This window comes from Yersinia sp. Marseille-Q5920, from assembly GCF_946902935.1.
Lineage (GTDB): Bacteria > Pseudomonadota > Gammaproteobacteria > Enterobacterales > Enterobacteriaceae > Yersinia > Yersinia rochesterensis.
In genome coordinates this window covers 1-57671 of record NZ_CAMPQA010000002.1, presented here as the reverse complement: position 1 = coordinate 57671, position 57671 = coordinate 1, and the positions used below count along the sequence as shown (strand labels likewise).

Here is a 57671-nt window from a genome sequence, read left to right as displayed (position 1 = left end):
CGCCCTTAGCGGCGGGAGTAGATACTGCCGCAGAGAGTATGTTCCGGGCGGCAGGGCTGAAAAATGCCATTGAGGAATTTAGCGGATATCGCCCTTTGTCACAGGAGGGGATCATCGCCAGTGCGCCTGATTTGCTGATTGTCACCACCCATGGCGTGGCGGCGCTCAAGGGCGTAGAGAATGTCTGGCGCTTACCGGGGCTGGCCCTCACACCGGCAGGTAAACAAAAACGCCTGCTGGTGCTTGATGACATGGCTCTACTGGGGTTCGGCTTACAAACTCCGGATATGCTCAACCAACTTCGCGCGGCGGCTGAAACTAACTGAGGGGAAAAACTCGGGTGGCGGGAAAGTCCTCCTGCCACCTATTCTGACTAGCTGGAGCAGGAAATGTCCAAATGCTTGCCCCACTCTGGTGGCAATGCCGCTAAGTCGTTGAATTCAGGTTGGTCAGCAAAAGGCTGCTGCAACGCCTGATGTAAACGCTGCAAGAGCTGAATATCATCTTTTTCAGCGTGTTCAATAGCCAACTGCGCCAAATAGTTACGCAATATATAGTGAGGATTCGCTGCTTTCATGATTTGCTGGCGCTGTGCATCATCAATCGGCTCTTGTTGCAAACGCGCGCGATAACGGCTGTACCAACTATCAAAAGCGGCTCTGTCGATAAAATCATCCCGCAATGGCGATTGCGCGGAGTGTATTTCCACCTCACTCAGCAAACGGAAAGTCCGGGTATAATCCCGCCCTTCTTTGATCATCAAACTCAATAACCCGGTCAATAAGTCATTATCCTGACTATCACGCTCAGAGAAGCCTAATTTGGTGCGCATTTGCTGGCCGTAAGCCGCCATTAATTCTGGCTCATAGGCCTCCAGCCCCCGCTGCAACTGCTCCGCGGTCAGTAGACCAGACAGCGCCTGCCCCAGCCGATGCAGGTTCCATAATGCCACCGCAGGCTGATTATCAAAAGCATAGCGCCCTTGATGATCAGAATGATTACATATATAACCGGGGACATAATCATCAAGAAAACCGAATGGGCCATAATCCATGGTGATGCCCAGTATCGACATATTGTCGGTATTCATCACACCATGGGCAAAACCCACCGTCTGCCAGTGGGCCATTAGCCGTGCAGTGCGCTTAACCACGTCAGTAAACCACAGCAAATAGCATTCTTCTTGCCCTACGAACTGCGGCCAGTGTCGCGCGATAACATAATCGGCAAGCTGTTTAACTTGAGCGGGCTGCTGGCGGTAGTAGAAATGCTCGAAATGACCGAAACGCACATGGCTTTCAGCCACTCGTAATAGCATCGCCCCCCGCTCTGTTTGCTCGCGATAAACCGGATGGTCGCTGGTCACGATGGTCAACGCGCGGCTGGTAGGGATCCCTAAGTGGTGCAAAGCTTCAGAGACCAAAAACTCGCGCACTACGGAGCGCAATACTGCCCGCCCATCCCCCATGCGGGAATAGGGCGTTAGACCGGCGCCTTTCAAATGCCAGTCCATCTGCCTGCCATCACTAAGCTGTTGTTCTCCCAGTAAAATACCGCGCCCATCCCCCAATTGCCCCGCCCACATACCAAATTGGTGGCCGCTATACACTTGTGCCAATGGCTCCATACCGGGTAATAGCGTTTCGCCCGCCCATACCGCCGCTTTCGGGTCGCTAAACCAACTAGCATCAAGCTCCAGTTCGCGCGCGAGCGGCTCACTGTGATAAAGCAGCCGCGCCCCTTTTAAAGGTGTGGGTTGCAAATGAGTATAAAAACCGCTCAATTTCTGCCCATAGCTACTATTAAACTGAGGTGTTTTATCATCCATTCCCATCAGCGCATAACCTCCGCCAACCACTGGCGAACTTGTAACAGTTCAGCTTGTGAGTCAGGAAAATCATCACTTAATTGCAAGCAAATCGCATTAATGGCGTCGGGGCGATAAGTTGTGCCCTGTAATCGTTCGGCGAGGGCTTCCAACGGCGCTGGATTCAAACTGTCAGTAAATATTTGGCAGCGGTCAATTGCACCGTGCAATACATCAAAATGCAGTTCAATTCCGCCCCAGACAAAACGGGTATCGACCAGATGGCTAAATGCCGGGGCCTGACCAAAGTTCCACTCCCAGCTACTCTGTTTGGCAAATTGTTCGGTGAAACCGGGCAGATCGGGCAATGCTTGTGGGGAGATGATTTCTGCTGAGACTTTTTCATCGTAATAATTGAAAAAAGCTTGTTGGATGGCGACACAAACCTTTTCGTGATCAATTCCTGGCAGTAACTCCACCAGATTCGTCACCCGTGACCGCACCGAGGTAATGCCTTTGGCCTGCAATTTTTTCGGGTCAGGATTGAGATAATCAGCCAGACGATTGAGATCAGCGTTGAGCAATAAAGTCCCATGATGAAAACCACGATCTTTAGTTTCTTTATAAGCAGAACCGGAGACTTTGCGCTCACCATCATGCTTGACCACCACCAAATCATTGCGGCCCGATGCCGTAGCCTGGATACCCATAGAGGCCAATGCATTCAGAATAATTTGAGTTGATATCGTTTTATCGTATTCCGGTTTACCGGCCATAAAAGTAAAACAGGTATTACCCAAATCATGAAATACTGCCCCGCCACCGCTGCTACGCCGGGCCAGCTTCACCCCATCTTGTTCCATACGCCGGGTATTACACTCTTTCCATGGGTTCTGCGCGCGGCCTATGACCACGGTATTGGCATTACGCCATAAAAACAGAACCCGCTGATCCGGCGACATTTGGCGAAAAATACACTCTTCTACCGCCAGATTGAACCAGGGATCATAGGAATCAGAAATGAGTAACCGAAGGGATGACATAAACGCGGCTCCGAACCAGAATAAGCAGCCACTAAGATAACATAATCGGCCTAGATATCTTTAGGTTCGGGTGAATGAGTGTGAGCGCAGCTAACACCCCTGCGGCTTCAAAGGTGAAGGAATACCCCAATACCATTGGAGTTGCAGGTAGGCAGCCAGCAAACTCATCCCGATGAGCTTACATCAAGTAAGTGATTCGGGTGCGTGAGCGCAGCTAACACCCCTGCGGCTTCAAGGGTGAAGGGGATGTTTCACATACGGCGCGCTTGCCAATACACCCGTTTCCAGTAAACATTCTCTAGCGATGAACGAATGACACCTTTGCTCGTTGAGGCATGAATGAATTCATCATTAGTATCGTAAATGCCAACGTGTAATCCATTTTGCCCGCTGCCGGTTTTAAAGAACACTAAATCACCTGGCATCAGTTCATCACGGGGGACTTTCGTGCCTAACGTGGTTTGCGCAATAGTCGTGCGAGGCAATTGCATATCAAAACGATCACGGAATGTGCGGTAAACAAAACCAGAACAATCAACGCCGCGTTGGTCTAACCCACCATTACGATAAGGCGTGCCCTCCCACTGGCGCAGTTGTTCATTCAGTTTGGCAACCACCACAATAGAATCAGACAAGTGACCACTTGGTGTCGGGGCATGGCTGCTACAGCCAGCAAGGATAATACTGATCAGAAAGATCCAGAAACGTATCCGCATCAATAATTCACCAAGGTAAAGCTTAGCTTAGCCAATTCACTATACAATCAGCTAGTTGCTAATGAAGGATATCAGTAAGGTAATTTAACTATCGATTTTGGAAAAAACAAGTTATACCCGTCATACTTCAAATTGCATGTGCGTTGGCTGCTTTCCTGCAACTCGAATTATTTAGGGTACATACCCACCATCTTTCAAGTTGCGGGCATGCTGGTGACTCTCATTACTCAGCCTACTTCTGAATCTCATGTCTATAAAACCACTATGATTTGATATTTATCAGTTAAATATCAATTGGATGGAAATTTCAGTCTCTTTTTATTGGTTTTGTATTAATCAACCATATGCCCAGTAAAATAAAGCCCGCACCCAATGTCTTCAGTAAAGTTGCAGACTCACTAAACCATGGGAGTGATACAGCGCCTAAATAAACCAATGCATAACTGAGGCTTAATAGTGGATATGCACGATTGAGCGGTAAATATCTTAGTGCAAAGAACCAACACAACATTGATAAAGCATATCCCGCCAGCCCGCAAATAACGGCGAGTAATTGTGTCAGGTGATTGAATAAGAATTGCCCATTAATATCGGCTAACGACATTAATGGCGTATTCATCATGCCCCATTTCAATATTAATTGTGCAGCCGTCACCAGCAGTACACTTCCGATTCCCCAGCCATACCCTTTCATAACTGCCAACTAATTAAAAGAATACCAAACATAATGGAAGCGACCCCCAACCAATGGCGAGAAGTCGCTTTCTCGCCATAAAACAGTTGAGCGGCCAAGGTGACTAACACGAAATTAAAACTGAGAATTGGATACGCCACACTCAGAGGTAAATGTTGCAGTAAACGTAACCACAGCAACATCCCCAAACCGAGTAAAAACACGGCACTAACCAGCCAGCGCAATACCGGGGCCAGCCGCTTTTCTTGCGGCAAGGCCCAACATTGCGCTGCTTGTTTCTGACACAACTGCCCCGCACAGGTCAATAAACTGACCATTATCAATAACAGGTAGTTGGTCATGGTGTTTTCTTGTACCACAAAAGGACTAAGCGATTCATCAGGTTAACTTTATCCGCTGCAGGTAAAGTATCCGGTATTTTCTCATCGCGGGATAATTGAACCACCAGTGAAACATCACCTAGCTTACGAGCCTCAGCTAGCCAATCGTTGAAATTTCGGCCATTGATATAGTGACTTTCACTGTCAGCATAATTCAGCCCATAAGCCAATTCGCCCTTTTCGCTAAACATCAAAATATCGCTGCGTTTTAGCTCCCAAGCAAGCCCAGCCGCGACACCCACACTGTCAGTGGCCACATAACGGCTACTATTGAGTTCGACAAAATTACTCCGAATGAAGTTCTGCGGCTGTTTGGAATCAATGACCTGTTGTGGGATCAGATAACCTACCAGCACTATAAACAGCAATGGGCAAGCCGCAGCCCAGCGCCAATGGCGCGCATTATTACGCAGAGTAACAAAACCGACTATCCCCCATCCGGCAAAGGCAATTGTCGCCAGTACGACTTTTTGATGTTCATGAGGTTCATATGCCACCAGATGAGCCACCAGCCCCATACCAATAATCAAGATAGCCACTGCACAAATAAGCCCAAAGCCGAGGTTTATCGCAGCATTAATCTTTAATGCCCGCATGCGCATCTTCTCAGCACAATCAGTAGCATAAGCGGCCATCAATAAAGATAATGGTGCCATACAGGGCAAAATATAAGTCGGAAGTTTCCCTTTAGCCACACTGAAAAATAGCAACGGCATTAATACCCAACTGAGTAAAAAGAATAGCTCCGGCCGTGCAACCCGTTCGCGCCACCCTTTCAGTAAGGCTCCAGGTAATAACCCCAACCAAGGCAAAACCCCCAGACACAGAATAGGTAAATAATACCAAATGGGGGCTTTATGCTGAGCGTCTTTCTCTGCAAAGCGCTGAATATGTTCGACCCAGAAAAAATAGCGCCAAAAATCAGGCTCGCGTTGAGCAATAGCTAATGCCCACGGCAAGCTCAATATTACCGCACCCACGATGGCTATCGGACCAAAAACAATCAGCTCTTTTACTCTTTTTTGCTGTATGACAATCGGCAATACCGAGATGACCGGCACTGCCAATGCCAGAAACCCCTTAGTCATGAAGCCCATACCGCAAGCCAAACCAAGGAGGAGATAAGCTCCTGCTTTTTGTTTTGCGGTTTCTGCTCGCAGCGTGAGATAAAAACAAACCATCGATGCAGTGAGCCATAATGAAATCATCGGATCCAGTACGGCATAAGAACCAATACTAAATACCAACAGCATGGAAAGGTAAATTAATGCCGCTAAAAACGATGTGGAGCGGTTACGCCATAATAACGTTGCCAACCAATAAACCAGGACGGCACTCAGGGCAGTACTAAATATTGAACCGAATCGTACGGCAAAATTTGTATCACCAAAGATCCACTGGCTAATATTATTGAACCAATATCCCGCGATAGGTTTTTCAAAATAACGAATTCCCAGTAAATGCGGTACCACCCAGTCGCCACGCTGTAACATTTCGCGGCTTATTTCAGCATAACGTGTTTCATCAGGCTGCCATAATAAACGGCTATTAATCGGCAATAGATAAACCAAAGCAAAAAACAATGCCAGCAGCGCAGCGCCACTTCCTTTTAACAGCCTCATTGCACATCCTTTATATCTGACTGACACCCTAGCCACCCCTCTCGCCCTGGAAAAGCAGCTCGTACAACTTTCCCTACGGGGAGTGAATCCAGATTTTCGGGTAATAGTGAACTCAGAGCACAAAATTGAATACCGCGCTCCTGCGCCGTCATCAATAATTGTTCGAACATCAATGCCTGTGACATCCCTTCGACTTCAGCATGAATGGTGTAAACCGGCACACCGCTATCATGTGAAATGGCATTCATAATGAAATCATTAAAGTCTTCGGCCCGAACCTCACTGCCCACCACTTCATCGTAAGTGGGTAAAGTGACGGGAATTTGTACAGTACCCAAGCGGCCATCAGGCAACAATGGGCGGAAAGGATGAGTACCACGGCAATCACTGTTGTAGCTGAATGAGAACAACTGTTTTACTGCCAAAACACGTTCATCGGCACGCCAACCCGCCGCCGCAGAACAGGTGACCGGTTGCTGAATGCTTTCTTGTAATGCATCAACGCCCCATTGCACCTGCGCAGTTAATTGCTGTTCTGACCAAGAGGCGACTTTAGCTTGCCAACCTTGATGGTCCCAAGCATGTAAGCCAACTTCGTGCCCCGCCTGTAAAGTCTCTTTCATCAACGGGCCGAAATCTTTAGCGATTTGCTTACCCGGCCAGGCCGTTCCGGCCAGCAAGATATCCCAGCCATAAAGCGAGGCAGCATTAGAACGCAGCATTTTCCACAGGAAACGGGGGCGGAAAAGGCGCCATAAATGGCGCCCCATATTATCCGGCCCAACACTGAAAAAAAAGCTGGCACTAATATCATATTTTTCCAGTACAGCAAGTAATGATGGCACACCTTCCTTCGTCCCACGGTAGGTATCTACATCAATCCTCAGGCCAACTTGCTTCATACCTGATGTTCATCCTTCGAGGTTTTGTTTTGCTCAATAGCATTTTTCTCATTAACACTCTGCTCAATAACACTCTGCTCAATAACAACACCACGCAGGAAGAAGTCCAAAGTTTCCGTGACGGTTTGTTGCAAAGTAATTTCTGGTTGCCATTGTAATATACGCCGCGCATTACGAATACTTGGCGTGCGATGTTCTACGTCCTGATAGCCTTTCCCATAATATGCGCTGCTTTCGATATCTTTAAAGCCCGCAAACGGCGGGAATTTATCGCGTAATTCGTGTTGTTCGAAACTGCTTAATAACATTTCCGCCAATTCACGAATACTGGCTTCATTGGTTGGGTTCCCGATATTGATTATCTGTCCATCACAGGCACCATCACGATTCTCAATAATACGGAATAATGCTTCAATACCATCATGAATATCTGTAAAGCAACGCTTTTGCTCCCCACCATCGACAAGTTTAATTGGCGAGCCTTCGACCAGATTTAAAATAAGCTGCGTAATGGCGCGGGAACTGCCAATGCGGGCGGCATCAAGATTATCCAAACGCGGCCCCATCCAGTTGAATGGACGGAACAGGGTAAATTTCAAATTTTCTTTCGCGCCGTAAGCCCAGATAACACGGTCTAACAGTTGTTTGGAAACCGAGTAAATCCAACGCTGTTTATTAATCGGCCCAACAATCAGTCGTGAACTGTCTTCATCGAATTCTTTATCATCACACATGCCATACACTTCGGAGGTGGATGGGAAGACAATACGTTTATTGTATTTAACACAATCACGAACGATTTTTAGGTTTTCTTCAAAATCTAATTCGAAAACACGCAACGGATTACGGGTATATTCAATAGGGGTCGCAATCGCTACCAAAGGCAAAATAACGTCACATTTTTTAATGTGATATTCAATCCATTCGGAATGAATACTAATGTCACCCTCAACAAAATGGAAATTCGGGTTGTCCAGGAAACGACTGATGGCATCAGAACCAATATCTAAGCCATAAACTTCGTAGCGGTCATCACGCAACAAACGCTCAGTTAGATGGTTACCAATGAAGCCATTGACGCCCAATATCAATACGCGGGTACGTCTTTTCAGGATTTTACTTGGCTTGTTACCGAGACGGACGTCAGTGACAATCCCCATCTCTTGGGCCAAACGGTGCCCCTGAACATATAACCCGTCCTCCCCCTGACCCGTCATAATTTCCAGCGCGCCTTCACCACAAGCGACAACTAATGGAGAGGTTGACAGCACGGTACCAGCTTGCTTGCCATGAACAATATTGAGTGGACGTGCGCGCCAGACGATCAATTTGCGTTGCCCAAGATAACTGAACGCACCGGGGTAAGGTTCGGTCACTGCGCGCACCAGATTATTGATTTCTGATGCTGATTTTTGCCAATAAATTTCGCCATCATCTGCCGTACGGCGGCCAAAATAGCTGGCTCCGGCTTCTTTTTGGGGTACCAGAGGTAATGACGCACTTTTCATTTTAGGCAATAGGTCATGCAGCAATTCTTGGGCGGCATCACGTATTTTTGCATGTAGCGTTAAGGCAGTATCTGTCTCACTAATGATGACTTTATGCTGACCGACAATCGGGCCTGCATCGGCTTTATTCACCATCTGGTGTAAAGTCACACCGGTTTCTGTCTCACCATTGACCAACACCCAGTTAATCGGCGCTCGCCCACGGTATTTCGGTAATAAAGAGCCATGTAAATTAAAACCACCACGGGGTGCCGATGACAAAATGTCATCACTGAGCATATTGCGGTAGTAGAAAGAGAAAATGATATCAGGCTGTAATTGCTTAATACGTTCAACCCACAGCGGATGGTTAACATCTTCTGGTGCAAATACCGGTAGCTCTAGATCTGCGGCCACTTTGGCGACAGAAGAGAAAAAGCGATTCTCGCCAGGAGAGTCAGTATGGGTAAAGACCGCCTGAATATCGTAACCGGCTTCAACAAGGGCTTTCAGGCCGACACAGCCAATATCATGATAGGCAAAGACAATCGCTTTCATTTTTCTACTTCCTGATTATTTTCGGTCTGCTCAGCGCTGACCACTTTCTGTATGAAATAACGCGGGCGCGCACGCACATCGTTATAAATACGACCGATATATTCACCGAGTAATCCCATACCAACAAATTGGGCACCAATGAACATAAACAACACGGCAAACAGCGTAAATACGCCGCCGCCTGCCCATTCAGGGCCAAATACCAAACGTAAAACCACTAACAACACGGCGAGAGTGAAACCAGAAAGTGCAATAACACTGCCTACCAGACTTAATAAGCGTAATGGCGTTGTTGTCAGGCAAGTAATCAAGTCATACATCAGATTAATGAGTTTCATCAGGCTATATTTAGAATCGCCAAACTCACGTTCTGCATGATGCACAGTAATCTCAGTCGTGCGGCGGGCAAATGTGTTTGCCAGAATAGGAATGAAGGTACTGCGTTCGTGACAGTGTAACATTGCTTCAATGATATGACGGCGATAAGCACGTAACATGCAGCCATAATCACCCATGGATTTCCCCGTGGCGCGTTGAATCATCATATTAATCATGCGGGAAGCCGTCTTGCGAAACAAAGAATCCTGACGGTTCGCACGCACAGTGCCCACGACGTCATAACCCTCTTCAGCGACACTCACCAGCCGAGGGATCTCTTCCGGCGGATTTTGCAAGTCAGCATCAAGTGTAATGACCAAGTCGCCGCTGACCTGATTGAACCCCGCCATAATGGCGGAATGTTGTCCATAATTACGATTGAGTAAAACGGCAATGATATGGCTCTCTGGCTCATTCGCCGCTGCCGTCAAAAGCTCGGCGGAATTGTCACTACTGCCATCATCAACCAGAATAATTTCATAGGGTTGCGTTAGTAACTTACAGGCAGCCAACGTCCTTTCTATTAATGCTGGTAGACTCTCTTGCTCGTTATAAACAGGGATAACGATTGAGACTTTCTTGATTTCTTTACATTCAGACACGGTGCGGCCCTATAATTGTTGCCAATGCATCAACCACCCGATCAACATCGCTGTCTAGCATGTCGGGGAAAAGGGGCAATGTGCATAATCTGGCAGAATTCCACTCAGTATTTGGTAAGTTAAGGCGCGGATAACGCTCGCGATAATATTTCTGGGTATGCGCCGCACGAAAATGCAACCCTGTGCCTATCCCTGCATCTTTCAGACGCGCCATCAGTAAATCCCGGTCAATGCCACAACGTTCCTCATCAACTCGCACCATAAAAAGATGCCAGGCATGTTGATGGGCATAATGCGGAACAGCTAAAGGTTGCAAAGGAGAATTAGCTAATGCCGCATGATAACGAGCGACTAGCTCTTGCCGGCGGGCGTTGATTTCAGGTAAACGCCCAAGTTGAACCACTGCAATAGCGGCGTGAATATCCGATAAGTTGTATTTATATCCCGGCTCAACAACCTCAGCCTGCGGACTGCGGCCTTGGATTTGGCGGTCAAAGGCATCAACTCCTAAGCCATGAAACTTGAGTCGGCGCACTCTGGCTGCCAATTCATCATCGTCAGTGGCAATTAAACCACCCTCAGCACAAGTGATATTTTTGATAGCGTGGAAAGAAAAGATAGCGGTACCTTTCTCACCAACCCATTGATCTTTATAACGCGTACCAACAGCATGAGCCGCATCTTCAATTAATGGGATTCCGTATTGCTGGGCTATCAGACGCAAAGCATCAAGATCACAAGGTGCCCCTGCATAATGAACGGGAATAATGGCTTTGGTTTTCGGTGTGATCGCGGCTTCAATATCCGCAGCATTCACCATTAAGGTGTCGCGGTCGATATCAACCATTACCGGTTCAGCGCCCAGCAGCACAATCATATTAAGGGTTGAGACCCACGTCTGAGATGGCGTAATGACCTCATCACCAGGGCCAATCCCTAGCGCCATTAGCGTAATATGCATACCTGCCGTAGCAGAACAGACAGCAACTGCATGTTTGCAACCCAATGCGCTACAAAAATCAGTTTCCAACTGTTGGTTCTGAGGGCCTGTGGTTATCCAACCGGAGCCTAGCACTTTTACTACCGCATTAATTTCGTCCGAACCAATCGCCGGACGAGAAAAAGGCAAAAAATTCTGCATTGAGAAATCCCTAGGATACTTGGCACTTTGGGGAACTATATGCCCCTATAAGTTAACGGAAACTAAACACTACTCAGATAGATACATGCTTGGCTGAACATGAAGTTTAGTTTATTAACCTTAAATAAACCTTAAGATAGGATTTTTTTGCGGTAGTATTTGACGTGATTATTTTAAGTTGAATTATTCATTTTTTCAGAAAAATCAATCTAATGAAAAAGATATCCTGACGCGGTTGAGACCACGATTAATTATCTTTATCAGAAAGGAAGTATCGAAATCGAAACGACAGATACCGGCCGGTTGTTGGCGGATATAATCTAATAATAATCAACAAATTTTACGATTGAAAACTTTTGGTAATGATCCAACTCTGTTGATTAAAACTGTGTATTTGGAAATCGACCTCAAATACTTCAGAGAGAATATGAGTTTCCATCACCTGATGAGTCCCACCTTGGGCCAGCACATGACCACGTGCCATTAACCAAACCTGGTCAGCCTGTTGTAAGGTGTGATTAAGATCATGGGCGCTGATTATTGCGCTGCGGCCAGCAGAACAGAACTCGCGTAGCAAACTATCCAATGCCACTTTTTGCGCGACATCAAGACCGGTGTACGGCTCATCAAGTAACAGCAATTTACTATCAGGATTAATATCTGGCCAAGCTTGCAAAAAAACCGCCGCTAAACGAACCCGCTGCCACTCTCCGCCAGAAAGTTGTGACAACATGCGAGATAACTTGTCGGTTAATCGTAATTTCTCACAGAGATAACCAATAGTAGCCGCAATGGCATCCTGAGGAACACCTGCCGGTTGATAAAGAGAAAGGTATTGAAAAACCGGCATCATTGTCAGAGCCGATTGTTGTTGAGATAAATAAGCCCGAAAACGAGCCAAGTCATGCCCTAAATAACGGGATAATGATTTCCCCGCGAGGGTAATATCCCCTTCCGAGGGCAATAATCCCGCTAAAGCAGTGAGTAACGTACTTTTCCCTGCCCCATTCGGGCCTATCACATGAATTTGCAACCCAGCAGCGACTTGCGTAGAAAAAGGAGCAAGACGGGTATCTACACTGACATTACTGAGTTGCAATAACATAAAAATAACTTTTTCATCCGTAAATTAGTGAGCCGCTAAGGCCCGAGTAATAGCATTGATCAAAATCGGGTCTTCTGGTGTCATATCGGGAGCAAAACGCTCAAGAACCACACCCTCTCGGCTAATCAGGAATTTTTCAAAATTCCATAAAATATCGCCAACCTGCTTTGGTTCACGCCCTTTACTCGCTAAGCGCTGATAGAATTCACTGCCTTCAGGTTTTACAGCAACAGGTTTAGCTGCGATCAATTGCTGGTATAAAGGATGGCGTTGTGAGCCATTGACTTCAATTTTGCTAAACATCGGGAAATCAACACCAAAAGTACCGCGGCAGAATGCCTGAATTTCCTCGTTGCTGCCCGGCTCTTGCCCCGCAAACTCATTACTAGGAAATCCTAATACCTCAAAACCCTGCTGCTGATAAGTTTTGTACAGATTTTCCAAACCTTCATACTGCTTGGTTAAACCGCATTGGGAAGCGACATTGACCACCAGCAAAACCGAACCTTTATACTTTTCCAGCTTAACTGATTGGTTTTCAATTGTTTTTACTGGGATGGAATAAATTGAATCATTCATCAGGAGGAATCCTTATTCAGCGATGATAAACCTACCGGAACATAAGCCCATGTAAGGCTGATCACTTTACACGGTTCACTCGTGTCAGCAACCAGATAAATAATGGCGCGCCTAAGGTTGCCGTTACCACACCAATCGGCAATTCTGCCGAGAATAAGGCGATTCGCGCCACGACATCGGCTAATAACAATATTCCGCCCCCCGCCAAGGCACATCCAGCCAATAACCGGCGCTGATCCGTTAACCCCGTCAGCCGTAAGATATGTGGAATGACCAGGCCAATAAAGCTGATCACTCCCGCCAGGGCAACACTAATACCCACCAGTAGACCAATCGCGAGAACCAATAAGTTCCGCCATAGATGGAGAGAAACCCCCAATTGTCGGGCTTGTTGTTCACCGAGAGACATAAAATTAAGTACATGACCTTGGCAACAGAGCCAAATAACAACAGGTAGCAATGCGAGCACTAGCCCTTGTTGCCGCCAGTCAATACCGCTAAATCCGCCCATCATCCAATACATTAATTGGCGTAAATCCAAGCTGGTGCTGAAATAAACTGCCCACGTCATAATGGCGCTACAAACAATTCCCAAAGCAACCCCAACCAACAACAATCGAGCATTGGTTAATAAGCGTCGGCGGGCAAAAGCCAGCAGAAGCACCGTCATCAATAAGGCTCCCGCAATAGCACAAGCACTTAAAAACCAGATAGGCAGCAACCCGTGCCCCAATAAAACAGCCATTACCAGCGCAACACCAGCGCCGTTTGCCACCCCTAATAAGCCCGGTTCTGCTAATGGATTCTCAAACAATGCCTGCATGACGGCGCCAGATACGGCAAGACTCGCCCCTACCATCATCACTGCCAATGCTCGAGGCAAACGTAACTGCCAGACGAATAATTGCCCGGTTTCGCTGAACCACTGAGTGGGCCAAATCCAAATATCACCGACACATAAACTAATGAAAAACGCCAAAAACACTATGACAACCAGCACGTTGAGATAAAGGTGATCACGTTGTTGTTGTCGTTGTTGAAGTGCGGTAAATAACTGACTGGTCTGCATGACATCCTCGGCCATTGCCTCAGGATCTACCTGAAGATATCTGATAAGTATCAGGGGCTATTATTGATTGCTAAGTAATGATAGTAAGAGGTTCAGGGGATAAGAGGAAGTTTTGCATGAAGAAGTTGATTTTTTATTGAGAGAAAACGCCAGCGTTGCCCCTAATATCAGAGGCAACGTGAGCGCTATCTGTTATTTATTATCCGCGATAACCATTACTTTGCGGGGGCTTGACCTGCTGACCGCCATGACGACCATTATTATTCTGACTCCCTGGGCTATTTGACTCTCCCGGTTTGCCGGGGTTGCCCACACTATGATTATTACCCAGTTGACCAGGCCCATTATTTTCATTGTGCTGTGATTGATTACCACGAGAATCACGCCCACTGTTCCTTTCACTAGGTTCCGGCCCACGGAATGGATTATGACCATCATGTTCAGAGGGGCGCTGCCAACGCCCACCATCCCAATAATAACCGCGTTCACTACGGTCACCGATATGTCCATCACGGTGCTCGTGCCACCATTGTGGTGGACGCCAATCATAACCATCCCAGTAATAGCCTCGGTTATCTTGGTCACCTAAATGTAAGCTGACTCCGGGTATATTGATGTCCAGCGACACATCAGCCTGCGCGATCAATGGCATTAATGATAGGATGCCTAGTAACAGCAGATATCTTTTCATATTAATCCGAATGTATTATTTAACATTGATAATTTTATATCAGTGAAAATAATGTCTATCTATCGGATAACTTCCCATTTTCAATTTCATTGCATATTGCTAACGGAATCCATACACTCATTTCAGATTATCTATTTTAATCTACTACTATTCTCGGCATCATTTAACATGCCGTTTATAGTTACTGGTTTGATATTTAATCATCATTGTAAATATTTTCAATCACCAGTTTAAATAGTGGCTATTTTGCTATTTACACATTGTAAATCTAAGCCAAAAGATGTAATTCAGTCGGGCTGGTAGCAACGGTGTTGGCAACTATCCAGAATAATCCTGTGTGTGCCATGAACTGACTGAATATAAAATATTAATGAAAAGCCTTGGGAGACTTTTCATTAATAAGCATCTGCAAAAACGTTAATTACCACATCAAATCATCTGGTACTTTAAAGTCAGCATACGGATCTTCTCCATCTTGCTCTTCCTGACTCAGCGCACTATTTAATACAATACTGCTCGCATCTCGCTGCGCAATTTTATCGGCTACGCTCGCAGGGATAATAGCGTATTCACTCTCTCCACTGTTATCAACAACCAAACGAGCAATGGCGAGACGGCCACTAATCAACTGAGTTTGAGTAAGCTTATCCACAACTATTTTTTTAATTAAATTATTATCTGTGAAGTTAAAACCAATATTGCCTTTTGAAAGACTGATTTTGTTCATTTCAATCAACTGCTTCACTTGAGCTTTATATTCTTTAGATAAAGCAGCTTGTTTTTGTTGTTCGCTTAGCTGTTTATCGCGCTCCAGTTGTGCTTTCTTATTTTCTTCCACAATCTCTCTTGCCTCACGCGCTTGAACTCGTGATTTTTTAGCCGTCCTTTGGACTTTAGCCATTTTTTTGCTGGTTACTAATCCAGCCTTTAACATCTGTTCTTGTAAGGTTAGTTTTGTCATCTTCGCTTCTAAACCAGTTGAATAATTTGTGGGATTATACCTGTAATTTTTGAGTCTGTACCAGGTTGCTAGACCTGATCACTGTGTCGCCTGAGTTTAAGGGGCTATAAAGGCTGGGGTTTTGCAGTGTCAGAATGTTGCTGTCGTTCATCCAATGTCATTTCAAATCAACTTTATTGGTTTTTGAGCTTCTACCTCAATTAAAGCAGACACTCGCATTAGGGAAGATAGCCCTAATTTGCGATTAGGATGTGGCTATTTTTAAAAAGTTAATGAATTTCAATAATTTACTGATAAGAAAAAGGCCGCTTGCGCGGCCTTTTGTTTCGGGAAAAAAATTCACTCTTTCGGAGTGGCACTCTCTACCCGGCTTTTTAACTTTTGCCCTGGACGGAAAGTCACCACACGGCGCGCCGTAATAGGGATATCCTCACCCGTCTTCGGATTACGGCCCGGACGTTGGTTCTTGTCTCGCAGATCAAAATTGCCAAAGCCAGACAGTTTGACCTGTTCGCCATTCTCAAGAGCACGACGTACTTCTTCAAAGAATAACTCAACTAGATCTTTTGCATCACGTTTGCTAAGCCCTAGCTTCTCAAACAGATGTTCTGACATTTCAGCTTTAGTAAGCGCCATAGGTTCAATCCCTCAAGGATGCTTGGAATCGCTGTTTTAACGCCTCTACACATCTTGCGACAGTAGCGGCGATCTCCTCTTCTTCCAGTGTACGGGCGGTATCCTGCAACACCAGACTAATAGCCAGACTCTTATAACCTTCTGCTACGCCCTTGCCACGGTACACATCAAACAAGTTTACGCCAACTACCTGATTTGCGCCAACTTTCTTACACTCCGCCAAAATATCTTCTGCGGGAACGTTTTCAGCCACGACAACAGCGATATCACGACGGTTTGCTGGGAAGCGCGAAATCTCGCTGGCGTGAGGCACAGCGCGGTCTGCAAGCTTGTTCCACTGCACTTCAAACACCACAGTGCGGCCATTTAAATCCAGCTTACGTTCCAGTTCAGGATGAACTACACCAATGAAACCAATGTGTTCCCCTGATAAATAAATTGCAGCGCTCTGCCCTGGATGCAGTGCAGAATGCGTTTCGGCACGGAACTGAACATCCGATAATTTGCCAGTAAGTTCCAGAATTGCTTCCAAATCGCCCTTCAAATCATAGAAGTCGATTGGCTGACGTGCCAAATCCCAGTGTTCATCATAACGGTGACCGGTAATGACAGCAGCCAGCATTACCTCCTGCCGAACACCAAGATCTGCTTTACTATCAGGCACAAAGCGCAAACCGCTTTCAAATAAACGCAAACGAGATTGCTGGCGATTCTGGTTATATACCACCGCTGACAGTAAACCTGTCAACAATGACAACCGCATTGCAGACATCTCAATGGATATTGGGCTGGGTAAGATGAGTGCATCTTGCTGTGGGTGCAGCAATGCCTGTATTTTGGGGTCAACAAAACTGTAAGTAATTGCTTCTTGATAGCCGCGATCGACTAAAGCGGTCTTAACTCGCTTCAGTGACAAGTTGGCTTCGCGGTGTTTCGTCATCACCAAATCAGCCTTAATAGGCACGTCTGGAATATTGTTATACCCGTAGATACGCGCAACTTCTTCCACTAAATCTTCTTCGATTTCCATATCGAAACGCCAGCTTGGTGCGACTGCCTGCCAGTCAGAACCTACTTCAGTCACCTGACAGCCGAGACGGCGCAGAATATCGCTGACCTGTTCAGAAGGCACATGGTGACCAATCAGGCGATCCAGTTTCTCGCGGCGCAAGGTGATAGTGGCGCGTTTGGGTAATTCTGCCGGAGCAGTCACATCAATCACCGGGCCTGCTTCACCACCGCAGATATCAATCAGCAGCCGTGTAGCTCGTTCAATCGCTTTATGTTGCAGCGCCGGATCCACACCACGCTCATAACGATGAGAAGCATCTGTGTGTAAACCATGACGACGCGCGCGACCCGTAATTGAAAGTGGGTTGAAGAAAGCAGATTCCAACAGCACGTTGCGCGTTTCTTCATTAACCCCTGAATGCTCTCCGCCAAAAATGCCCGCCATCGCCAACGGCTTCTGTTGATCAGCAATAACCAGAGTGTCTGCATTCAGTTTGACTGCGGTGCCATCTAATAAGGTTAATTCTTCACCTTCAGCCGCCAGGCGAACAATAATCTCAGCGTCGATACGGTCTAAGTCAAACGCATGCATCGGTTGGCCTAACTCTAACAAGACAAAGTTAGTAATATCGACAACAGGATCAATTGAACGAATACCGCAGCGGCGTAATTTCTCGCGCATCCACAATGGGGTGGCGGCCTTAATATTTATGCCTTTCACCACGCGGCCCAAATAGCGTGGGCAAGCTTGTGGGGCATCAACGCGGATCGGGAAGCTGTCATTAATAGACGGCGCAACCGGGCTGATATCTGGCTCAGTGAGTGACAATTGATTCAACACCGCCACATCACGTGCTACACCGATAATACCCAGGCAATCTGCACGGTTAGGTGTGACACTGATTTCGATAGTTTTATCATCAAGTTTCAGATATTCACGCAGGTCAACGCCAATCGGTGCATCAGCAGGTAGCTCAATAATACCGTCATGATCTTCTGAAATAGCCAGTTCAGAGAAAGAGCACAACATACCTTCAGATGGCTCACCGCGTAATTTAGCCGCTTTAATCTTAAAATCACCCGGCAGTACAGCACCGACCGTTGCAACCGCAACTTTCAAACCCTGCCGGCAGTTAGGTGCACCACAAACGATGTCCAACAAGCGCTCACCGCCAACATCAATTTTGGTTACACGTAATTTATCTGCATTTGGATGCTGACCGCATTCCACAACGTGGCCGATAACAACACCATTGAATTCGCCTGCTACCGCATCTACGCCATCAACTTCCAAACCTGCCATGGTAATTTGATGGGCTAAATCATCACTGCTAATGGCTGAGTTTACCCATTCGCGTAACCAAAGTTCACTGAATTTCATGAGATATTCCCGCCTTACTTAAACTGTTTGAGGAAACGTAGATCATTTTCGAAGAATGCCCGCAAATCGGTGACACCGTAACGCAGCATCGTTAAGCGCTCCATTCCCATGCCAAATGCAAAGCCCGAATAAATTTCAGGATCAATACCTACGTTTCGTAATACATTGGGATGCACCATGCCGCAGCCCAATACTTCGAGCCATTTACCATTTTTCCCCATAACATCGACCTCAGCAGAAGGTTCAGTAAACGGGAAATAAGAGGGACGGAAGCGAATTTGCAAATCTTCTTCGAAGAAATTACGCAGGAAATCGTGCAGAGTGCCTTTCAGATTGGTGAAGCTGATATCACGGTCAACAATCAACCCTTCCATTTGATGGAACATCGGCGTGTGTGTTTGGTCGTAATCATTACGATAAACACGACCAGGCACGATAATCCGAATCGGGGGTTGCTGGCCTTGCATGGTACGAATCTGCACACCTGACGTCTGCGTGCGCAGCAATCGAGTGGCATCGAACCAAAACGTATCATGATCAGCACGAGCTGGGTGATGAGCCGGAATATTCAATGCATCGAAGTTATGATAGTCATCTTCGATTTCTGGGCCAGACTCTACAGAAAAACCCAACTCACCAAAGAAAGTTTCAATACGATCAATAGTACGAGTCACCGGATGCAACCCACCATTTTCCATACGACGCCCCGGTAAGGAGACATCAATGGTTTCGGCCGCCAATCGGGCATTCAGAACCGCTGATTCCAGCTTCTCCTTGCGAGCATTAAGCGCTTCTTGTACTTCTTGTTTAGCCTGATTAATGACGGCACCTGCTGCTGGACGTTCTTCAGCTGGTAGCTCGCGCAGCGATGTCATTTGAAGGGTCAAATGGCCTTTCTTGCCTAAATATTCGACGCGCACCAAATCCAACGCGGCAACATCCTGGGCATCTTCTACGGCTGCTTTAGCTTTGGCAACCAGCTCTGCGAGATGTGGCATTGTTTTCTCTTCCTCTGGCCGTATGGCCCGCTTGTAGTTATATCCTTTGTTCTTGAAGCTGCTGGGGTGTTAGCTACGCTCACTCACCCGAATCACTTACTTGTGTAAGCTCATCGGGATTCACTCGCTTGCTGCCTACCAGCAACGCCAATAACCTTGGCTATAGGTAATGAGTTAAAATCCGATAATTAAAATAAATTTTCACACAAAATCAGTAAGGTATCCCATCAGTGACACCTTTACTCACGTCACCATAAGTGCTGTAGAGTAAAAAAACAAAAAAGCCTCCACGATGGGAGGCTTCGGCGCTATTTTTCGTTTCTATTCTTACGCGCAAGCCTCCTGAAATCAGGCGCTAAAGTAAAAAAAGAAGCGAAAAGTAACAGCATGCATCATAACGATGACCTTCTTACTAATAAGCTAAAGATTAAAAGAGGGAGACCAGCTCCCTCTTCAATTCTGACTTACGCCAGAGCTACTTTCGCTTTTTCGACCAGTGCAGAGAATGCCACTTTATCGAATACTGCGATGTCAGCCAGGATCTTACGGTCGATTTCAACAGAAGCCTTTTTCAGACCATTGATGAAACGGCTGTAAGACAGACCATTCTGACGTGCAGCTGCGTTGATACGTGCAATCCACAATTGACGGAATTGACGCTTCCGTTGACGGCGGTCACGGTAGGCGTATTGGCCTGCCTTGATTACTGCCTGGAAAGCAACACGATAAACGCGCGAACGGGCACCGTAGTAACCTTTCGCCTGCTTTAAGATTTTTTTGTGACGTGCACGAGCTACCACACCACGTTTTACGCGAGCCATTTACTTCTCCTATCGTCTTAATTCAAACCAAAATTACTTATGCGTATGGCAGACATGCTACGACCAAACCTAGATCGTTCTTAGATACCATGCCTTTTGGACGTAAATGACGTTTACGCTTAGTAGCTTTTTTGGTCAAAATATGACGCAGGTTGGCATGCTTACGCTTAAAACCACCGGCACCGGTTTTTTTGAAGCGCTTAGCGGCGCCGCGTACTGTCTTAATTTTTGGCATTGAATATATCCACTTCGCATTGTTAATTACAACGAGCTAGCTAGGCGAACAGACCTCTTGCTATGCAAGCATAGAGAAGCCTGTTACTTGAGTGCCTTACTGTCTCTTCTTAGGTGCGAGCACCATGATCATCTGACGACCTTCGATACGAGTCGGGAAGGACTCCACGACGGCCAAATCAGAATCTTCAGTCAGATCTTTTTTGACACGGTTAAGGACTTCCATGCCGATCTGTTGGTGCGCCATCTCACGTCCACGGAATCGCAGAGTGATTTTGGCTTTATCGCCATCTTCCAGAAAGCGAATCAGGTTGCGTAGTTTGACCTGATAGTCGCCATCATCGGTACCAGGACGGAATTTAATTTCCTTGACCTGAATGACTTTTTGCTTCTTCTTCTGTTCTTTTGTCGACTTGCTCTTCTCATAGAGGAATTTGCCGTAATCCATGATACGGCAAACCGGCGGCTCGGCATTCGGACTGATTTCTACTAAATCAACACCGGCTTCCTCGGCTTTTTCAAGAGCTTCATTCAGACTGACAATGCCAATCTGCTCACCATCGACGCCTGTTAAGCGAACTTCTGTGGCGCGAATCTCTTTGTTGATGCGATTAGGACGCGCCGGTTGAACTCGTTTTCCGCCTTTAATACTTTATTCCTCCAGTTGATGAAGACTACGGCTGCGAATTTCTGCTAGCAGCTGGTCTACGACCACGTTGACGTCTAAGCTTCCTAAGTCTTTACCACGGCGGGTACGAACGGCAATTTTGCCTGATTCGACCTCTTTATCGCCACAGACCAACATATATGGAACCCGACGCAACGTATGTTCACGAATTTTAAAGCCAATCTTCTCATTTCTCAAGTCCGCTTTTGCCCGAATCCCTGCATCTTGCAGTTTTTTGGTCACTTGTTGGACATAATCAGACTGACTATCGGTGATATTCATCACCACGACTTGTACCGGTGCTAACCAAGTTGGGAAGAAGCCTGCATATTCTTCGGTAAGAATACCGATGAAGCGCTCCATTGACCCCAAAATAGCACGGTGAATCATTACTGGCACCTGGCGATCGTTATTTTCGCCGATGTAAGACGCACTTAAGCGGCCCGGTAATGAGAAATCGAGCTGTACGGTACCACACTGCCACGCACGATCCAAACAATCATGCAAGGTAAATTCAATTTTCGGACCGTAGAAGGCACCTTCACCCGGCTGATAATCAAACGGAATACCGTTTTCGGTCAGCGCAGCGGCTAAATCGTCTTCAGCACGAGTCCATAAGTCATCGCTACCGATACGTTTTTCAGGGCGCGTAGATAGCTTGACCACAATCTTTTCGAAGCCAAAGGTGCTGTACATGTCGTACACCATCTTGATACAGCTGTTCACTTCATCGCGAACCTGCTCTTCAGTACAGAAGATGTGGGCGTCGTCCTGAGTAAAGCCACGCACACGCATTAAGCCGTGCAATGCGCCTGATGGTTCATTACGATGGCAGCTACCGAACTCAGCCATACGCAGTGGCAGGTCACGGTATGACTTCAACCCTTGGTTGAAGATCTGCACATGCCCTGGGCAGTTCATTGGCTTGATGCAGTACTCGCGGTTTTCTGACGACGTGGTGAACATATGCTCAGCATAGTTCTCCCAATGCCCTGTTTTTTCCCACAGAACACGGTCCATCATAAATGGCCCTTTCACTTCCTGGTACTGGTACTCTTTGAGCTTCATGCGCACAAAAGTTTCCAGCTCACGGAAGATTGTCCAGCCATCATTGTGCCAGAACACCATACCGGGTGCTTCTTCCTGCATGTGGTAAAGGTCCAATTGCTTACCAATCTTACGATGGTCGCGTTTGGCGGCCTCTTCCAGACGTTGCAGATAAGCATTCAGTTGCTTTTTATCACCCCAAGCCGTGCCGTAAATACGTTGCAGCATTTTATTTTTGCTGTCGCCACGCCAATAGGCCCCAGAGGCTTTCTGCAATTTAAAATGATGGCAGAAACGCATATTGGGAACGTGTGGGCCACGGCACATATCAACGTATTCTTCATGGTGATATAAACCAGGGCGATCATCGCGGCTGATATTCTCGTCAAGAATAGCCACTTTATAATCTTCACCACGAGCAGCAAAAGTATCACGGGCTTCTTGCCAACTGACCTTTTTCTTGATCACGTCGTAATCTTTATCGGCAAGTTCATGCATCCGCTTTTCCAGCAGCTCAAGATCTTCCTGCGTCAGAGTACGGTCGATATCAACATCGTAATAGAAACCGTTGTCGATAACTGGGCCGATAGCCATCTTGGTATCTGGCCAAAGTTGCTTAATAGCGTGCCCCAGTAAGTGCGCACATGAATGGCGAAGAATTTCCAAGCCTTCAGCATCTTTGGTGGTGATAATGGCCAGTTGTGCATCAGATTCGATCAGGTCACCGGCATCCACTAGTTCACCATTGACGCGGCCAGCAATACAGGCTTTTGCCAAACCGGGGCCGATATCTAAGGCAACATCAAGGACAGAAACGGCGTGATCATATTGACGCTGACTGCCGTCAGGAAGGGTAATAACAGGCATTCTAATTCCTTATCTACAGTGGTGACCCACACGACAGATCACATGCAAAATTCTAATACTATTTAAAATCAATATGTTATAAACGCTATCCGGCTTTACTTTGCCTGATATGTACACTCATATGTACACTCATATGTACACAACTCGTTTTGCACATATAGTGTGACGCTATAACGGACAAGTCATACTAACATTCTCATTATTGGTTTATCTACTTAGAATGTTTTCTTTATTAAGCATCCCTGCCCTTCCGTTACATACACGGTCTATCGTCAAACACATCTGTCCTAGTATCGTTAATCGACCAGGTTACAACGCCCTCGACTGCAACCTCAGTATCCTCAATATTATAGCGGTCAACTAAAACCGGACACGGATTTAGGCACATTGCTGTAGTCGGCGCTCATATTCATCCGGCGATATATTTCCCAGCCGATAATGCCGCCTTTAAGATGATAAAAACTGTCGATATAATCGATAACATCAGCGATACCCTGACTTCGGGTTTCATAACGACGATAGTTAACCCTCTCAGCTTTCAGGCTGCGGAAAACCTTTCTGTAACAGCATTATCCAAGCAGTTACCTTTTCGGCTCATTCTACCTGTAACATCCAGTTCCTGCTGGCAGGACTGGAACTGAGTTCTGGTATATTGCTCCCCTTGATCGCTATGGAACACCACTGACCCTGTGGGTCGTCGTTTATTGACTGCCAGCCTTAAGGCCCGGACAGTCAAGTCGCTGTCCGGTTGTCTGAGAAAGCCTAACTCACTATTTTTCTTGATAAGTCCATCACGATAGCCAGATATAACCAACCCTGAGTGGTACGCAGATAGGTAATATCACCTGACCATCAGGTATTCAATGTCTCTGGATTAAACTGCCGGTTCAACAGATTAGCGGCCACGACCGCGGGTTTTCCGCAGCGTGGATAACTTCAGTCCTTATGATGTGTTACCGAGTAAAAGCACATCACTGGTAAGCTTTACACACAACGGATTGAACGTAAAAACCTGAACCTTCGCAACCGATTAAGACGTCTAAATAGAAAAACTCTCGGGTACTCAAAATCAGTGGAGATGCATGATAAGATAATCGGTACATTCTAGAACATAAACATTATTTGCAATAACATGATCTACACAGTAAATACGTGACCCGATATTTCCTGATATTTTTAAAAACATCGAATTCCTGCATTCTATATATAGGAAATTTCCTACAACTAAATTTCTTGTTTCTTATTTAAATTAAACTATAAACTTATTATAATGTTAATAAGTTGTTTACCCGCGGGCCTTTTATAGGCAATTAATTTGAATGATAAGCTTTATTTAACAGTAAAGCTTCTTAATATATTTCAAGGTTTAAATGTTATATTTATATAGAGTTAAGAAAACAAAAAGTAATATGATTTTTATTACTCCGCGCCTGAGTGTAATTGCATTAATATTCGGTCAATTATTTGGTGGTGTAAATGCCCAGCCCATTGTATTAAACGGAACCACAGTTATCCTAGATAATCCAATAGTAATTGACACTGGGTCAGTGGCGGGGAGTGCTGGCTACGCTATTAGTGTTTCCAATGCTGGTAAATTAATTGTAAATAATAGTGTTGAATTATTTACATCGGGTAATCTCGCGCATGGTATTTCCTTAAATAATAATGCCACTGCTGATTTGGCACAAGGCGGCGCTATAATAATTAAGGGTACAGGCTATGGCGTATACAGTGACAGTGGTGCTTCTATTAACTCAAATGGGCCACTATCTATCACCACTAATGGCCGCACTACTTATGCGCTCTATGCACGAGATAATGGGGGAATAAATTTAACGCAGGGTGATATATTAACTAATGGCATTAATGGTACGGGTGTTGGGGCGCTTAGTGGTGGTCAAGTTGCTCTCAATAATACTGATATTACCACTACGAATAATAGTTCCCGAGCGGTGTTAAGTACTGGACAGAATAGTCTGGTACAAATTGATAATGCAAATATTAGTACGCAAGGTGGATATACTACCGCTTACACTTGGGGTTCTAGAGGTATCAGTGCTGAAAACAGCGGCAGTATAAAATTAAGTAACAGTAAAGTCAGCACCGTCAGCCAGAGAGGTTTCGCTGTTTATGCGACAAATGGCGGTACTGTGGAACTAAATAATACCGCTATTGATACCCAGGGGGTATCTGGGCATGGGGTAAGTGCAAGCGGGGTCGACTCCATCGTTAATTCAGCGGGTGATCTAACGATTGATACATTTGGTAACTCTGCCCATGCAGCATCAGCCACTCTAGCAGGAGCGGTCAACCTTGGAAGTGGCGCGCGGATCAACACTAGTGGTAATACCTCAAACGGCATTAATATTATCAGTGGTGGTGGTCTTATTACTGGAGATGCTGTCACTTTGACTACCGAGGGTTTGGCTGCCAATGGTATTTATGTTGATACTATGGGGGCCGCTGCGGGGGAGGTGGCCGAAGTGATATTAACTGGGAATTCAAACCTACATACCACTGGTGAAACTTCGGATGGCATATGGAGTGCAGGAAAGCTAACCAGTATTGATATTGAAAATGTCAATATCAATACTGGTGGAAATATTTCTTATGGCATTAATGCTCAACGTGATTCTAAAGTCAAAGTTACACGAGCTGTATTGTCAACTTCAGGTGATTGGTCTTACGGAGCTGTTGCAAACCTAGGCGGGCAAATAAGTCTAGGTGCCGGGAGTTTGATTAATACACTGGGAGAGTATGCGCATGGTCTATGGGCTGCAGATGAAAAAACACAAATTAATGCAAGCGATACTTCCATTGTTGCTTATGGTTTAGGTGCTGATTCTGTCGTAGCAACAAGCCTAGGAACTGTAATATTAAGCCAACGCTCTGGTCAGTTAGTGAGTAACCATGGGACAAACTTCAGTGCTAGCGGTGGAACGATCAATGCAACTCTGGATGGAAGCGAGGTACGCAACAGTGGTTTGCTGATTAGCGCTCTTTCTGATGTTAATGGGCATCAAAGCGATATTTCCTTACAGACCAGTAATTTATCTATGCAAGGCGACATTCTGGCTGACACAATCAGTATTGCTGATCTTTCTATGTACAACACACAGTGGACTGGCGCTGCGACCAACGGCGGGAAAATTGAGATTGATGGACTCAGCCGTTGGGATTTGACACGTAATTCTGATGTTGCAAGTATTACTAACTCCGGTTTAATTAATTTCATGAATCCTGTTCCAGGTGATGTTCTTGTCATACATGGTGACTATGTAGGTAATAATGGCACTTTGCACTTCAATACTCAGTTAGGGGATGATACTTCCTCCACAGATAAAATAGTCATTGAAGGGAATACTTCTGGTATCACTAATGTGAGTGTTAGCAATGCTGGCGGTCAGGGAGACAAAACTCTTAATGGAATTGAGCTGATTCAAGTGAACGGTCAGTCAGACGGTGATTTCGTGCAACGTGGACGTATTGTCGCGGGTGCTTATGACTACAGTTTGGCGCGTGGTGTCGGTGCGAATGCCGTCAACTGGTATCTGAGCAGCGCAGCGGTACCAGTTGACCCGGCGGCCCCAGTTGACCCGGCGGCCCCAGTTGACCCGGCAGCCCCAGTTGACCCGGCGACCCCAGTTGACCCGGCGACCCCAGTTGACCCGGCGACCCCAGTTGACCCGGCGACCCCAGTTGACCCGGCAGCCCCAGTTGATCCGGCAGCCCCAGTTGACCCGGCAGCCCCAGTTAACCCGGCAGCCCCAGGTGACCCAGGTGAGCGAGTTGACTCAGTTAACCCATCACCATTGACCGTGCGCCCCGAGGCTGGTAGTTATATGGCCAACTTAGCTGCCTCGAACAATATGTTTGTAACACGCTTGCATGATCGTTTAGGCGAAACTCAATATATTGATGCGTTGACTGGCGAACACAAAGTGACCAGCATGTGGTTGCGTAATGAAGGTGGCCATACCCGCTCTCGTGATACTTCAGGTCAACTGAATACACAAGCTAACCGCTATGTAATGCAATTAGGTGGAGATATTGCTCAATGGAGCAATAATGAAATGGACCGTTTTCATCTTGGCGTTATGGCTGGTTATGGTAACAGCAAAAGTACCACTGTATCACGCGTATCAGGCTACAATGCCAAAGGGTCAACTTATGGTTATAGCGCGGGCGTATATGGAACCTGGTACGCTAATAAAGAAGATAAAGCTGGGTTATACGTGGACAGTTGGGTGCAATACAATTGGTTCAACAATACTGTGGAAGGTCAGGATCTAGCTGCTGAAGAATACAAATCTAAAGGGATAACAACATCTGTCGAAAGCGGTTATACATTTAAAGTCGGCGAAAATGCTGCTAAGAATGCGACCTACTTTATCCAGCCTAAGTCACAGATAACCTGGATGGGAGTAAAAGCCGATGACCATAAAGAAGCAAACGGTACCAATATATCGGTTGATGGAGATGGAAATATCCAGGTACGTCTGGGAGTGAAAGCCTTTATGAACGGCTATAGTAGCCAAGATAAAGGCAAAGATCGGGTGTTCCAGCCTTTTGTTGAAGCTAATTGGATACACAACACTAAAGATTTTGGTGTCACAATGGATAATGCTACCGTGAAGCAAGATGGGGCTGCAAATATCGGTGAGCTAAAAGCAGGTGTTGAAGGTCAGATTAACAAGAAAGTCAATCTTTGGGGTAATGTAGCTCAACAAATTGGTAGTAAAGGCTACAGTGACACTGCTGTGATATTAGGTATTAAATATAACTTCTAATTAGCATTTGAAATAGCAAATTAGGTTGTCAATAGAGAGTGTTAGAAATTCTGTGTCATTCCAGTAATATGCAATCAAAAAGGAATGACACATGTTCCACCCCTTCGATTTTGACAAAGCCCTTAAAGCACTCCAGTCTGGTCAGGCACTAACGGGGAAAAATGGTATTTTAACATCTTTAATAAAACAGTTAACCGAAGCAGCACTGGCTGCTGAGCTTGACTCTCATCTGGCTCAGGATATGGAAGCCAACCGTAAAAACGGCTCCAGTAAAAAGACCATTAAAGCCGCTACAGGCAACTTCGAACTGGCGACGCCACGTGATCGTAATGGCTCGTTTGAACCCCTGTTAGTGAAAAAGCATCAAACCACACTGTCCTACGAGATCGAACGCAAGATCATTCGTCTGTTTGCACTGGGGATGTCCTCATGTGGCTTATGAAGACATTACTAATTACTAATATCGGGGTGTACTAATCAACGGGGAGCAGGTCAGGTACGCAACTGTGTATACAGTTTACTTTGTGACACAGATCATGCCATAAAGTGAAGTCATATTATCACCACTTAATGCAATGGCAATAAAACCTAGCGAATAATCTATTAATACGGCAACCAAACAGTGATAATGATCACCGACAAAGTTATCATGCTTAAACTGCTCTACGATCAGCATAATATCAACACCATATAACTGAGGGTCTACTATTGCAGCGACACCCTGTTACATCCTCCAGAATTTTGTCGATTGGTTATGATCCTGAAAATCGCATGCTGGAGATACAGTTCAGAGAACAAGGGATTTATCAGTATCTTGGCGTCCCTGAGCGTGTTCACCAGAATTTTATGTCGGCCGTTTCGAAAGGTCGTTTTTTTGATGGCGTAATAAAAGGCAAATTTTTATGCCGGAAAATTGGCTAGGCAAAAAATAATCAAATAAAAACACATCATTACACCACATTGAAACGGTTACTTCTATGATAAGCATTTGCAAAGAAGCCTACCGTTTCAGTATCTTAGCCGCTCACGCCCTCAAATTCTTATCCCATGAAGTGACGCCATAAATAAGAAATTGGCACGACAAACAATAATGCTGGTAGAAAATTCACCACAGCAAATATTTTAATTTGAGCAATTCGCAATCCAACTGCAATCATAATAATCCCACCACAGGCGGAAAAATCGGCAAAAGCGATGTCATCCATGTACGGCATAATAAGTTTTGCCAGAAAAACCAATGCGATTTGAATGAGCAATTGAGGAATCGCAATGGCTACCAATGCAATACCTAGTGAGATGGAAAATATCAGCGCGGTGAAAAAGTCCATCAGAGCTTTTACGAATAGCAGCTGAAAATCACCGGTAAGACCTTCAGTTAGAGAACCTACAACCCCTAATCCGCTGGCACAAAACAAGACAATCATGGCGGTAAAACTTTGTGCAAACTCCTGTGGCGGTAAGGTACTGCGTGAAGGAATGATGCGGTCTAACAAAGCACGAGTTTTATTGGCCCCCCACTTCACACCTTGTTCCAGCGATAGTAGCTCCCCTACTGCTGTCCCAATAATCAGTGCCAAAATGACAGCAGGCATAAAGTGCACTTTTATCACCATCACAATACCAATGGATATCGATGCCAGAGCGAATGTTGCCGGTAATCCCTCTTGGAGCCGTTTGGGCACATGACGGGCAAGCAAGACACCTATGATACCCCCAAGGATTATCCCCGCACTGTTAATAAATGGACCGACCATAGCATGCTCCCAACCGCTAAAATGCGTTCTGATGAGTTAAAGTGTGTCTGTTTTAGAATTGGTATTTCCGCTAATAGCTAAAGACAAACGATTGAATCGCCGACACAATTTTTTTAAATGTTACGTTTGGCGAAGGGAACTGATTTTATCACACATACAACAGGCGTCAGTTGTATAAAGGTGTTTATCCTTACCAACAATGATTTACATTATGATCTATTGCTTTTGAGTAGCACTGGGTGTATTGCTATTTCAACAGGATATGTCCATAATCAATTTCCGTTTCCGTGTAGCAATGGTTACTGGAACGCCGCCCCGATTGTTTACGCAATCGGGGCGTTTTATTTGGCCCAGACCAAGAATTACATGCTTTCTTTCCCCTCTCCTCGTCAATACTCCTCATTGCTTAAAATGGCGGCGTTTCCCTAAATACTGAACAATAAGATATATTCCATCCCTTTTTCTTCCGCATTTCATTGCCTATGATTTGCACACTGGTCAATAAGAGGGAGAAATACGATGAAACAGACTAACGACGTTCTGTCGGGCCTCGAACTTTACTTTCGCCGGACACATCAACAGAACACAGAGAAAACACCTTGGTTTACTCGCTGGTTGTATATTCCGATAGAAGAAAGGATGCAGATACTGGATGATTTACTGAAGCCATACCCTGCTGCTACAGAGTACCAAAAGAAATAAGCTATGCGAGTCGAGAGAGATATTGAGTAAAAAGAGGATAACGGTTGAGATGCACTCACTCTGATGAGTGCATTTTGGCCAGATCGATAGCGGCTTGAATTGCTGAGCGCGCTTGAGGGCTATTTTTCCAACACGTCGATCCCACCATGGCAGCCGCGCTGCTAACAATCTCATTCATATCAGCCTGACCAAGTTGAGTCAGAGAAGTAAAACCGAGCTGCTCCAGACGTGTAATAACAGTCGGCCCAACCCCCTTGACGGCCAACAAAGCGCTGCGTTCATTATCAGTAAATGCCATGCTAGCCTCCGGAGAGATAAGGTGAAAGTTAATAAAAAGGCACGTTATTTAAAGTAAAACCATGCTGTCACAATCAAACCATCCTTTACTTCAAAAACAGCCATACTCTCTATTGGCTCATCACTTAATCCGTAAATTTTTTCCAAATCGAACACTTTATTACCCAATACGCTACGAGAAATTAATTCAGCTCTTAATGCAGGAATATTAAAACGTTGTGTCCGATAAAACTCTGTCAATTGCTGTTTTCCCACCAGCGATGGTGTGGTAGACGGCATTCTGTAAGCAACAAATGAGTCACTAAAATTTGCCACGAAAGCGGCTAGATCATGCTGATTATAAGCATAAAACTGTTTTTCTACCGGTAATAATGCGCTTGACATAAAACCTCAAGATGAATTTAAATGCACAATAAATGAAAATAAATTCACTTTATGCATCTTGTCAAACAAAACCGACTATGGGCTCAGTTAAAAGTGATTAGAGCCGCTTCCTGGACGCATTTTCCGCACTGAAAAACCAGAGCTCGGGCAAACGGTTAGGATAAAAGCGGATTTCGTAAGTATCTTTAAGCGGTGCTAAGCGCCAACGGGGACGGGCTTCACGTTTAGGTTTTAAAAAACGCAAACGACCACGATCACGTGCAGCTTGTGTATCTAACACCCACGCAGCGGAAGCCGATAATGGCTGACGAATATATTCATCTTCAACACTGATATCACAAATACACAAAACCTTATTCCTTGCAAAAATTGATGCTGACATGATTATGCTTTAAATAATTCGAGTTGCAGGAAGGCGGCAATTAAGCGAACTCCCAGGAGCTTACTTATTTTAAGGTCAACAATCAGTAAGTGACTAGGATGACAAATCTGCCGGCAGCAGCTTGAACTATGGTGAGTATATTCTGGATCTGCGGTATTGAGCCAACTGTTGCCAGCCAAAGATTTGATCTACATCACATATCTTCGGGTGCTTGTTATCTCCGTTACACTCATTGCTGGGCGTCGATGCCAATGACGTTGGGCAATAGCATTGGTATCGCGTAGAGTGGCAAGGTAAGTAATCATTGCGTATGCGGGCATATTTGCCTGATGTGCAGCTAATTGCCTAATATGTTTTACTTTCATTGGGTTGGTTTGAAGTTATGTCCGGAGCAAGATGAATGCACAGTATTCTTGAGTTATTTAAAGCCATTGGCCTGGGGTTAGTTCTCCTGCTGCCATTGGCAAACCCATTGACGACAGTGGCACTATTACTCGGTTTATCCGGCAATATGACCAGCGAAGAGCGTAATCAACAGTCGAAGATGGCATCGATTTATGTCTTCTTTATTATGACTGTTGCTTACTACGCAGGTCAGGTTGTCATGAGTACCTTTGGTATTTCGATTCCTGGATTGCGCATCGCGGGCGGACTGATTGTGGCATTCATTGGTTTTCGTATGCTTTTCCCACAGCAATCCGCAGAAGATACGCAGTTAGAAGCAAAATCACAGGATTTAAAGAAACGAAAATCGATCAATATTGCCTTTGTGCCATTGGCAATGCCCAGTACCGCCGGGCCAGGAACTATCGCCATGATCATCAGCTCAGCAGCCTCGGTAAAAGGTCATGACATGTTCAGCCCATGGGTTGTGACAGTTGCACCCGTGCTGATTTTTCTCAGTGTTTCACTGATTTTATGGGGTTCACTGCTCAGTTCTGGTGCCATTATGCGTTGGGTCGGGAAAGGTGGTATTGAAGCTATTTCACGGCTGATGGGATTCTTACTGGTGTGTATGGGCGTACAGTTTATTATCAACGGTGTGCTGGATATTATTGCCAATTACCACACTGTGGTTGCATAACCTAACAATGACCAAGAAAGAAACGCTAGCCGATGTTTACGCTGATGCATCCATAAACGACATCGGTTAGCGTTTTAATATTATTCTGACATCGCCCGGTAAGCGGTATCGACTTTCCACAAATAACGTGGCGCTTGTGCGGCCGGGTGCTTCTTTTGTATATGCTGATAAAATTCGTTCGGGCTAAGACTATTAATTTTATTCACTGCCAGACGTTTATCAGATGAGAACGTCCGCAGCATAGCACCCGCGCCATTGGCGTAAGAGACGATAGTCGCATAACGCAATGTTTGCGGATCACTGATCCCCGCTAACTGCTGGTTTTGCAAAATATTGATATAAGCCGTCCCAATATCAATATTCTTCACTGGATCTTTTAATTCGCCAGAGCTTGGTTGACCATTACGCCCTTTCATCCGGTAGGCATCACGACCCGCAGTAGAGGCTTTAATTTGCATCAAACCCACAGCATTTGAAGTACTGACCACATTAGGATTATAACCAGACTCCACTTGGATAATGGCTTTAATCAAAGTTTCATCAACACCATAATGGCTGGCGGCTTGTTTAATTACATCGCTATATGCAACTGTACTTGAACCTACGCTGCTTTTTTGTGCATTAAGGAAACCACCTTGGGGCGCGTTCTTCAGCCACCCATTATTTGCTTGCGGTGGCGGGGTTTGTTTGGCGCACCCCGCCAGCAATAAAATTGCCATTAGGCAACCGACTTTTGAATTCACAGTATTCCCCGAGCTAGTAAGCTGTTTGGTAGCATATACAAGTTGTCACTTCGTCCAAATAGATTTTTTGCGCTAGTTTGACCATTATTAACATAATGATCAGGCTATATTCGGTAACTATCGGTAAGTTTTAGTTTATTGTATGGCGGGGCTTGACTTCATCGCTAATGATATTGATAATCATTTTCATTTAAAGAAAGGGAACATCGCCATGTTTACTAAGCAAAAAATACCCTACCTGCACTCTATTCACGGCTTCAGACCTGGTTTTTTACGGGCTATCGCCTTGTTAACAGCTGTGGCAATTTCATCACTGATCAGCACCTCAGCGTTGGCAGAAAATAAGCCCAACGATCCGGATAAAAAATTCAAAATTGTGACAACATTCACGATTATTCAAGATATTGCGCAAAATGTCGCCGGTGATGCGGCCGTGGTCGAGTCGATAACCAAACCCGGTGCTGAAATCCATGACTATCAACCGACCCCGCGTGACATCGTCAAAGCACAGTCAGCGGACCTGATTTTATGGAATGGCATGAATCTGGAACGTTGGTTTGAGCGCTTCTTCGAAAATATTAAAGATGTCCCCTCTGCTGTAGTGACTGACGGCATTACTCCGCTCCCTATCCGTGAAGGGCCGTATAAAGGTATTCCTAACCCACATGCCTGGATGTCCCCCTCAAACGCATTGATTTATATTGAAAATATTCGCAAGGCGCTGGTTGAACACGATCCCGCTCATGCTGATACTTATAATCGCAATGCTAAAGCCTATGCTGAAAAAATTGCCGCACTGGATGCTCCGCTACGTGAGCGTTTATCCCGAATTCCAGAACAGCAACGCTGGCTAGTGACCAGTGAAGGTGCTTTCAGTTATCTGGCAAAAGATTATGGTTTTAAAGAAGTTTATTTATGGCCAATCAATGCTGAAGAGCAAGGATCTCCACAACAGGTACGCCATGTTATTGATACCATGCGCGCCAATAAAATCCCGGTCATATTTAGCGAAAGCACTATTTCTGATAAACCTGCTAAACAAGTCAGCAAAGAAACCGGCGCACAATATGGTGGCGTGTTATATGTTGATTCTCTCTCGAATGAGCAAGGCCCTGTTCCTACTTATATCGATTTGATTAACACCACGGTGCAAACTATTGCGAAAGGATTTGGTCAATGAACCCTGCTGTTTTTGTCCGCCCGGAGTTGATAGTGGATAACGTCACTGTCACCTATAACAATGGGCATACGGCTATTTATGATGCCAGTTTTTCCCTCACTGGCGGGACTATCTGCGCATTAGTCGGCGTCAATGGTAGCGGTAAATCGACTCTGTTTAAAAGCATCATGGGGCAAGTCAAACCCAGCGTGGGCAAAGTAGAACTGAGTGATAAACCGGTTAGCCACGCCTTAAAGCAAAATACCATCGCCTACGTGCCGCAGACCGAAGATGTAGATTGGAACTTTCCGGTCTTAGTTGAAGACGTGGTGATGATGGGTCGTTACGGGAAAATGAATTTTTTGCGTATCCCGAGCCGGGAAGATAAAGCTCTGGTTGATAAGGCTATTGAGCGGGTCGGATTAACCGCATTGCGTTCACGGCAAATCGGCGAACTGTCTGGCGGGCAGAAAAAACGGGTATTTCTGGCGCGCGCACTGGCCCAGCAAGGCACGGTGTTACTGCTGGATGAGCCTTTCACCGGAGTTGATGTCAAAACAGAAAATGCCATCATTGATTTGCTGCGCGCGCTGCGCGATGAAGGCCATCTTATTTTGGTTTCAACTCATAACCTCGGCAGTGTGCCGGAGTTTTGTGACCACGTTATTTTGATTAATCAGACTGTGCTCGCGGCGGGCCCAACAGAAACCACCTTTACTCAAAAAAACCTTGAAATGACCTTTGGTGGCGTCCTGCGCCATATCAATCTATCGGGAAATACGCTTCACGACGATAATGACCCGCGCACCGTGACAGTTATCACTGATGACGAGCGCCCTGCGGTATTTTATGGTCATACCAAAGATGATCCACCGGCGCAAAGCCAGTCGAAGGAGAATACTCCCTAATGCTGGAAATTTTACTGCAACCCTTTAACTACAATTACATGGTGAAGGCCATTTGGGTGAGCGCGATTGTCGGTGCGGTCTGTGCTTTCTTATCCGCTTATTTGATGCTGAAAGGCTGGTCGCTGATGGGAGATGCGCTCTCGCACTCCGTGGTGCCCGGTGTGGCGGGTGCTTATGCCCTCGGCCTGCCTTATGCCGCTGGCGCATTCTTTACCGGCATGCTCGCTGCATTGGCTATGACATTAGTCCGCCACATTACCCGCCTGCGTGAAGATGCCATCATCGGTTTTATTTTCTCCACTTTTTTTGCCGTCGGGCTGTTAATTGTTTCGCTCAATCCCACCTCGGTTAATGTGCAGTCGATTATTTTCGGTAATATTTTGGGCATAGCCGATGAAGATGTTTTGCAAGTCGAAATCATTATTTTGGTCTCTTTTGTGATTTTATGTCTGATTTGGAAAGACTTGCTGGCGGTGTTTTTTGATGAAGGCCATGCTCTGTCGATTGGCTTGTCACCACTGCGGTTAAAGATTTTATTCTTCACCTTGCTGAGCGCCTGTACTGTGGCTGCGCTGCAAACTGTCGGGGCGATTTTAGTGATTGCTATGGTGGTCACGCCGGGCGCAACCGCCTATTTGTTGACTGACCGTTTCAGCCGTTTATTGGTGATAGCTATCGCCATTGGGGCTTTTACCAGTGCTTTTGGCGCTTATCTCAGCTTTTATCTTAATGGGGCAACCGGCGGGGTCATTGTGACTTTACAAACAGTGGTGTTCCTGTTGGCCTTTGTCTTCGCCCCTAAACACGGCTTGCTGGCAACGCGTTATCAAACGCGCCAGAAGCGCCGTCAACCTGCGGCCCCACGTCCGGAGGATAATATATGAATACCTTGTTCAGCCTGGTCAGCGAACCTTTCGCCTACCCTTTTATGCAACGGGCGATAGTGGCCGCCATCATTACCGGTGTGGTGTGCGCAGTTTTATCTTGTTACCTGGTGCTAAAAGGTTGGTCATTGATGGGGGATGCTATCTCTCATGCCGTGCTACCGGGCATTGTATTGGCCTTTTGGTTGGGTATCCCATTGGTTATCGGGGCTTTTATTTCGGGGGTCTTCTGTGCTGTCGCCACTGGCTATTTAAAAGAAAACAGCCGGGTTAAAGAGGATACGGTCATGGGGATTGTATTCTCGGGGATGTTCGCTTTTGGTCTGGTGCTATTTTCCCGTATGGATACTGACCAGCATCTTAGCCATATTTTGTTCGGCAATATGCTGGGTATTTCACTGGCGGAACTGAAACAAACCTTATGGATTGCCGGGTTCACTCTGTTAGTGGTGCTGTTAAAGCGCAAAGATTTCATGCTGTACTGCTTTGACCCAAACCACGCCCGTGTCATTGGGCTGCCGGTTAAATTATTGCACTATAGTTTACTCTGTTTGCTGGCATTAACTATTGTGGCTTCATTGCAGGCGGTTGGGGTTATTTTAGTTATCGCCATGTTGATATCTCCGGGTATTATCGCCTTTATGGTGTGCCGCAGTTTTGATCAGATGCTGGTTGTCGCCACTTTGGCTTCAGTGCTTTCGTGTGTATTAGGGACATTAATAAGCTTCCATATTGACGGCGCAACAGGCCCCTGCATCGTCATTATTCAGGCATTATTCTTTGTCATCGCACTCATATACAGCCATATAAAGCCGATGAAAGGCCGCCCAATAGCGTTGAAAACCAAAGATGGCGGGGCTGAAAATACGCCCAAAGGTAACCTGCTATAATAAATTGAGCTTTAATATACTTGCCGTATTGTATTTGCGCACTACGGCTTATTATTAATGACTATTCACCAAATGTATTTCTGTCGCCATAGCAGTAAGTCATCGGCCAGAGCATGAATTGCGGCCCAATAAGCAGTGGAATCTTCCTTTTGTTTGATCCTGCATGTGTTCCCTGTGCACGGGGTCTTGTGCTTCGCACCATAAAGAAGTTAACCTAACATTCTGCATTCAAGATCATTGGGATTGCAGGTAGGCAGCAAGCGAACAACGCTTCAATCATCATAAATGAAGGGTATAACTGGCAGCTGATAGGGGGTGAATCATGTGGCAAGTAGTGAATCGTCTGTTAAGTGAATATTTCGGGCCCGCTGAAATCCGAGAAAGAACCGAACTGCCCGGCGGGGATATTCATGATGCCTGGCGTCTCAGCTATGGTGATACTGAAGTTTTCGTCAAATGTGATGCCCGTGAAATGCTGCCCATATTTACCGCCGAGGCAGACCAACTTTCTCTATTAACCCGCAGCAAAACCGTCCAAGTGCCTGAAGTTTATGGTGTGGGTAGTGATCGTGAATACAGCTTCCTGCTACTTGAATATATCCCGCTTAAACCCTTAGATGCTCATAACGCTTATTGTCTGGGTCAACAATTAGCGCATTTACATCAATGGAGTGAACAACTGCAATTTGGGCTGGATTTTGATAATGATTTGTCCACCACACCACAACCCAATAGCTGGCAACGGCGCTGGGCGCAGTTTTTCGCTGAACAGCGCATTGGTTGGCAATTACAATTGGCGGCAGAGAAAGGCATGTCGTTTGGTGATATCGAGCATATCACTCATCTGATTCAAGAACGCTTACAGGGCCACCAGCCGCAACCTTCCCTGCTACATGGCGATTTATGGCCGGCAAACTGTGCTTCCAGTGCCAATGGGCCGGTTATTTTTGATCCCGCCTGTTATTGGGGTGACCGCGAGTGTGACCTTGCCATGTTGCCGCTCTACCCAGAACTTCCGGCACAGATTTATGATGGTTATCAGAGTATCTGGCCACTTCCGGCTGACTTTATTGAGCGCCAACCTATTTATCAACTTTATTACTTATTGAACCGCAGTAATCTGTTTGGTGGGCAACACTGGATTAATGCTCAGATTGCGGTTGAAAAACTGCTGTATCCAGAAAGATTTTAATGCAGCGCTAATCCCCCCTAAAGTAAAGGATTAGACTTTTTTTGTTCGGGGGGATAGAAAAAAGGCCCATATTATGGACCTTTTCATTATGATCTGATTAATCAGACTTAACAGTGTTGTCCGGTATGGTTGCTACCCTTCAGCCATCACTCCTAACAGCTTGATGACAAAATAGAACGCCACACCTATTACTAATGGCAGAATATATAAGGTGAAAAACTGCAAAAAGATGGTGTGATGCGGTAATACAATTTTCTCTTCCAACTGTTCGCGGCTACGCCCTTCACTGCCCTTGGCCTGCTCTAAAATCATTTGGTCTTCAATACCTTCGCGAATGTGACGGACTTGTCGTGACATCCGCGCACCGGAGGCTTGTAATGACAAACCAACGAAAATCAGCATATAAATGATAAAGAACATCATATTCGATGCTGAAAAACCCTGTTCGAAATTCGGCACCGGTGAGTTGTACCAGAAGATATCCAGAAAAGTCGTGTTAAAGCGGATCATATCGGTCATGACGCGGATAAAATCCAGCATTACCGCATTAACCCCAGTGCTTTTTTGACTATATTGATAGGCAAAATTGATAATTGAAATCAATGTTGACAGCAGTGCTGGAATAAAAACGAGCCACCCGGCTATCCGTTTGATGACAGCGACACGCCCAGCCTGTTGATAGGTCATGACTTCTCCTTGTAAATACCACAACTTATGTAGCCTTAGTTTACCCGCTACATCCCGGTCTTGTGCAGAATTTTGCTGAAGTTCTTACGATTAACACAAACTCAAGCCTAGCTCATCCAGCGCAATATCATTAAGTTAATAAATTACATCGTAAGAAAGACAAAGAATTGTGTTCCACCGGTTCAATCATTATGAACCAATGTTACAGTGTTAAATCCGTAGCTAGAGACCAAACAGGAGTAATAATAAATGGCGACCCCTCACACTATTAAGGCCGCAATTTTCGATATGGACGGCTTGCTGATTGATTCGGAGCCTTTATGGCTACAGGCTGAACTCGATATTTTCACTGAGTTGGGGCTGGATACCTCCTCAAGAGATTCATTGCCCGACACCCTCGGATTACGCATCGATTTAGTCGTGAAACTTTGGTTCCAGTCCATGCCATGGCAAGGGCCAAGTCAGGCAGAAGTTTGCAACCGTATTATTGCCAGAGCGATAGATTTGGTAGAAGAAACCAAGCCGGTATTACCCGGTGTGGGATATGCATTGGATCTTTGCCGTGCGCAAGGGCTGAAAATTGGCCTGGCATCCGCTTCTCCACTACATATGCAAAAACGCGTCCTGGCGATGTTAAACATTGAAAAATACTTCGACCGCCTGGTTTCCGCAGAATATCTGCCCCACAGCAAACCACATCCTGAAGTGTATTTGAATGCTGCGGCTGAACTGGGTGTTGACCCTCTGGAATGTGTCACGCTGGAAGATTCTGTCAATGGGATGATTGCCACTAAAGCAGCACGTATGCGCTCTATTGTCATTCCGTCGGAAGAATACCGCGCCGACCCCCGCTGGGCTCTGTCAGATATTCAGTTGAACTCATTAGAACAATTGCGAAAGGAACATATTTCGTAGCGGCAGGTTGATTATTATCTTGGCGATAAAGGGCGGTCAGAGTGAGTAACTCAACCGCCCGAATTCGTTTTACAGGAAATCATCCCGTTTAGGCGTAAAGGTGTCGATCAAAATACTATTATCTTCCAGTGATACCGCACCATGCATTTCGTTCTTAATCGCCCGATACGCATCTCCGGCTTTTAAAACGCGTTTTTGACCGTCGATTTCCACTTCGAAACTACCTGCCGCCACATAAGCAATCTGGTCATGAATATCATGCTTGTGCGCTACACCAATGGCACCTTTCTCAAAGTGAACACAGACCATCATCAGCTCATCGCTCCAGGTCATCACTTTACGTTTAATACCATTACCTAGCTCTTCCCAAGGCGTTTCATCATTAATAAAGAACATCTTCATTATTTCTCCTCACTATTATGCAGAATAGTCTGTAGCCCAGTCACAGTTTCACGCTGAATTCGGCTCATTCTACGGCCAAAATTCACAGTTCGATCATTATTAATCCAAAAATTATGACGCCCCTCAAAAAATAATAAAACATCATTTCATTTTAATTGAATTAACTTCCCGCAAATACTATCATCACCGCATCAAAAGAAACACCGGTCCGAACCGAAAGAGAGGCACCGACATGCAAATTCGTCAAAGCATTCATAGCGACCACGCCAGACAACTCGATACCGCCGGCCTGCGTCGTGAATTTTTGATTGAGAATATTTTTGTCGCCGATGAATACACCATGACCTATAGCCATATCGACCGCATCATTGTGGGTGGTATTTTGCCGGTCGAGAAAACGGTCAGCATTGGTGATGAAGTGGGTAAGCAACTGGGTGTCAGTTACTTTTTGGAACGCCGTGAGCTGGGCGTGATCAATATTGGTGGACCTGGTCTTATCTCAGTTGATGGACAGGTTTATGAAATTGGTAACGAAGAAGCCTTGTATGTGGGTAAAGGTGCAAGGGATGTGATCTTCAGTAGCCTTGAGAGTCAAAAACCGGCCAAGTTCTATTACAACAGCGCCCCAGCACATACTTCTTATCCCAATAAGAAAATCACGCTGGCAGAGGCCACACCACAAACATTGGGTGATGACGCGACAAGTAATCGCCGCACTATCAATAAATACATCGTGCCCGATGTGTTGCCAACCTGCCAACTGACTATGGGGTTAACCAAACTGGCCCCCGGCAATCTCTGGAACACCATGCCCTGCCATACCCATGACCGCCGCATGGAAGTGTATTTCTACTTTGATATGGACGAAGAAACGGCCGTCTTCCATATGATGGGCCAGCCACAAGAAACCCGCCATTTGCTCGTTCACAACGAACAAGCGGTGATTTCACCCAGCTGGTCTATTCATTCTGGCGTGGGTACCAAGCGTTATACATTCATCTGGGGCATGGTCGGTGAAAACCAAGTCTTCGGTGATATGGACCACATAGCCGTTAGTGAACTGCGCTAAATGTTTACGAATAGTGTTAAGCGTCACCAACTGAATCCGTCCTTTGGGCGTTTTCTTCCCCAATATTGAAATCGCGGCAATCGTTGACCGCCTTGAGAGAGATGTTAGCTATGATCTTAGATTCCTTTGAGTTAAAGGGTAAAATTGCTCTGGTTACCGGCTGTGACACAGGTTTGGGCCAAGGTATGGCGATTGGTTTAGCCGAAGCAGGTTGCGATATCGTTGGTGTGAATATTGTTGAGCCAAAAGATACCATTGAGAAAGTGACCGCATTAGGCCGCCGCTTCTTAAGTTTGACAGCTGATCTGAGCAAGATTGATGGCATCCCTGCCCTGTTAGAACGCGCCATCGCTGAATTTGGCCAAATTGATATTCTGGTCAATAACGCCGGGATAATCCGTCGCGAAGATGCGATCAACTTCAGCGAGAAGGACTGGGACGATGTGATGAATGTGAACATCAAAACGGTGTTCTTTATGTCTCAAGCGGTTGCTAAGCAATTTATCAAACAAGGTACTGGCGGCAAAATCATCAACGTTGCTTCCATGCTGTCTTACCAAGGCGGTATCCGCGTTCCGTCTTATACTGCATCGAAAAGTGCAGTGATGGGTGTGACCCGTCTGTTAGCCAACGAATGGGCTAAACACGGCATCAATGTGAATGCGGTAGCACCTGGTTACATGGCAACCAACAACACCCAACAGTTGCGTAAAGATGAAGAACGCAGCAAAGAGATCCTTGACCGTATCCCGGCGGGTCGTTGGGGCTTACCTGATGACCTGAAAGGCCCAGTCGTGTTCCTGGCCTCTAAAGCATCAGACTATATCAGTGGTTACACTATCGCTGTAGATGGCGGTTGGTTAGCTCGCTAAACCCAGAAATATCACCAATTTGAGTTAAGGATTATTTACTGCGGTTATTCGCAATATTCCAGCTCAAAATTCCATTCGGGCACAACTTCTGTTGTGCCTTTTTTTATTGGTTATTTATCAATTGGTTAACAAAGCAAACCAGCTAAAAAAACCGTCAAAAAGTGCAAAAATAAAAAATTCAAAACAACGTTCCGACTCTGATCACACTTTTGTCATTCGCCCAATGACTCGCCAGTAAATACAAATATAATAGATTGAAACGGTGTTTCTATTTATAAGGAACCTAAAACCGGTTCCGACCAGATATTTCTATGATGGGGTTATGGTGATGAATTTTGTCGGTAACATTAAAGACAGTGACGCAGTGATGATTAACTGGCTCAGCGCTATCCGTAGCTATGTTGAATTAGTCCAGTCTGTTAGCCATAGTCATCAAAACCCGACCCCACTAATGGCCGATGGCTTTGATGTTTTGACTCACCAACCTGTGACCTGGAAATTCCCAGATGGCCGTGATATTCCGATATCTAACTTCGCCAGTCAACAAAACTGGCTACGGACGTTGGATGCTCTCAGCCTGGTCACACAAGACCCGCAATATCATCAACAAGCGCGGGTACAAAGCCGCTATTTCATGCAAAAAGGTGTTCATGAGCAGAGCGGGCTGTTTTATTGGGGTGGTCACCGCTTCCTGAATTTGGACACTTTACAAACTGAAGGCCCAGAATCAAAGGCGCAAGTGCATGAACTTAAACATCACCTGCCCTATTACGACTTATTGCTCAGTGTTGATCGTGAGAAAACGCTTAATTTCCTACAAGGTTTTTGGCACGCCCATGTCGAAGATTGGCAAACACTGGACCTAGGCCGTCATGGTAGCTATGACAAGCAACGCGACCCCCATGTTTTCACCCATGTGCGCAATGACGTGGTTAAACCAGAAGCATTGCCACAATTACCGGAGACTAAAGGCCTGACCTTTGTGAATGCCGGTACCGACCTCATTTACGCAGCTTATAAATATGCGGCGTATACGGGTGACATCGCAGCTGCTGCTTGGGGAAAACATCTATACCGTCAATACGTCTTAGCCCGTAATCCTGAAACAGGATTACCGGTTTATCAGTTCAGTTCGCCGCAACAACGTCGGCCAATACCGGCAGATGATAATCAGACCCAATCCTGGTATGGCGATCGAGCCAAACGCCAATTTGGCCCTGAATTTGGTGAAATTGCCCGTGAAGCCAATGTCTTGTTCCGTGATATGCGGCCATTGCTGATTGATAACCCATTGGCAATGTTGGATATCTTGCGCCAGCAACCTGATGCGGAAGTTCTGCAATGGGTTATTGATGGGTTAAAGAATTATTATCGTTTCGCTTATGATGTTGAGAGCAATACATTGCGCCCGTTATGGAACGATGGACAGGATATGAGCGGTTATGTCTTACAACGCGATGGTTATTATGGCGCAAAAGGCCAGGTTATTTCGTCATTCCCATTAGAGGTCGATTATCTGCTCCCGCTGGTTCGTGCCTGGCGAATCAGTGAAGACGAAGAATTATTCGATCTGATTGGGGTTTTGTTGCACCGCTGGCAGTTGGCTGAATTAAACAAACAAGAACGCCGCGCAGTGCTAATCAATGACAAAAAAACAGTGATTTCCCCGTCTTTACTACTGGCCTTAGTTGAACTGGCCGAGCATTGCCAATGCAAACAATTATTTGAATTAGCTTGGCAAATTGGGAATGACCTATTTAACCAGCATTATCATCGCGGCTTGTTTGTCGAATCAGCACAGCACCGTTATTTTCGTATCGACAATCCGATTGCATTAGCAATATTGACCTTGATTGCTGCCAAACAAAATAAATTGGCAGCCGTTCCTCAATTTATTACCAATGGTGGTTACATCCATGGAGATTATCAGGTGAACGGAGAAAGCCGCACTCTGTATGACATCGATTTTATTTATCCGACACTTTTGAATCAGTAGTTTTATTTATCTTTCATGTTATTAAAAATAGGTAAGCATTATGAATGAAAACAGAATGCTGGGGTTAGCCTATATATCACCTTATATAATAGGGTTGATAATATTCACGGCTTTCCCCTTTGTATCATCTTTCTTTCTCAGTTTTACTGAGTATGACTTAATGAACCCTCCCGTTTACAACGGGATCGAGAATTACCGTCATATGTTCCTTGAAGATGATTTATTTTGGAAATCCATGGCAGTGACTTTCGCTTATGTATTTCTGACTATTCCATTAAAACTGGCATTTGCTCTGGGGATTGCTTTTGTACTGAACTTTAAATTACGCGGTATTGGATTCTTCCGTACCGCATTCTATATTCCTTCAATTCTCGGCAGTAGCGTAGCTATTGCGGTGTTATGGCGTGCTCTATTTGCCATTGATGGTTTGTTAAATGGTTTTATCGGGGTATTTGGGTTTGACCCTGTCAACTGGCTGGGAGAGCCGGCGCTGGCACTGACTTCAGTAACATTACTGCGTGTTTGGCAGTTCGGTTCTGCCATGGTTATTTTCCTCGCCGCATTGCAGAACGTACCGCAGTCACAATATGAAGCTGCCATGATAGATGGTGCCTCAAAATGGCAAATGTTCATGAAAGTTACCGTGCCACTGATTACGCCGGTTATTTTCTTCAACTTTATTATGCAAACCACACAGGCATTCCAAGAATTTACCGCGCCTTATGTCATCACCGGTGGTGGGCCAACCCATTACACTTATTTATTCTCGCTATATATATATGATACCGCGTTTAAATACTTTGATATGGGATACGGTGCTGCGCTGGCTTGGGTATTATTCCTAGTCGTCGCCCTCTTTGCCTCAATTGCATTTAAATCTTCCAAATATTGGGTCTTCTACTCCGCCGATAAAGGAGGAAAAAATGACTGACGTACACGAAAACTCCAACCAGAAGAAATTAGATCTGGCGCAGGATATCGCTGATGCAGAAATTAGCCGGACATTACGCAAAGCTAAAGTCAGTGCTGCTATCCGCTATATTGTTTTGATTATTGTCGGACTGATGATGCTTTACCCATTGCTGTGGATGTTTTCCGCCGCCTTTAAACCTAATAATGAAATCTTCACCACTTTAGGATTATGGCCAGAACACCCAACGAGCGATGGTTTTGTTAACGGTTGGAAAACCGGTACAGAATATAATTTCGGTCATTACATGCTTAACACTTTTAAGTTTGTTATCCCGAAAGTCATTCTGACGATTATTTCCTCCACTATCGTGGCGTATGGTTTCGCACGCTTTGAGATCCCATGGAAGAAATTCTGGTTCGCAACATTAATCACCACCATGTTGCTGCCAAGTACTGTGTTATTGATTCCTCAATACATCATGTTCCGTGAAATGGGCATGCTGAATAGCTATATGCCGCTGTATCTGCCATTAGCGTTCGCAACACAAGGGTTCTTTGTCTTTATGTTGATCCAATTCCTGCGCGGTGTTCCTCGCGACATGGAAGAAGCCGCACAAATTGACGGATGTAACTCATTCCAAGTGTTGTGGTACGTGGTTGTGCCAATCTTGAAGCCAGCCATTATTTCCGTGGCATTGTTCCAGTTCATGTGGTCAATGAACGACTTTATCGGCCCACTGATTTACGTCTACAGCGTAGACAAGTACCCGATAGCGCTGGCTCTTAAGATGTCAATTGACGTGACCGAAGGCGCACCTTGGAACGAAATTCTGGCAATGGCGAGCATCTCCATTCTGCCGTCCATCATTGTTTTCTTCCTGGCTCAACGCTACTTCGTGCAAGGCGTAACCAGCAGCGGAATTAAAGGTTAATAGAGGATTTATCATGGCTGAAGTCATTTTTAATAAGTTAGGCAAAGTTTACTCCAACGGTTTCCGCGCGGTTCATGGCATTGATCTGAAAATCCATGATGGCGAATTTATGGTGATTGTTGGCCCATCTGGCTGTGCTAAATCCACGACCCTGCGTATGTTGGCCGGGCTGGAAACCATCAGTGATGGTGAAGTTCGAATTGGTGATCGGGTGGTCAATAATCTGGCCCCGAAATCACGTGGTATTGCCATGGTGTTCCAGAACTATGCGCTGTATCCGCACATGACTGTAAAAGAGAACCTGGCGTTTGGCCTTAAATTAAGCAAACTGCCAAAAGACCAGATTGAAACACAAGTTGCTGAAGCTGCAAAGATTTTAGAGTTAGAAGACTTGCTTGACCGCTTGCCGCGTCAGCTATCTGGTGGTCAAGCACAGCGTGTGGCTGTTGGTCGTGCCATTGTTAAAAAGCCCGACGTATTCTTGTTCGATGAACCCTTATCAAACTTGGATGCCAAACTGCGCGCCTCTATGCGTATTCGTATCTCTGACTTACATAAGCAATTGAAAAAAAGCGGTAAAGCAGCAACCACAGTTTATGTAACCCACGATCAGACCGAAGCAATGACCATGGGTGACCGAATCTGTGTGATGAAACTGGGCCACATTATGCAAGTGGATACTCCAGATAATCTCTATCACTACCCTACCAATATGTTTGTTGCTGGTTTTATTGGCGCGCCGGAAATGAATATCAAACCGAGCACGCTGGTAGAAAAAGACGGGGAAATTGGCCTGACCGTGGGTCAATACACCTTAGTATTAAATGCAAGACAACAAGCCAAAGTTGCCGCCCACGCCGGGGAAAAAGTGTTCTTTGGCGTTCGTCCTGAATTCGTCAGCATGTCTATGAATCCATTTACTGAAAATCACTCTCAAGGTGAATTGGTACGAGTGGAAAACATGGGTCACGAATTCTTTATGTATATCAAAGTTGATGATTTTGAGCTGACTTGCCGTCTGCCATCTGACGAAGCGCGCCCTATTATCGAAAATGGTCTACATCGCACAGTGTACTTCCAGTTTGATATGGATAAATGCCATATCTTTGATGCAAAAACAGAAAAAAATATCTCTCTTTAACAGGAGCAGTACCCAATGAAAAAAGCGATCCTACACACGCTAATAGCATCCACTCTGGCACTATTATCACATCAAGCCTTTGCAGCACAGGACGAAGTTAATTTACGCATGTCATGGTGGGGTGGTAATGGCCGTCATCAGGTGACATTAAAAGCATTAGAAGAATTCCACAAACAACATCCGAATATTAATGTTAAAGCAGAATATACCGGCTGGGATGGTCATTTATCTCGTCTGACGACACAAATTGCCGGTGGTACTGAACCTGACGTTATGCAAACTAACTGGAACTGGTTACCTATTTTCTCTAAAGACGGCACCGGATTCTATAATTTGTTTAGTGTTAAGGAACAATTAGATTTATCACAATTCGATCCTAAAGAACTGAAACAAACTACCGTTAATGGCAAGTTGAATGGCATTCCAATTTCAGTGACTGCACGTATCTTCTATTTCAATGATGCGACCTGGGCTAAAGCTGGCGTAGAATATCCTAAAACTTGGGATGAATTGCTTGCTGCAGGTAAAGTATTTAAAGAAAAACTGGGTGACCAATATTATCCAGTAGTATTAGAGCATCAAGATACTTTAGCGTTAATCCGCTCTTATATGACACAAAAATACAACATTCCAACCATTGATGAAGCTAATAAGAAATTTGCCTACACGCCAGAACAGTGGGTCGAATTCTTTACCATGTATAAAACCATGGTCGATAATCATGTTATGCCATCTACCAAATACTATGCTTCATTCGGCAAGAGTAATATGTATGAAATGAAGCCGTGGATTAATGGTGAATGGGCAGGTACTTATATGTGGAACTCCACTATAACTAAGTATTCTGATAACTTGACCAAACCCGCTAAACTGGTGCTTGGTCCATATCCGATGCTGCCAGGAGCAAAAGATGCTGGCTTATTCTTTAAACCAGCGCAGATGCTTTCCATTGGTAAATCAACTAAGTATCCACAAGAAAGTGCTATGTTAATCAACTTCTTGTTGAACAGCCCAGAAGGGATTGAAGCATTAGGTCTGGAGCGTGGCGTACCATTAAGTGCAGCGGCGGTGGCTCAACTACGCGAAACCGGCGTAATTAAAGATGAAGATCCTTCTGTTGCTGGTTTAAGTATGGCATTGGAGTTGCCACACAAAATGACAACTTCACCATACTTTGATGACCCGCAGATTGTTTCACTATTCGGTGATGCCATCCAATATATAGATTATGGTCAGAAGACTGTACAAGAAACTGCAGAATACTTTAACAAACAAGGTGACCGTATTCTCAAACGTGCCATGCGTTAATAAACCAATTTAACTTAAGTCCCTATTAAACCCTGCCATTAATTTGGCGGGGTTATTTCGTTTTAAAAAAAGTAATAGTCAATTAGATCGACATCACAATTTAATATCTGTTTAAAAAATTAATCACTAACACAGACTTGGATCACAAAAATAATTATTAATATAAATAGAATATGCATTCACAATAAATGAAACATTGTTTCTTTGTTCGTGAAATTGATTTTTAGTCGTATGTTGATCTTTATAGAATTGTTAATTGATTTTGATTTAAATAACCATAACTCTGGGATTATATAAAAATGAAATTTAAATTACTAACTCTGGCAGTGGCATCTGTAATCAGCTTTAGTTCTGTTGCAACAACAATTGACTACCGGCACGAAATGAAAGACACCAGTAAATCTGACCATAAAGATCGTTTGCTATTTTCCAACCGCTTTGCCAATGGCTTTGGCTTGTCTTTAGAAGGGAAATGGGGCCAGCACAGTTCTGACACCACTCCGAATAAACCATTCAATGAACAAGTGAGTAACGGCACCGAAGTCGTTGCCAGCTATGTTTACAAAATCAACAAAACTTTCCAAGTTGAACCAGGATTCTCATTAGATTCAACCTCTGACTCCAATAATTACCGTCCATATGTTCGCGGTAAAGTGGCTTTCACTGATGATTTTTCAACATCCCTACGTTACCGCCCATATTACAAACGTAACCAACCTGCTCAGACTAAAAAAACCGAGAAAGGCCATGAGTTCACCATGCTGTTTGCTTATAATTTCTTGAAAGACTATTCAGCTGAATATGAATTGAACTACAAGAAATCTGAAGACGAAATTCTGGCAAATAAAGAAAAATACGAATGGGCACATGATGTAAAAATCGCCTACAAATGGGATAAAAGCTGGAAACCCTACGTGGCTATCGGTAACGTCCCTGGTAGTAAAGCAACCGACGAACGCCAAACTCGTTACCGCGTAGGTGTGCAGTACAGCTTCTAATTTTGACCGGATAAATAGACCTGTCGATATTAATAAACCTGTAGTTGTTAATAGATCTGTAGTTATTAGTACCCTCATCATTATTTGTTAATTATGCCCTACCGTATGACTTTGGGGAAAAGCTGACTCCCAGTTGCTTTTCCCCTTTTTTAAGCCCCCCCTAGTGTGAGCCATGGCCGTTCCAAAGTTGCCCCTGTCTGACGCCGCTATTTCAGCCCAACACCCGATATTTCCATTACAAAACCTCAGGTTAAATGACATTTCCTTAATCCACGAAAAATGAGACATTTAGTTACAGCGTAACGGCTATTCATGCCATTAAAAATCTCATATACTGGATAAATCAACAGCTACAGATTCGGAATTCAAGTATGACAGGGGAAGGACACCTTATTTTTTCTGTCGCCTGCGTTATTTTTGCCAAGAAAGTCGGCCTCACCCCTGAACTGGCACATGGCGATTGGTGGCATATTATCCCTGGCGCCCTGCTAACTTCCCTGCTGCCAGATATTGATCACCCCAAATCAATCCTTGGTCAGCGACTAAAGTGGATATCAACGCCTATTGCTCGTGCATTTGGTCATCGCGGGTTTACTCATAGCCTGTTGGCGGTATTCGGCGGTATTGCGCTTTTTCAAATGGATATTTCTCGTGACTGGATTATCCCCGCGGATGCATTTCACGCGATGATTATTGGCTATTTTAGCCATCTATTGGCCGATATGATTACGCCTGCCGGAGTACCGCTTTTATGGCCATGCCGTTGGCGTTTTTCTGTTCCAATATTACGCCCACAAAAAGGTAATCAATTAGAGCGCGTATTATGTGTCCTATTAGTTTGTTTTTCCGTCTATTGGCAAACTGACACCACTATTCCGCTACAATCCTATATGGAGCAATTGAAGAATTTTAGATTATGATCACATTTTAGTGTGTAAATAACGGCCAATTTGTATGAATTACATACAAATAAGGTAAAAAAATTATATAAAATTCTTTTTGAGTATAAGTGAGCTTCCTAAGTAACTGCTAACATACGCGACTAATTTGCGCAGTTGCCTGTGCGTGGCTCTATTCTAGATAAAAATAGACATAGAATATGTGGCCAGTATTTAAAATAATAATTTGGAGATTTGGGGATGAACCTACCGCTTGTGATTAACGTGCTGTTATTTGTGGCACTGCTATTACTGTTGGCACAAACCCGGCATAAACAATGGAGTCTGTCCAAGAAAGTCTTGGCCGGTCTGGGGCTGGGTGTGCTATTTGGTCTGGGGCTACAATGGGTCTATGGCTCAGATAATCCGCTACTGAAAGAGTCGATCACTTGGTTTAATATCGTCGGTAATGGCTATGTGCAATTGCTGCAGATGATTGTTATGCCGCTGGTATTCGCCTCAATTTTAAGTGCGGTTGCCAAACTTCACAATGCCTCTTCTTTGGGTAAAATCAGTGTATTGACTATTGGCACATTGCTATTCACCACATTAATCGCAGCTCTGGTGGGTGTGTTGGTCACTAATCTGTTTGGCTTAACGGCCGATGGTCTGGTGCAAGGTACACAAGAATCAGCGCGTTTGAGTGCTATCGAAAGCAATTATCTTAGTAAAGTGACTGACCTGACAGTCCCTCAGCTGATTCTGTCCTTTATCCCGAAAAATCCATTTGCCGATTTAACCGGTGCTAGCCCAACCTCAATCATCAGTGTGGTTATCTTTGCCACTTTCCTGGGAATAGCTTCCCTGCAATTACTGAAAGATGATGTAGAAAAAGGCCAACGCGTGTTAGTGGCTATCGACACCCTGCAAGCTTGGGTGATGAAGCTGGTGCGTCTGGTGATGAAACTGACCCCTTACGGCGTACTGGCCTTGATGACCAAAGTGGTTGCCGGTTCTAATATCCAAGACATTATCAAGCTGGGCAGTTTTGTTGTTGCCTCTTACCTCGGCTTGGCCATTATGTTTGTGGTACATGGCGTGCTGCTGTCTTTCACTGGCATTAACCCGCTGAAATTCTTCCGCAAAGTTTGGCCTGTGCTGACGTTTGCATTTACCAGCCGCTCCAGTGCTGCCAGTATCCCGTTGAATGTGGAAGCACAAACTCGCCGCTTGGGTGTGCCAGAATCTATCGCCAGTTTCTCCGCGTCTTTTGGGGCGACTATCGGCCAGAATGGCTGTGCTGGTTTGTATCCTGCAATGTTGGCCGTGATGGTTGCGCCAACCGTGGGTATTAACCCACTGGACCCCATCTGGATTGCCACACTGGTCGGCATTGTCACCATCAGCTCTGCCGGTGTTGCCGGTGTTGGCGGTGGCGCGACTTTCGCGGCGCTAATCGTATTACCTGCGTTGGGCTTGCCCGTCACTTTGGTTGCTTTGCTCATCTCTGTTGAACCATTGATTGATATGGGCCGCACCGCCTTGAATGTCAGCGGCTCAATGACTGCCGGTACGATTACCAGCCAATTGATGAAACAAACAGATAAAGACATTCTTAACAGTGAAGATGATGGCGATTTAGCCCATCAATAAACATCGCTGATGAGTCCTCAAAAGCCAGTCATATCTGTGACTGGCTTTTTGTTTTTAAAAGACTGAGAACAACTAACCCCCTGCGGCCTCAAGGATTAAGGGGATCCCCAAAAGCATTGAAGTCGCAGGTAGGCAGCAAATGAACGAGTCCCGATGAGCCTACTCAAGTAAGTGATTCGGGTGAGTAAATGCAGCTAACACCCCTGCGGCATCAAGGATGAAGGGGACGATATTTTTCAACCAATGCCAATGCAATAGCTTCCGTTTCTACATCAGGTACACCACTAAAATCTTGCGCCCTGAAGTGCATTTGAAATGCTTCAATAACGTGTTTGGTCTCATCATCCAGCTCGCCACTTTGGGGGATTTGATAACCATAACGCGCTAATGCCTGCTGGATAATGGCGACAGATGCGAGATCCTTTTTATTTCGACCATCAATATACTTTGTAACCGTCGCATCATCAGGCCAAGCCCCTATGCCCTGTTCCGCTAAACGCTTCCATGGAAATAACGGCCCAGGATCTGACTTTCTTTGTGGTGCAATATCGCTATGGGCAACAACATCCGTTGGGTCAATATTATAACGCTCAACAATGTCCTTGGTTAGCCGCTCAATCAATTGAATCTGTGATTCGTTGTACGGATACCACTGCCGACCCAACATCTTCTCAGTAAAGCCCTTATTGACGATTTCAATGCCTATCGAGGTATCATTGAGGCTATTACGCCCATGCCAATAGCTAACACCGGCATGCCAAGCGCGCTCAGATTCAGGAACCAATTGTAAAACGATAGGTTTACCATCAAGGTTATCTGGATGTGTTTTGACCAAATAATGGGCGCTAACATTACCTTGTGTCAGTAATCTCAGTGATTCTGCATCATCTGTTGCGGTGTAGTGAAGAACCAAAAACCTCACTCGCGTATTTTGAGCAACAGAAGGGATACTGGTATCCACTTTATACTCACCACGATCAATCAATTTATGCGAGCCATCACGATGAGAGTTACTACAGCCCGCCAACAGCAGTAATAACCCGATGCTTAATAACTTCCTCATCTTTTTCTCCCTGTAATGATGCTTAAGCACGGTTATAGTGAACCCACTAAATTAAATGGCTCGTCAACAGTATGTGCAAATGATAAGTAATATCATCAGATAATACTTATATCTATAAATTAGTTGATGGTGATATTACCTATGATACTAATAAAAAACGGCTCCTGATGAGAGGAGCCGTTTGGAATATGGGAAGGAAGGAATAAATAGTTATAATTAACAGCTGACTTAAAATATCCAATAATTATACAGTATTTACCCTAAAAGAGATTTCCTCAGAAAGGATAATCGCGATAGCCCATTTGCTCAGAAATATTACGTGCAGCGCGATGCAAAGATTTCACAATATTACTCTTGCTATCTTCAGAGAATCGCAACGTCGGATATGAAATACTTAAACCCGCAATGACGACACCGAAACGGTCAAAAACCGGCACAGCAATGCAACGTAAACCTTCTTCTTGTTCTTCGATATCTTCACCGAAGCCTTGCTCACGAACCTGATCTAACACCGGCAACAGTTCCGCTGCACTGCCCAGCGTGTGTTTGGTGCTGCGGGTAAACTCGACATGAGACAAGATTTCTTCTACTTCGCCGCGATCACGCCACGCCAACAATACCTTACCAATGGCAGTACTGTGCAGCGGGTTACGACGGCCGATACGAGAATGCATCCGCAGGTTATACATAGAATCGATTTTATGGATATAAACGATGCTATCTTCATCCAAGGCACCCAAGTGAATAGTTTCACGAGTTTCATTGGATAATTCACGCATTTGTATATCAGCGCTACGGATCAAATCGACGTTTTGTAATGCTTTAGCGCCTAACTCAAATAACTTCAGAGTCAGGGAATACTTCTCTGATTCGCCTTCCTGTGCGACATATCCCAAAGATTTCATGGTCTGTAGGAAGCGGTACACGGTACTCTTAGGCATCATTACACGCTGAGAAAGCTCGGTAATACCTATTTCCCGCTCTTCACCCAAGGCTTGTAAGATGCCAAAAACTTTCAGAACCGACGAAACAGAGTCGGGCTGTTTATCTAAATCTGCAATAGCCATTTTTTGGTTACCCTACTCATTTTCTGTGTTTGATAAAACAATATGTTTTAAAAAAAATAGAACAGTGGTTTTATTATAAAGGGAAGTCGCGAGACTGTGCAATAAACCAATGTGAATAATAAGATATTAGCCTTGCAGACAGCAAACTAGCCCCTTTCCATGAAAGAGGCTAGTGTAAAACTCAACTATTTCCAGACCGATTCAGGCAATGTGGCTAAATATAATGCCGGTTTACCGTGAACATCCGAGGTAAATAGGATTTGCTTATCGTCCGGTGTAAAGGAAGGATGTGGATGTGTAACCTGACGGTCACCTTCAAATACTTTCCATGAAGTGTCGTGGCGAGCCACACGATGCTGAGTGCCATTCTTCAGATTGAAAACATACAGGAATGGATCATTTTCAATCTTATACCCGCTATCATCTTGCACATCTACCGGCGCATCAGAACCATCGCCCACCAGCAACGTGCCGTCATAGTTACTCATCAGATGCGAACACGCTGGCATTGAGGTCAATTGTCGGTTTTCCAGTGTTTCTGGATCTGCACTGTAGATAAAGCGATCTGGGCTACCTTTTAGATAGGAAACATACACCAGCGCTGAGCCATCTGGCACCCAGAATTCATGGGTACAACTTTCGCCTTCCGCATGGGTTTTCACCTTGCGCATATTGCTGCCATCTTCATTGATGAGCCACATCCGCGCATCAACCAGATCATGGGGGCCTTCATGGCAAAACGCCACAGTGTTGTCATCATAAGGGCGGTAAATTGGATGACCGAGCCATTGATTTTCTTGCAAAATCACCGCTGATTCACCTGTTTTAAGATCAACTCGCATCAAGCGGCAGCAAGGTTTAGTGAAGTAGAATTCGTGGAATTTCTTCCAGTCCGTCAAGGGCTGCCAATCTTCGCGTTTGATCTCGATGCCAACCAACTTGGTACAATCTGAATTTGCTACCCAAGTGCCGTAACCAACCCACTCTTCAGGTACCTGATAAACCACATTTTCTTCTAATGTGGCGAGGTCAACACGCATCAGATTGCGGCCATCTTTGACATAAAACAGCGCGTCATCATCCGGTGATAAGAAACCACCAAAGGTATTATCGCCACGCCCTTCTGTCAGCTGTGTTGCCACCTGAGTATTAAGATCCAGCAAGTAGTAGTTCCATGGGCCATCAAAAGCGCCACCAAACAACAACTTACTACCATCACGGGTGAAACATTTTTGATAGAAATAGTTACGGTGGCAAGTCACGTCAGGAGGCGTCAGCCGTGTCACTTGTGCACCGGTAGAGGCATCCTGATAAGTCTGAAATGTCAGGGGGATTTGTTTACCTTTAGCCATCCGGAAAGTCCTTAAAATCATCAGAGAATTAAAATTTACCCGCAGGAAAACCTGTTCGGTTAATACTACCTCAAATTATAGAAACGATGTTTCATTTTTACGTGATCGCGGTTCTATTTTTAATGATTTGCATAAATTACGGTTTTTATCAGGCGGTTAATCTGGCTTAAAAGGGAAGTTTCATTCGATTCTTTAGTCACGCGCGCCTATAACACTCATTGCCCAGCCGCAACATGGCCTTTTACAAATAACCCGGCCACAAGGATGCATTCAAGCACAATAGCCGTTAGCATAGAAAGATTCAGCTACCTCATTACTTTTACAGATAAAATCTATGAACCCATCTGCAACTGATGGAATGCCGGTTCCACAGCGCTATGCCGCAGTCTTTGTTATTGCTTTAGGTATTATGATCGCGGTGCTGGACGGCACTATCGCCAATGTCGCATTACCGACCATTGCCCGTGATCTCAATGCCAGCCCGGCCACTTCTATCTGGGTAGTGAATGCCTATCAGCTAGCCATTACCGTATCTTTACTTTCGATGGCCTCACTGGGCGATATCATTGGTTATCGACGGGTTTATCAGGCCGGTTTACTGGTATTCAGTGTGACATCCCTGTTCTGCGCCCTGTCCGACTCTTTGTGGACACTAACATTTGCTCGCGTACTGCAAGGGCTTGGGGCCGCCGCATTAATGAGTGTGAATACTGCTCTCATCCGAATTATTTATCCCAAAGCTCAGTTAGGCCGAGGTATCGGTATTAATGCCTTGATTGTGGCGGTTTCTGCGGCGGCGGGGCCAACCATTGCAGCCGCGGTGTTGTCAGTTGCCTCCTGGCAATGGCTATTTGCTATTAACGTGCCGATCGGCCTGGTCGCTTGGGGGCTGGGCATGAAGTTCTTACCTGCCAACAATATGAAAAGCAACGGCAACCGTTTCGATGTCACCAGCAGTATTATGAATGCGTTGACCTTTGGTTTACTGATAACTGCTATCAGTGGTTTTGCCCAAGAGCAAAGCCCGACACTGATTGCCGCCGAAGTGGTCGCCTTATTAGTCATCGGCTTTTTCTTTGTACGCCGCCAACTCAATCAGCCCTTCCCCTTGCTGCCCGTGGATTTACTGCGTATTCCTATTTTTGCCTTATCGATCGGCACATCAGTTTGCTCCTTTGCCGCACAAATGCTGGCCATGGTTTCACTGCCTTTCTTCCTACAAATTGTATTGGGCCGCGATGAAGTTGCCACCGGGCTGCTATTAACCCCATGGCCACTCGCCACCATGGTGGTTGCCCCAATAGCCGGGCGGTTGGTTGAACGCTACCATGCAGGATTACTCGGAGGGATTGGTCTGGCGGTGTTTGCCAGTGGGTTATTCTTGTTAGCCATATTGCCAGCCAACCCCACTGATGTAGATATTATCTGGCGTATGGTGCTGTGCGGTGCGGGTTTTGGTCTGTTTCAAGCGCCCAATAACCACACTCTTATCTCCGCAGCACCACAACATCGCAGTGGCGGGGCCAGTGGTATGTTGGGCACAGCGCGCCTGTTGGGGCAGACATCAGGGGCAGCATTAGTCGCTTTGATGTTTAATCTATTCTCAACCAATGGAACACATGCATCACTGATTCTGGCGGGCTGTTTCGCCAGCATCGCGGCACTAGTCAGCCTACTGCGGGTCAACCAAAAACGCAGTTAACTTTGGTGCTCAACAATAAAAACCCCGCTTGGCGCTGGTGAATCCCCAGAAAAAAGGACAGGCATAGAGAAAATATGATCTACTGATTGTGCAACCAATTCAGCGAGATCAACTCTATGCCTGCCCGTAAAGTATGCCAGAACTTTTTCCGGGGCGCT

Annotated in this window: 57 protein-coding genes, 2 pseudogenes and 1 other annotated feature (1 of these 60 running past the window's edge); of the genes and pseudogenes, 24 read left to right on the top strand and 35 right to left on the bottom strand. The window is 45.4% G+C overall.

Features of this window, described 5'->3' with window-relative positions; all coding sequences use genetic code 11:
• Positions 1-326 carry the final stretch of a heme/hemin ABC transporter substrate-binding protein gene (locus tag OVO64_RS02950; RefSeq protein ID WP_038632605.1) on the top strand. It extends 526 nt beyond the left edge of the window, so 326 of the gene's 852 nt are visible here — the last part of the coding sequence; its start codon lies beyond the left edge, outside the window; it ends in the stop codon at positions 324-326.
• Positions 327-373: 47 nt separating this feature from the next.
• Here the strand turns inward: OVO64_RS02950 and OVO64_RS02945 are convergent, their stop codons facing one another.
• The 24 genes from OVO64_RS02945 to OVO64_RS20600 form a co-directional block, all read right to left on the bottom strand.
• The gene (locus OVO64_RS02945; RefSeq protein ID WP_145509436.1) at positions 374-1834 is read right to left on the bottom strand and encodes a protein adenylyltransferase SelO; all 1461 of its coding nucleotides are present in this window, start codon (positions 1832-1834) and stop codon (positions 374-376) included.
• Positions 1834-2850 carry a lipoate--protein ligase A gene (locus OVO64_RS02940; RefSeq protein ID WP_038632601.1) on the bottom strand — a complete coding sequence of 339 codons (1017 nt, stop codon included), beginning with the start codon at positions 2848-2850 and terminating at the stop codon, positions 1834-1836. Before OVO64_RS02940 ends, OVO64_RS02945 begins: the two co-directional genes overlap by 1 nt.
• Positions 2851-3101: 251 nt before the next feature.
• Positions 3102-3566 (bottom strand): NlpC/P60 family protein, encoded by a 465-nt coding sequence (locus OVO64_RS02935; RefSeq protein ID WP_038632599.1) that lies wholly within the window; start codon positions 3564-3566, stop codon positions 3102-3104.
• 307 nt (positions 3567-3873) lie between these two features.
• Positions 3874-4260, bottom strand: a complete 387-nt coding sequence (arnF, locus tag OVO64_RS02930; protein WP_038632597.1) for a 4-amino-4-deoxy-L-arabinose-phosphoundecaprenol flippase subunit ArnF — start codon at positions 4258-4260, stop codon at positions 3874-3876.
• Positions 4257-4601: a 4-amino-4-deoxy-L-arabinose-phosphoundecaprenol flippase subunit ArnE gene (arnE, locus tag OVO64_RS02925; protein ID WP_038632595.1), complete on the bottom strand. Its 345-nt coding sequence runs from the start codon at positions 4599-4601 to the stop codon at positions 4257-4259. The genes arnF and arnE overlap by 4 nt, the downstream gene beginning before the upstream one ends.
• Positions 4598-6262, bottom strand: coding sequence for a lipid IV(A) 4-amino-4-deoxy-L-arabinosyltransferase (arnT, locus tag OVO64_RS02920; RefSeq protein WP_145509437.1), 1665 nt, complete (start codon positions 6260-6262; stop codon positions 4598-4600). Before arnT ends, arnE begins: the two co-directional genes overlap by 4 nt.
• The gene (arnD, locus tag OVO64_RS02915) at positions 6259-7164 is read right to left on the bottom strand and encodes a 4-deoxy-4-formamido-L-arabinose-phosphoundecaprenol deformylase (RefSeq protein ID WP_038632591.1); all 906 of its coding nucleotides are present in this window, start codon (positions 7162-7164) and stop codon (positions 6259-6261) included. The genes arnT and arnD overlap by 4 nt, the downstream gene beginning before the upstream one ends.
• Complete coding sequence (arnA, locus tag OVO64_RS02910) at positions 7161-9209, bottom strand: bifunctional UDP-4-amino-4-deoxy-L-arabinose formyltransferase/UDP-glucuronic acid oxidase ArnA (RefSeq protein WP_050291671.1); 2049 nt, start codon at positions 9207-9209, stop codon at positions 7161-7163. Before arnA ends, arnD begins: the two co-directional genes overlap by 4 nt.
• Positions 9206-10189 carry an undecaprenyl-phosphate 4-deoxy-4-formamido-L-arabinose transferase gene (gene arnC, locus OVO64_RS02905; protein WP_038632587.1) on the bottom strand — a complete coding sequence of 328 codons (984 nt, stop codon included), beginning with the start codon at positions 10187-10189 and terminating at the stop codon, positions 9206-9208. The genes arnA and arnC overlap by 4 nt, the downstream gene beginning before the upstream one ends.
• Complete coding sequence (gene arnB / locus OVO64_RS02900; RefSeq protein WP_038632585.1) at positions 10182-11330, bottom strand: UDP-4-amino-4-deoxy-L-arabinose aminotransferase; 1149 nt, start codon at positions 11328-11330, stop codon at positions 10182-10184. Before arnB ends, arnC begins: the two co-directional genes overlap by 8 nt.
• 340 nt (positions 11331-11670) lie before the next feature.
• Positions 11671-12435, bottom strand: coding sequence for a vitamin B12 ABC transporter ATP-binding protein BtuD (gene btuD, locus OVO64_RS02895; protein WP_038632583.1), 765 nt, complete (start codon positions 12433-12435; stop codon positions 11671-11673).
• A 24-nt stretch (positions 12436-12459) separates the two neighbouring features.
• Entirely contained in the window at positions 12460-13014 is a 555-nt protein-coding gene (locus OVO64_RS02890; RefSeq protein WP_038632581.1) for a glutathione peroxidase, read from the bottom strand.
• A 61-nt stretch (positions 13015-13075) separates the two neighbouring features.
• Complete coding sequence (gene btuC, locus OVO64_RS02885) at positions 13076-14083, bottom strand: vitamin B12 ABC transporter permease BtuC (RefSeq protein WP_038639479.1); 1008 nt, start codon at positions 14081-14083, stop codon at positions 13076-13078.
• Between the two features lie 199 nt (positions 14084-14282).
• Entirely contained in the window at positions 14283-14774 is a 492-nt protein-coding gene (locus OVO64_RS02880) for a DUF2502 domain-containing protein (RefSeq protein WP_145585795.1), read from the bottom strand.
• Positions 14775-15195: 421 nt separating this feature from the next.
• Entirely contained in the window at positions 15196-15735 is a 540-nt protein-coding gene (locus tag OVO64_RS02875; RefSeq protein ID WP_038632579.1) for a DUF2058 domain-containing protein, read from the bottom strand.
• 339 nt (positions 15736-16074) lie between these two features.
• Complete coding sequence (ihfA, locus tag OVO64_RS02870) at positions 16075-16371, bottom strand: integration host factor subunit alpha (protein WP_002211830.1); 297 nt, start codon at positions 16369-16371, stop codon at positions 16075-16077.
• A 4-nt stretch (positions 16372-16375) separates the two neighbouring features.
• Positions 16376-18763 (bottom strand): phenylalanine--tRNA ligase subunit beta, encoded by a 2388-nt coding sequence (pheT, locus tag OVO64_RS02865; protein ID WP_267248609.1) that lies wholly within the window; start codon positions 18761-18763, stop codon positions 16376-16378.
• Between the two features lie 14 nt (positions 18764-18777).
• Positions 18778-19761 carry a phenylalanine--tRNA ligase subunit alpha gene (gene pheS / locus OVO64_RS02860; RefSeq protein ID WP_004393358.1) on the bottom strand — a complete coding sequence of 328 codons (984 nt, stop codon included), beginning with the start codon at positions 19759-19761 and terminating at the stop codon, positions 18778-18780.
• 274 nt (positions 19762-20035) lie between these two features.
• Positions 20036-20158: a sequence feature (Phe leader region), on the bottom strand.
• Complete coding sequence (gene pheM, locus OVO64_RS20605; protein ID WP_223300610.1) at positions 20110-20154, bottom strand: pheST operon leader peptide PheM; 45 nt, start codon at positions 20152-20154, stop codon at positions 20110-20112. It overlaps the preceding feature by 45 nt.
• Positions 20159-20225: 67 nt before the next feature.
• Entirely contained in the window at positions 20226-20582 is a 357-nt protein-coding gene (rplT, locus tag OVO64_RS02855) for a 50S ribosomal protein L20 (RefSeq protein WP_004706556.1), read from the bottom strand.
• Positions 20583-20619: 37 nt separating this feature from the next.
• Positions 20620-20817 (bottom strand): 50S ribosomal protein L35, encoded by a 198-nt coding sequence (gene rpmI, locus OVO64_RS02850; protein ID WP_004713020.1) that lies wholly within the window; start codon positions 20815-20817, stop codon positions 20620-20622.
• A gap of 96 nt (positions 20818-20913) precedes the next feature.
• Positions 20914-21465 carry a translation initiation factor IF-3 gene (infC, locus tag OVO64_RS02845; protein ID WP_011816226.1) on the bottom strand — a complete coding sequence of 184 codons (552 nt, stop codon included), beginning with the start codon at positions 21463-21465 and terminating at the stop codon, positions 20914-20916.
• A gap of 3 nt (positions 21466-21468) precedes the next feature.
• Positions 21469-23397 carry a threonine--tRNA ligase gene (thrS, locus tag OVO64_RS02840; RefSeq protein ID WP_145586773.1) on the bottom strand — a complete coding sequence of 643 codons (1929 nt, stop codon included), beginning with the start codon at positions 23395-23397 and terminating at the stop codon, positions 21469-21471.
• 538 nt (positions 23398-23935) lie between these two features.
• Complete coding sequence (locus OVO64_RS20600) at positions 23936-24211, bottom strand: DDE-type integrase/transposase/recombinase (protein WP_120011281.1); 276 nt, start codon at positions 24209-24211, stop codon at positions 23936-23938.
• Positions 24212-24364: 153 nt separating this feature from the next.
• On the opposite strand from OVO64_RS20600, the pseudogene OVO64_RS02835 reads away from it, so the two are divergent.
• The 3 genes and pseudogenes from OVO64_RS02835 to OVO64_RS02825 all read left to right on the top strand — a co-directional run.
• A pseudogene (locus OVO64_RS02835) lies at positions 24365-24528 on the top strand (IS1 family transposase); the annotation flags it as partial.
• A gap of 278 nt (positions 24529-24806) precedes the next feature.
• Complete coding sequence (locus OVO64_RS02830) at positions 24807-28187, top strand: autotransporter outer membrane beta-barrel domain-containing protein (RefSeq protein ID WP_267248608.1); 3381 nt, start codon at positions 24807-24809, stop codon at positions 28185-28187.
• 91 nt (positions 28188-28278) lie between these two features.
• A pseudogene (locus OVO64_RS02825) lies at positions 28279-28614 on the top strand (transposase); the annotation flags it as partial.
• Positions 28615-28704: 90 nt separating this feature from the next.
• Here OVO64_RS02825 and OVO64_RS02820 read toward each other — a convergent pair.
• Positions 28705-28863, bottom strand: coding sequence for a hypothetical protein (locus OVO64_RS02820; RefSeq protein WP_162928744.1), 159 nt, complete (start codon positions 28861-28863; stop codon positions 28705-28707).
• A gap of 32 nt (positions 28864-28895) precedes the next feature.
• On the opposite strand from OVO64_RS02820, the gene OVO64_RS02815 reads away from it, so the two are divergent.
• Positions 28896-29108: a KTSC domain-containing protein gene (locus OVO64_RS02815; protein ID WP_038632569.1), complete on the top strand. Its 213-nt coding sequence runs from the start codon at positions 28896-28898 to the stop codon at positions 29106-29108.
• Between the two features lie 119 nt (positions 29109-29227).
• Here the strand turns inward: OVO64_RS02815 and OVO64_RS02810 are convergent, their stop codons facing one another.
• Positions 29228-29941 carry a DUF554 domain-containing protein gene (locus OVO64_RS02810; protein ID WP_145540258.1) on the bottom strand — a complete coding sequence of 238 codons (714 nt, stop codon included), beginning with the start codon at positions 29939-29941 and terminating at the stop codon, positions 29228-29230.
• 519 nt (positions 29942-30460) lie between these two features.
• On the opposite strand from OVO64_RS02810, the gene OVO64_RS02805 reads away from it, so the two are divergent.
• Complete coding sequence (locus tag OVO64_RS02805; RefSeq protein WP_038632565.1) at positions 30461-30643, top strand: hypothetical protein; 183 nt, start codon at positions 30461-30463, stop codon at positions 30641-30643.
• 55 nt (positions 30644-30698) lie between these two features.
• Here OVO64_RS02805 and OVO64_RS02800 read toward each other — a convergent pair whose 3' ends face one another.
• From OVO64_RS02800 to OVO64_RS02790, 3 genes are all read right to left on the bottom strand, one after another.
• Positions 30699-30941, bottom strand: a complete 243-nt coding sequence (locus OVO64_RS02800) for a Pathogenicity locus (protein ID WP_038632563.1) — start codon at positions 30939-30941, stop codon at positions 30699-30701.
• A 44-nt stretch (positions 30942-30985) separates the two neighbouring features.
• Positions 30986-31324 (bottom strand): nuclear transport factor 2 family protein, encoded by a 339-nt coding sequence (locus tag OVO64_RS02795; protein WP_038632561.1) that lies wholly within the window; start codon positions 31322-31324, stop codon positions 30986-30988.
• Between the two features lie 97 nt (positions 31325-31421).
• On the bottom strand, positions 31422-31673 hold the full coding sequence (locus OVO64_RS02790; protein ID WP_038632559.1) for a hypothetical protein: 252 nt from the start codon (positions 31671-31673) through the stop codon (positions 31422-31424).
• A gap of 433 nt (positions 31674-32106) precedes the next feature.
• Here OVO64_RS02790 and OVO64_RS02785 point away from each other — a divergent pair, with 433 nt between their 5' ends.
• Complete coding sequence (locus OVO64_RS02785; protein ID WP_038632557.1) at positions 32107-32790, top strand: MarC family NAAT transporter; 684 nt, start codon at positions 32107-32109, stop codon at positions 32788-32790.
• A gap of 80 nt (positions 32791-32870) precedes the next feature.
• On the opposite strand, the gene OVO64_RS02780 is transcribed toward OVO64_RS02785, so the two are convergent.
• Complete coding sequence (locus tag OVO64_RS02780; protein ID WP_038632555.1) at positions 32871-33533, bottom strand: transglycosylase SLT domain-containing protein; 663 nt, start codon at positions 33531-33533, stop codon at positions 32871-32873.
• Positions 33534-33744: 211 nt separating this feature from the next.
• Here OVO64_RS02780 and yfeA point away from each other — a divergent pair, with 211 nt between their 5' ends.
• The 5 genes from yfeA to OVO64_RS02755 all read left to right on the top strand — a co-directional run bounded on the left by yfeA (position 33745) and on the right by OVO64_RS02755 (position 38566).
• Positions 33745-34713 (top strand): iron/manganese ABC transporter substrate-binding protein YfeA, encoded by a 969-nt coding sequence (yfeA, locus tag OVO64_RS02775; RefSeq protein ID WP_038639472.1) that lies wholly within the window; start codon positions 33745-33747, stop codon positions 34711-34713.
• On the top strand, positions 34710-35600 hold the full coding sequence (yfeB, locus tag OVO64_RS02770) for an iron/manganese ABC transporter ATP-binding protein YfeB (RefSeq protein WP_038632553.1): 891 nt from the start codon (positions 34710-34712) through the stop codon (positions 35598-35600). The genes yfeA and yfeB overlap by 4 nt, the downstream gene beginning before the upstream one ends.
• On the top strand, positions 35600-36484 hold the full coding sequence (gene yfeC, locus OVO64_RS02765; protein ID WP_038632551.1) for an iron/manganese ABC transporter permease subunit YfeC: 885 nt from the start codon (positions 35600-35602) through the stop codon (positions 36482-36484). The genes yfeB and yfeC overlap by 1 nt, the downstream gene beginning before the upstream one ends.
• The gene (gene yfeD, locus OVO64_RS02760) at positions 36481-37374 is read left to right on the top strand and encodes an iron/manganese ABC transporter permease subunit YfeD (protein WP_267248607.1); all 894 of its coding nucleotides are present in this window, start codon (positions 36481-36483) and stop codon (positions 37372-37374) included. Before yfeC ends, yfeD begins: the two co-directional genes overlap by 4 nt.
• A gap of 322 nt (positions 37375-37696) precedes the next feature.
• Entirely contained in the window at positions 37697-38566 is an 870-nt protein-coding gene (locus OVO64_RS02755) for a fructosamine kinase family protein (protein WP_038632547.1), read from the top strand.
• Positions 38567-38698: 132 nt separating this feature from the next.
• Here OVO64_RS02755 and OVO64_RS02750 read toward each other — a convergent pair whose 3' ends face one another.
• Positions 38699-39253: a YniB family protein gene (locus OVO64_RS02750; protein ID WP_038632545.1), complete on the bottom strand. Its 555-nt coding sequence runs from the start codon at positions 39251-39253 to the stop codon at positions 38699-38701.
• 249 nt (positions 39254-39502) lie between these two features.
• On the opposite strand from OVO64_RS02750, the gene hxpB reads away from it, so the two are divergent.
• Positions 39503-40168, top strand: coding sequence for a hexitol phosphatase HxpB (gene hxpB, locus OVO64_RS02745; RefSeq protein ID WP_038632543.1), 666 nt, complete (start codon positions 39503-39505; stop codon positions 40166-40168).
• A gap of 69 nt (positions 40169-40237) precedes the next feature.
• On the opposite strand, the gene OVO64_RS02740 is transcribed toward hxpB, so the two are convergent.
• Complete coding sequence (locus tag OVO64_RS02740; protein ID WP_038632541.1) at positions 40238-40570, bottom strand: cupin domain-containing protein; 333 nt, start codon at positions 40568-40570, stop codon at positions 40238-40240.
• 232 nt (positions 40571-40802) lie between these two features.
• Here OVO64_RS02740 and kduI point away from each other — a divergent pair, with 232 nt between their 5' ends.
• The 10 genes from kduI to OVO64_RS02690 all read left to right on the top strand — a co-directional run bounded on the left by kduI (position 40803) and on the right by OVO64_RS02690 (position 52329).
• A complete protein-coding gene (gene kduI / locus OVO64_RS02735) occupies positions 40803-41639 on the top strand; it encodes a 5-dehydro-4-deoxy-D-glucuronate isomerase (RefSeq protein WP_038632538.1) in 837 nt (278 codons plus the stop codon).
• Between the two features lie 110 nt (positions 41640-41749).
• A complete protein-coding gene (gene kduD / locus OVO64_RS02730; protein ID WP_004393262.1) occupies positions 41750-42511 on the top strand; it encodes a 2-dehydro-3-deoxy-D-gluconate 5-dehydrogenase KduD in 762 nt (253 codons plus the stop codon).
• A 328-nt stretch (positions 42512-42839) separates the two neighbouring features.
• The gene (locus OVO64_RS02725; protein WP_038632536.1) at positions 42840-44507 is read left to right on the top strand and encodes a pectate lyase; all 1668 of its coding nucleotides are present in this window, start codon (positions 42840-42842) and stop codon (positions 44505-44507) included.
• A 40-nt stretch (positions 44508-44547) separates the two neighbouring features.
• The gene (locus tag OVO64_RS02720) at positions 44548-45438 is read left to right on the top strand and encodes a carbohydrate ABC transporter permease (protein WP_038632534.1); all 891 of its coding nucleotides are present in this window, start codon (positions 44548-44550) and stop codon (positions 45436-45438) included.
• Positions 45431-46351, top strand: a complete 921-nt coding sequence (locus OVO64_RS02715) for a carbohydrate ABC transporter permease (protein WP_032821132.1) — start codon at positions 45431-45433, stop codon at positions 46349-46351. Before OVO64_RS02720 ends, OVO64_RS02715 begins: the two co-directional genes overlap by 8 nt.
• Positions 46352-46364: 13 nt before the next feature.
• Positions 46365-47492, top strand: a complete 1128-nt coding sequence (locus OVO64_RS02710) for an ABC transporter ATP-binding protein (RefSeq protein WP_038632531.1) — start codon at positions 46365-46367, stop codon at positions 47490-47492.
• Between the two features lie 15 nt (positions 47493-47507).
• Positions 47508-48800, top strand: a complete 1293-nt coding sequence (locus OVO64_RS02705; protein ID WP_038632530.1) for an ABC transporter substrate-binding protein — start codon at positions 47508-47510, stop codon at positions 48798-48800.
• 299 nt (positions 48801-49099) lie between these two features.
• Entirely contained in the window at positions 49100-49798 is a 699-nt protein-coding gene (locus OVO64_RS02700) for an oligogalacturonate-specific porin KdgM family protein (protein WP_038632528.1), read from the top strand.
• Positions 49799-50169: 371 nt separating this feature from the next.
• The gene (locus OVO64_RS02695; RefSeq protein ID WP_038632526.1) at positions 50170-50718 is read left to right on the top strand and encodes a metal-dependent hydrolase; all 549 of its coding nucleotides are present in this window, start codon (positions 50170-50172) and stop codon (positions 50716-50718) included.
• Positions 50719-50937: 219 nt separating this feature from the next.
• Positions 50938-52329: an L-cystine transporter gene (locus OVO64_RS02690; protein WP_038632525.1), complete on the top strand. Its 1392-nt coding sequence runs from the start codon at positions 50938-50940 to the stop codon at positions 52327-52329.
• Between the two features lie 211 nt (positions 52330-52540).
• On the opposite strand, the gene OVO64_RS02685 is transcribed toward OVO64_RS02690, so the two are convergent.
• The 3 genes from OVO64_RS02685 to ogl form a co-directional block, all read right to left on the bottom strand.
• Positions 52541-53392, bottom strand: a complete 852-nt coding sequence (locus OVO64_RS02685; protein ID WP_038632522.1) for an N-acetylmuramoyl-L-alanine amidase — start codon at positions 53390-53392, stop codon at positions 52541-52543.
• 275 nt (positions 53393-53667) lie between these two features.
• On the bottom strand, positions 53668-54459 hold the full coding sequence (gene kdgR, locus OVO64_RS02680) for a DNA-binding transcriptional regulator KdgR (RefSeq protein ID WP_038632520.1): 792 nt from the start codon (positions 54457-54459) through the stop codon (positions 53668-53670).
• Between the two features lie 185 nt (positions 54460-54644).
• Positions 54645-55811 carry an oligogalacturonate lyase gene (gene ogl / locus OVO64_RS02675; RefSeq protein ID WP_038632518.1) on the bottom strand — a complete coding sequence of 389 codons (1167 nt, stop codon included), beginning with the start codon at positions 55809-55811 and terminating at the stop codon, positions 54645-54647.
• Positions 55812-56145: 334 nt separating this feature from the next.
• On the opposite strand from ogl, the gene OVO64_RS02670 reads away from it, so the two are divergent.
• Entirely contained in the window at positions 56146-57513 is a 1368-nt protein-coding gene (locus OVO64_RS02670; protein WP_038632514.1) for an MFS transporter, read from the top strand.
• The last annotated feature ends 158 nt before the right edge of the window (positions 57514-57671 follow it).

Coding starts and splice junctions, on each gene's coding strand:
- OVO64_RS02890 (WP_038632581.1), bottom strand. CDS start 13,014: ATGAATGATTCAATTTATTCCATCCCAGTAAAAACAATTGAAAACCAA.
- OVO64_RS02750 (WP_038632545.1), bottom strand. CDS start 39,253: ATGACCTATCAACAGGCTGGGCGTGTCGCTGTCATCAAACGGATAGCC.
- OVO64_RS02670 (WP_038632514.1), top strand. CDS start 56,146: ATGAACCCATCTGCAACTGATGGAATGCCGGTTCCACAGCGCTATGCC.
- OVO64_RS02690 (WP_038632525.1), top strand. CDS start 50,938: ATGAACCTACCGCTTGTGATTAACGTGCTGTTATTTGTGGCACTGCTA.
- OVO64_RS02820 (WP_162928744.1), bottom strand. CDS start 28,863: ATGCTGATCGTAGAGCAGTTTAAGCATGATAACTTTGTCGGTGATCAT.
- OVO64_RS02830 (WP_267248608.1), top strand. CDS start 24,807: ATGATTTTTATTACTCCGCGCCTGAGTGTAATTGCATTAATATTCGGT.
- arnD (WP_038632591.1), bottom strand. CDS start 7,164: ATGAAGCAAGTTGGCCTGAGGATTGATGTAGATACCTACCGTGGGACG.
- pheT (WP_267248609.1), bottom strand. CDS start 18,763: ATGAAATTCAGTGAACTTTGGTTACGCGAATGGGTAAACTCAGCCATT.
- yfeB (WP_038632553.1), top strand. CDS start 34,710: ATGAACCCTGCTGTTTTTGTCCGCCCGGAGTTGATAGTGGATAACGTC.
- OVO64_RS02785 (WP_038632557.1), top strand. CDS start 32,107: ATGCACAGTATTCTTGAGTTATTTAAAGCCATTGGCCTGGGGTTAGTT.
- OVO64_RS02685 (WP_038632522.1), bottom strand. CDS start 53,392: ATGAGGAAGTTATTAAGCATCGGGTTATTACTGCTGTTGGCGGGCTGT.
- rpmI (WP_004713020.1), bottom strand. CDS start 20,817: ATGCCAAAAATTAAGACAGTACGCGGCGCCGCTAAGCGCTTCAAAAAA.
- OVO64_RS02880 (WP_145585795.1), bottom strand. CDS start 14,774: ATGAAAAGATATCTGCTGTTACTAGGCATCCTATCATTAATGCCATTG.
- OVO64_RS02740 (WP_038632541.1), bottom strand. CDS start 40,570: ATGAAGATGTTCTTTATTAATGATGAAACGCCTTGGGAAGAGCTAGGT.
- arnT (WP_145509437.1), bottom strand. CDS start 6,262: ATGAGGCTGTTAAAAGGAAGTGGCGCTGCGCTGCTGGCATTGTTTTTT.
- OVO64_RS02810 (WP_145540258.1), bottom strand. CDS start 29,941: ATGGTCGGTCCATTTATTAACAGTGCGGGGATAATCCTTGGGGGTATC.
- OVO64_RS02720 (WP_038632534.1), top strand. CDS start 44,548: ATGAATGAAAACAGAATGCTGGGGTTAGCCTATATATCACCTTATATA.
- thrS (WP_145586773.1), bottom strand. CDS start 23,397: ATGCCTGTTATTACCCTTCCTGACGGCAGTCAGCGTCAATATGATCAC.
- ogl (WP_038632518.1), bottom strand. CDS start 55,811: ATGGCTAAAGGTAAACAAATCCCCCTGACATTTCAGACTTATCAGGAT.
- OVO64_RS02800 (WP_038632563.1), bottom strand. CDS start 30,941: ATGGCATTTACTGATAATGAACGCAGCGCTTTGTTGGCCGTCAAGGGG.
- btuC (WP_038639479.1), bottom strand. CDS start 14,083: ATGCAGACCAGTCAGTTATTTACCGCACTTCAACAACGACAACAACAA.
- ihfA (WP_002211830.1), bottom strand. CDS start 16,371: ATGGCGCTTACTAAAGCTGAAATGTCAGAACATCTGTTTGAGAAGCTA.
- OVO64_RS02805 (WP_038632565.1), top strand. CDS start 30,461: ATGAAACAGACTAACGACGTTCTGTCGGGCCTCGAACTTTACTTTCGC.
- yfeA (WP_038639472.1), top strand. CDS start 33,745: ATGTTTACTAAGCAAAAAATACCCTACCTGCACTCTATTCACGGCTTC.
- OVO64_RS02795 (WP_038632561.1), bottom strand. CDS start 31,324: ATGTCAAGCGCATTATTACCGGTAGAAAAACAGTTTTATGCTTATAAT.
- OVO64_RS02755 (WP_038632547.1), top strand. CDS start 37,697: ATGTGGCAAGTAGTGAATCGTCTGTTAAGTGAATATTTCGGGCCCGCT.
- yfeD (WP_267248607.1), top strand. CDS start 36,481: ATGAATACCTTGTTCAGCCTGGTCAGCGAACCTTTCGCCTACCCTTTT.
- pheS (WP_004393358.1), bottom strand. CDS start 19,761: ATGCCACATCTCGCAGAGCTGGTTGCCAAAGCTAAAGCAGCCGTAGAA.
- OVO64_RS02940 (WP_038632601.1), bottom strand. CDS start 2,850: ATGTCATCCCTTCGGTTACTCATTTCTGATTCCTATGATCCCTGGTTC.
- hxpB (WP_038632543.1), top strand. CDS start 39,503: ATGGCGACCCCTCACACTATTAAGGCCGCAATTTTCGATATGGACGGC.
- OVO64_RS02710 (WP_038632531.1), top strand. CDS start 46,365: ATGGCTGAAGTCATTTTTAATAAGTTAGGCAAAGTTTACTCCAACGGT.
- OVO64_RS02700 (WP_038632528.1), top strand. CDS start 49,100: ATGAAATTTAAATTACTAACTCTGGCAGTGGCATCTGTAATCAGCTTT.
- arnE (WP_038632595.1), bottom strand. CDS start 4,601: ATGACCAACTACCTGTTATTGATAATGGTCAGTTTATTGACCTGTGCG.
- kdgR (WP_038632520.1), bottom strand. CDS start 54,459: ATGGCTATTGCAGATTTAGATAAACAGCCCGACTCTGTTTCGTCGGTT.
- kduI (WP_038632538.1), top strand. CDS start 40,803: ATGCAAATTCGTCAAAGCATTCATAGCGACCACGCCAGACAACTCGAT.
- OVO64_RS02945 (WP_145509436.1), bottom strand. CDS start 1,834: ATGGGAATGGATGATAAAACACCTCAGTTTAATAGTAGCTATGGGCAG.
- OVO64_RS02715 (WP_032821132.1), top strand. CDS start 45,431: ATGACTGACGTACACGAAAACTCCAACCAGAAGAAATTAGATCTGGCG.
- arnA (WP_050291671.1), bottom strand. CDS start 9,209: ATGAAAGCGATTGTCTTTGCCTATCATGATATTGGCTGTGTCGGCCTG.
- btuD (WP_038632583.1), bottom strand. CDS start 12,435: ATGTTATTGCAACTCAGTAATGTCAGTGTAGATACCCGTCTTGCTCCT.
- arnB (WP_038632585.1), bottom strand. CDS start 11,330: ATGCAGAATTTTTTGCCTTTTTCTCGTCCGGCGATTGGTTCGGACGAA.
- rplT (WP_004706556.1), bottom strand. CDS start 20,582: ATGGCTCGCGTAAAACGTGGTGTGGTAGCTCGTGCACGTCACAAAAAA.
- arnF (WP_038632597.1), bottom strand. CDS start 4,260: ATGAAAGGGTATGGCTGGGGAATCGGAAGTGTACTGCTGGTGACGGCT.
- OVO64_RS02695 (WP_038632526.1), top strand. CDS start 50,170: ATGACAGGGGAAGGACACCTTATTTTTTCTGTCGCCTGCGTTATTTTT.
- OVO64_RS02705 (WP_038632530.1), top strand. CDS start 47,508: ATGAAAAAAGCGATCCTACACACGCTAATAGCATCCACTCTGGCACTA.
- OVO64_RS02875 (WP_038632579.1), bottom strand. CDS start 15,735: ATGACAAAACTAACCTTACAAGAACAGATGTTAAAGGCTGGATTAGTA.
- OVO64_RS02725 (WP_038632536.1), top strand. CDS start 42,840: ATGAATTTTGTCGGTAACATTAAAGACAGTGACGCAGTGATGATTAAC.
- kduD (WP_004393262.1), top strand. CDS start 41,750: ATGATCTTAGATTCCTTTGAGTTAAAGGGTAAAATTGCTCTGGTTACC.
- yfeC (WP_038632551.1), top strand. CDS start 35,600: ATGCTGGAAATTTTACTGCAACCCTTTAACTACAATTACATGGTGAAG.
- OVO64_RS02935 (WP_038632599.1), bottom strand. CDS start 3,566: ATGCGGATACGTTTCTGGATCTTTCTGATCAGTATTATCCTTGCTGGC.